Source organism: Oscillospiraceae bacterium NTUH-002-81 (assembly GCA_032620915.1).
In the GTDB taxonomy this organism is placed as follows: domain Bacteria; phylum Bacillota; class Clostridia; order Lachnospirales; family Lachnospiraceae; genus JAGTTR01.
In genome coordinates, this window is sequence record CP136052.1 from 385686 (window position 1) to 443356 (window position 57671).

Consider the following 57671-nt stretch of genomic DNA (forward strand, 5'->3'; position numbering starts at 1 on the left):
GCATGCGAGGGCACCGACCGTCCGACCCAGAGGATTTCAGACCGCGCTTTCCACAAAGGAGAAGTGGCAGCTGGTGGCGGAATGGGCAGTTCTGAGTGGCGTGGGAGCATGGCTGTTTTACGATTCCTGGTGGGCATTGCTCCCACTGGCGGTGTGTTTCCCTTTTTACAGAGGGTTTCGAAGGGAAGCGCTTCTGCGAAAACGGCGGATGCGGTATGCGTCGGAATTTCAGGAAGGGATGCAGGCCATGGCGGCTTCCATCCGGGCAGGAGACAGCGCAGAGCGGGCTGTTCTGGAAGCACTCAAAGATCTTCGCTCTATTCATGGAAAGGATACTGCCATGATGGAGGAACTGGAGTTGATGACGCGGGAATTGTCCATGAATCGGACGCCGGAACAACTCTTATCAGAACTGGCAGACCGGAGCGGGCTGGAGGATGCGGTCTGTTTTGCGGATATTTTTCATGCGGCTAAGCGTACTGGGGGCAATCTGGTACAGATTATGGAACAGACGGCGGACATTATGGAGGCGCGGGAAACGGTGCAGAGAGAGATCGAAGTGCTGACGGCGGGCAGAAGATATGAGCAGCGGATCATGTGTATGATTCCCTTTGGCATTATTCTGTATATCCGGACAGGTTCACCGGGATATCTGGACGCACTTTATCATTGTGGTGCCGGGATATGCATGATGACATTGTGTCTTGTTATTTATGCAGCGGCAGTTTACCTGGGAGGTCGGGTGTTGCAGATTGAAGTTTGACAGACTGGTGGAATGGATTTACAGGAGTCGGTTCTACCAGACATTTTTCAAAGACAGAGGACTGCTGGGAGAACAGCTGATGCTGCTTCATCCGGGTAAAAAGAAAGAACAGCTGTTGGAGCAGTACCATTGCAAAAAGATCCGGGAATTCCTGATCTGCTGTCTGGTCTGTCTGCTGCTGGCAGTCTGCGGCGTTGTCTGGGGCTTGTATCAGCGGCAGCAGCTGGAAGTAAGCTTTGTGGAGCGTCCATCCTATCATCAGGGAGACCGGCAGGAAACATTGGAGGCAGTACGGCAGGATGGCACAAAGGAAACGGTATCTTTACAGCTTTCCGAGCGAGTATATACTGCGGCGGAGGCAAAAGAACGCCTGAAAGAGGCCATGGATTTGCTGGACAAGGCGTTTCTGGGAGAAAACAGCAGCCCTCATCGGGTGGATCTGCCGCTGGTGTTTGAGACAGAACCGCTGGAAGGTGTGGTGGTACAGTGGATGACGGATCAGCCGGACGTGCTGAACAGTGCCGGACAGATTGCGGACAGCTTTGCGGAAGAAGCAGGGGAACTGGTACAGGTACGGGCTGTGATTGCCTGTCAGCAGGAGGAAGCCGTCTATACGAGAGAAGTGATGGTATATCCGCTCCGTAAGACAGACGGGGAAGCTTTTCGGCGGAAAACGGATCATGCACTGGAAAAAGCTGATCAGGAATCTCTGCAGGAAGAAGGCTTTTCCCTGCCGGAACAGATAGACGGAGAAAACGTCACCTTTCGGAAAAGAGCCGGAAAAGAATTCTGGTTCCTGTCGCTGCTGCTGTTTCTGGCGGGAATCCTGCTGTATATCTGCCGGGATGAACGGATCACCGGGGAGACGGAAAAACGGCGGGCGCAGCTGCTGGCGGATTATCCGGGACTGGTCAGTAAGCTGACGGTTCTTATGCGGGCCGGACTGACGGTGCAGACTGCTTTTGGACGGATCGCCATGGATTACCGCAGAAGAAAAGAACAGGAAGGAATTTATCGTTATGCCTACGAGGATCTGACGCTGTCTTACTACGAGATGGTGAACGGTATTTCAGAGGGGAGAGCCTGCGAACAGTATGGGAAGCGGTGTGGACTTTTACCCTATATGCGGCTGGGCGGTCTGCTGGCGCAAAACAGCAGAAAAGGAAATCATAAACTGCTGGAAAGCCTGGGGCAGGAGTCGCGGGAAGCGTTTGAGGAACAGAAAAGAAGAGCGAGAAAGACCGGGGAAGAAGCGGGTACACGGATGCTTCTGCCAATGCTTCTCATGCTGGTGGTGACCATTGTGATCATTCTTTACCCGGCTTTCGCAGCTTTTCAACTATAAGATGTAAGGGGGATTTTTATGCTCAGATCAGTCATGCAGATTTTAAAGGAAGACAGAGGAATTGGTGTGGTGGAGATGATCCTGATCCTGGTGGTACTTATTGGGTTGGTTATCATTTTCAAGGAACAGCTGACCAATCTGGTAAACAGTATTTTCAAGACCATTACAACCAGAAGCGGAACGATCTGATGCGCATAGGGTATGTGAAATCGGGGAGCTGGCAGATGATACAGCCTGTAATGGTCAGAGTAGATGCGGATCGGAATCAACAGACAGAACGCTGGAAGCCGACGGCAGAACCATCAAAATGCGAGGATGCTGCAGAGGGAAGCGTTACGGTATTTTTAAGCCTTCTATTGCTTCTGGTGCTGACGCTGCTGCTGGGCCTGCTGGAGAGCGCAAGGGTACAGACGGCCAGAGTGCAGTGTGTTGCTGCGCTGGATCAGGGGATGTTCAGTCTCTTTTCGGAATATGACAGAGATTTGCTGGAACAGTATGAGGTATTCTTTCTGTCAGGAGGAAGCAAGGGGACACTCTACACGGAAGCATTGGGCAGCAAGATCAGACAGTATGCGTCGGCTGGTATCGGCGAAGAACAATCCGGCAGCTATACAGGCGTTCATGTTGGAACAGTGACACCGGAAGCGGTGGTTCTGGCATCGGATGCGGGTGGAGCAGCGTTTCGGTATCAGGCGGTGCTGTATGCCAGGGAGGCACTTATGGAAAAACTGGCAGATGAGGTGCTTTCTGATCAGGGAAGGGATTTTCTGCAAACCGGACAGTCTCTTCTTACGCAGGCGGATTCGGTTTCAGACGGAATCGAAGAAATGCGGGAAGCGGCCAAAGCAGCGGCAATCGAGAAGGCAGAGGCTGCAGCAAAGGAAAACCCCGGCGGAGCAGCCCCGGAACCGGATCTTTCGGCTATGGAGTTTGAAAATCCGATCCACACACTGAAGCAGTATATGAAAATGGGCGTTTTGGGGTTAGTGGCCGGGGAAGAAGCACTTTCTTCGGCTGCAGTAGAACCGGGTACGCTGATGAGCCAGCGGACGCGGGCACAGGGCTTTGGCAGTTTGTCTCTGGAGATTCCGAAGGTAACGGGGGAGGCGCTTCTGTTTAATGAATATGTTCTGGATCGGCTGTCCTGTCTGACACAGGGAGAACGGGTGCCGGGGGCGTTTGCCTACCAGTGCGAGTATGTGCTGGCAGGCAAAAATGAGGATCGGGAGAATCTGAAAAGTGTGCTGGAACGGCTGCTGCTCCTGCGATTTGGTATGAATTTTACCTATCTGTTGTCCTCCGGTCAGCGACAGGCGGAAGCGGAGGCACTGGCAGCCGTGATCTGCGGGGTACTGGCAATCCCCATGCTGACAGAGCTTATGAAGACAGCAATCGTTCTTTTGTGGGCTTATGAGGAAAGTCTGATGGATGTCCGGCTTTTATGCAAGGGAGAAAAGGTGGTATTTGTGAAAACAGATGAGACCTTTCAGTGCACGGTAGAACGGCTATTTTCTTTCTCTGTGGAGGATGGCGCCTCTCAGCAGGCGGGAATGGACTATGTGGGCTATGTGCGGCTGCTTCTGGCGCTTACTCCGCTGGAAGAACGGACGCTGCGCTGCATGGATATGGCAGAACAGACCATACGCATCGGGAAAAACAGGCCGGACTTCTGCCTGGATACAGGCGTGTTTGCCGTGCGGGCCAGAGCGGAATTTACGCTCTCTCCATTGTTTCTGCCCTCCCGATGGAGCGGTGGAACGTATGGGACAGAAGAAACTTATGGTTACATGGATTTTTAAACAGAAAGGCGGTGAAGAAAGATGTCTTCTCCAGGGAAAAATAATGCACCACCTGTCTTATATATACGGACGTGTAAGAAAATAAAAAAACATGACTCTCTTCTATCAAAATATCTCTGTCTGGCTTCAAATCCGGGAGCCGGGTTCCTATCTAAATGTAAGGATCATTTGCATTCTCTGGGGAAGATGTCTTTGTTCACCGCCTTTTCCGGAAAAGGAAGTATCACGGTGGAGACAGCGGCGGTGCTTCCGCTGTTTCTGCTGTTTTTTCTGTCGCTGTCCGTATTTTTTTCAGACTTTGCATGTCCAGTCCAGGGCGGATCTGTCTCTGATGCAGTCTTCCAGGGAAATGGCTGTTTTACAGTATGGGGCAGAAACCGGGGGCACAGATCAGCCGGGGGCTGCAGTTGCTGTCGGAACGGTTTATGCCCAGGGAAAACTGCTTCTGGCCTGCCCACCGGCGTATCAGAAACAAAAAGGGATTGTTTTGGCTGGGGTGGGGATGCCGGTGACCAGACAGCAAAGCGGGCAGGCGGATCTGTCCGCAGAACAGGCACTGATCGTCCTGCAGACCCGGTTTCGGGTAAGGCCTTTGTTTTCTCTGACACGGGGACATCTGGTACAGGGCCGTGCTGCGGGGACTGCCCGGGCATGGATCGGCGGAGACGGCGTGTCAGGGGAAGGAAGATTATCGGGGGATGTGGTATACAGAACCGAACATGGAACGGTATACCATACGGATCCGAACTGTACCTATCTGCAGCCCTCAGTCAGTGTGTGCCCGGAAAGGGAACTGGGTACCAAAAGAAATGCAGATGGAGAAATCTATCGGGGATGTGAGCTGTGCGGAGCGGCACAAAATAGCGGCGACAATGTGTTCATTACCAGGACGGGGAACCGGTATCATACCGATCTGGGATGCAGTGCGCTGAAGCGGATGATTTATACCGTTCCGAGAGAAGAAGCAGAAGGTGCATTTTGTTCCAAGTGTGCCGGGCACGATGGGTAAAAGAAAGGAGGCTTTCATGCGGCAGGCCTGTCTTCTGTTGATTCTGGCGTGGAACAGTAGAGCGGATCTTCGCAGCAGGCGTATTCCATTGAAAGAAAATCTGTTATTTTGCCTGGCAGGGCTGCTGTGGAGGGTGGCAGCTGATCAGGCGTTGGGGGCTGCTGTGGCCGGAATGGCGGTTGGTGCCGGACTGTTTGGTTTGAGTTTGCTTACCCGGGAAGCCATAGGAAGTGGGGATGCCCTGCTTTTGCTTGTGACGGGGAGTTTCCTTGGTGGGCGCTGGAACGCACTTTTGCTGTTGGCTGCCTGGACGGTCGCCGGTATCTGGTCAGGCCTGCTGCTGGTTTTTCATAAAGCTGGAAAGCAAAGCAGGATTCCGTTCGCACCATTTTTACTTCTGGCATATATGGGTATGCTGCTCTTTCAGTAAAAAAGACGTGATAAAAATGGGGGAGTGAGGAAACATGGAAAACGATGGGCGAAAAGATTGCAGTGGCAGTGTGGAAAGGATCATCTGTGATACACCGGGAGACAGAGAGATAAAAAAACAGGATGAACGACAACTGTGGGGAAACAAAATAATCCTGTGCGGCAGTTATACCGTGGAGGCAGCGGTGGTCTGTCCCATGATATTTCTGGTAATTGTATTGATCTGGTATCTGGGAGCGTTCTGGCATAATCAGATCGTCTGTCAGGCTGTTTGTCAGGAAGCTGTTTATGCAGGAATGAAGGCAAAGTGGGAAGGAAAGGATGAAGCGGCAGCGATGCAGCGGGTGTTATCGGAACAGTCCAGTCATTTATTTCTGGCGGATCAGGTGCAGGGACGACAGAAAGTACAGGGGAATCGGCTGAAAGCGTCTATGACTGCAGAAATGCGTTTTCCGCTTCGCTTTCTGCCAGGAATAAACACAGAACCATGGAAGATTTCCGAGCAGGCGGAGCTGCAGACGGAACATCCGGTGACGGCGATCCGGAAGATGCGTCGGCTCCAGCGCTGGAAGGAATAGAAATAATGGAAGTCTTTGAAAGGGAAAAGCTACAGACGGAATATTCGATTGTAGTAATCTGAAAGATGCGTCGGCTCCAACGCTGGAAGGAATAGAAATAACGGAAGTTTTCGAAGAGGCAGAACTGCGGGCGAAGTATCTGGTGGCTGCAAGTTTGGTGGGAAAGGAGAAATGGGCAGTGAAGGCAGAGTACAGAAAAGAGTGTACGGGAAACGTACTTGTGCTGGAAGACGAATACGGGTATTCTTTTGAAAACTATCAGATCCGTATGCTGACTGGCAACCAGATTCCGGCGCTTCTGGAGTGCCATGTACAGATGGTGGATGCAGTACTGTTCTTTCACTATCATACACTGGATGAGCAGCCATTGAATGAAAAATATGTGCAAACGGGGATGCGGTATGAGGACATGGAGAAACTGCTTCTGGCGATTGATCAGGTCATGAAAGCGGTGTCCGAATATCTCCTTTCCCCGGCGGGAATCGTTCTGGATCCGGCATACATTTTTGTCAATGCGCAGGAAACTTATCATTTTTGCTATCTGCCCGGCAGAATCTTATCTTTTGCAGAAGCTTTTCGAAGCCTTTCGGAATATATCCTGGATCACATGGATTATGGGCAGCAGCGGGGTGTGGTACTGGGGTATGGCATCTATCGAAAATCACAGGAGGCCCAGGCCTGTATGGAGAGTTTGATGGGGCTTTTGCGTGTGCAGCCGGAAGGAAAATCTGCAGCAGAGCAGGCGGATGATTATGAACTGTGGGATGGGGGCGGCTGGAGAAAACAGGGAGAGTATGCGGTGGATTTTTCCGGGTATACAGAAGCCAGACCGAAGACGGAACAGAATATCCGGAGCAAGAGAAAGGCAAAGGCAGCGCAGAAGACAAAGAGTACGGTTGGCCGAAAACACATGAAGGAAAACACAGATGCCAGAGCGGACGGAGCTTCTGAAAAGAAAGCGAATGGAAAATGGCTTCGAAACGGTTTGATGATTTTCTTTGGAATTTTGTGTGGAGGTGTTGCACTGTTCCGGGCTTATGTGCTTACGGATGCAGGTACGGAGATCAAAGTGGAAGCCGTTTCCTCTGAATCCTCTTTTTCGGTTTTCCAGCTATATGGCCCGTGGATTGCAATGGGATGTTTTGCTTTGGGCATAATTGTGGTGTTTGCCAGAATTTTTTATCGTAAAAAGAATGTTCCGAATCAGGAGCAAAGACCTTCGGTGAGACCAGTAGAGCCCACGAGATATCTGGGATCCCCGGGCGGTGAGACGCCGCATAAGCTGATCCGGATGGATACGCAGGAGGAAGTGCTGCTGTCGGGAAGTTATATGAAAATTGGGAAAGATCAGCAGCAGGTAGATATCTGGGTACAGGCAGAAACGGTGAGTCGTGTGCATGCGGCTGTTTTTCGAGAAAAAGGAGAGTGGTGTGTGCAGGATCTTGCATCTACCAATGGGACTTTTCTGAACAGTCATCGGCTGCAGAGGGAGGAAAAAGCGACGCTGGTGCAGGGAGATGAATTATTGTTTGCGGATCAGGCGTTTCTTTTTCTGTAGCGTATTTTCTGGACAGATAGAAAACAGGGAGGTATGATAAAAGAAACAAAGGAAAACAGGGAGAACCGATGGCCATGAAAAAATCGGAGCTTTTGAGAAAAAAACTGCATGAGAGCGGATACCGGGAAATGACCTTTGCAGGCGGACAGCTGGTGCTGCACTACAGAAATACAGATATGGGGTCAGTAGGCATTTTGATTGACTGGACAGATGAAAAAGGAGCGCCGGACAGAGATTTCCTGCTTCGTGTGGGACAGGAGGCCTATCAGAAACTGGAAATGCAGGGCGGAAGCCCAAGGCTGCTTTTCCTGTTGGCAGGAAGTCAGATGGATCGTTATCGGGCGCTGGCAGAACAGATACCGGGCTGCTGGCTGTGGGATACCGGAATCGGCAGATTGTTTATCTATGAAAATCAGCCGGGGCAGTTTTATGGGCTGGAACGGCTTCTGGAGCAGATTGACCGGGAGATGTCCGTACGATCAGAAAGATCTGGAACGGCAGGTGGATGGAAGCGGGCAAGATCCTCCGGCCAACAGGGCTCTTTTCTGACGAGACGGGCAGATGGAAAACCACGGGCTTTCGTAAATACGGCGATTGTGATCATCAACATCGCGGTATTTCTGGTGATGGAGCTTTTCGGTTCTACGGAAAATGCTTCATATATGGTGGAACACGGGGCGTCTTATGCACCCTATATTTACTATGGAAAAGAATATTATCGTCTGTTTACTGCAATGTTTCTTCATTTTGGCATATCACATCTGGCCAATAATATGCTGGTTCTGTTTTTCCTTGGAGATAATGTAGAGCGGGCAGTTGGGCACTGGAAATATCTGGTGATATACCTGCTGTCAGGGCTGGCGGGAAGCGGCCTGTCCTTTGCACATGCCATGCTCAGCGGAGATTATGCGGTGAGTGCAGGTGCCTCAGGGGCAATCTTTGGCGTGATTGGAGCACTGTTCTATATTGTAGCCAGAAATCGGGGACGTCTGGAGGATATGACGACCAGACGACTGGGATTTTTGATTTTCATCAGTCTGTATCATGGAATCACCGGATCAGGTGTGGACAATTATGCGCATGTAGGAGGCCTGATCGGCGGAATATTGTCGGCACTTGTCTTATATTGTCGAGAATAGTAGAATTGTTTGGATGATTTGGGGATTGAAAAATACACAATAATATATTAAAATTTCAGTAAGAATTAGATATAATTACCAGAAATTAATTCTGAAAAACATAATTTATCTTTATTTTTTGATTTTCAATGAAAAAGGTTCTTCATGATCTTTCAGCAATTCAAAACAGAGGCATTCCTTTTTCAAAAGCTGCTGATCTCATACAGATATCGCCTGTCATACATAACCGGATCGTTTGTCCGGAGTATATCGTTGAGATTTCCATATATCCGCCAGATGGCATACAAGTGGAAAAATTTTCCATAAAAGATAGAAACAAAGATAGAAGCTTCTGCTGAAATTTGTTATAATCAGTAGGAAAAGATCATCAAAAAGCGGCACCGCCCGATTTGGACAAGTACGCAAAAATAAAAGATAAGAGAGGTAAAATAATATGAGAGATAAAGATTGTATTTTCTGTAAAATTGCAAATGGAGAGATTCCGTCCGCAACCCTTTATGAGGATGAGGATTTTCGGGTGATTCTGGATCTTGGCCCGGCATCCAAAGGACATGGATTAATTTTGCCAAAGCAGCATTATGCGAACATTTATGAGATAGATGAGACAGTGGCCGCAAAAGCCTTTGTTCTTGCCAAGAAGATGGCGGGAAAGATGACGAAAGCGTTGAACTGTGATGGGTTTAATGTTGTTCAGAACAATGGTACTGCAGCAGGACAGACCGTATTTCATTTCCATATGCATCTGATCCCCAGATATGAAGGGGAAGAAGATTTCCTGAAATGGAATCCGGGAACACTCACGGATGAGATGAGAGACGATATTCTGAGCAGAATGAAAGAGGTATAAAAGGGAGCAGACTTTATGCTGGAGACGAATGAGGAGAGGTTTAAGGTATTATTTTGGAAATATCAGAACCTCATCATTCAGGTGGCACTTAACAGAACGGAAGATTTGTTTTGTGCACAGGATATCTGTCAGGAAACTTTTCTAAAACTATTTGCACGCGTGGATTTGGGGCAGGAGGATGAGGTTCTTAAAGCCTGGATGATAGTGGTTGCCGATAATGCGGCAAAAGATGTACTCAGGAAAGGCGGACGTTACAAACAGGTCAGTGAAGATGATGTTGAATTTTCAGAAGCACTTCGTGTACGGGTATCTGGCAGCAGTTATTTTGACGAAATCATCAGAAAAGATTTCAGGTCCAGGATTCTTGATCATCTGAGGAGTGTCAATGAAGAACAATACGAAATCGTGGTGATGACCTGTTGTTTGGGAATGTCGCTGGAGGAGACTGCAAAGCGGATGAATCTTACCTATCATCAGGTAAGCATGAAGCTTCACAGGGCAAGAAAATGGATTCGTAAAAATTACCGGGAAGAATATCAGGAGATTCGCTTCTGAGAGACAGATAGAGAAACAGGGGGATGGTGGGATGACAGAAGAAAAAATCAAAGAATTGTATGAGCGATATGGAAGATCAATTCTTCAAATGGCGGCCAGATATCAGCTGCAGGCAGAGCAAAGAGACGAAGTATGTCAGCAGGCATTTGTAAAGTTGTATTCCTGTGGATGTGCTGACTGGAGCGAGGAGCAGATAAAAGCATGGCTGCTGGTGAGTGCAGATATCCTGGCAAGGAATGCGGCAGGCAGATAGAGGACTGCGATTGATTACAAATGTTCCAGCAGCGGTTGTTGGATTGCTGCTGGAACAGATGCATCGTTTTATATAGAATTTTATGATTTGTCAGGTGATTCCTGGCGGGAAAACTAACGGGCTGTCAGTTCCTCGATCAGTCCGGTGATCGTAGCAATAGAATCCTGCTGGTTGCTGTTCTTCATTGCCTGGATATAGGTTTCCTTATTGTCCATCAATGTCTGAATGGCATTCAACAGAGTGAGGTTGGTCACAGATTCCTCTTCCAGAACAATGCTGAAGCCCTGTGCCTCAAAGGAACGGGCATTGAGAATCTGGTCTCCCCGGCTGGCTTTGGCTGACAGTGGGATCAGGATGTTTGGCTTATGTAATGCCAGCAGTTCACAGATGGCATTGGCACCTGCCCGGGAAATGACAATGTCTGCAAGGGCGAACAGGTCACGCAGTTCATCTTTGATATATTCGAACTGTACATAGCCCTGTACATCTGTTAAATGTGGATCCAGTTTTCCTTTGCCGCATAGATGGATGACCTGGAAGTTTTTCAGTAATTCGGGAAGAACTCCGCGGATCGTGTCATTGATAGCGGCGGAACCAAGGCTGCCACCCATAACAAGAATGACCGGCTTGTTGGCGGTAAAATGGCAGAATTCCAGAGCCGCAATCGCATTGCCGCGCAGAAGCTCCTGCCGGATGGGAGAACCGGTCAGAACTGCTTTCCCCGCAGGTAAATGGGACAGGGTCTCCGGGAAATTACAGCAGACTTTCGCTGCTGATGGAATACAGATCTTATTGGCAAGACCAGGGGTCAGATCCGACTCGTGAATGATCACCGGGATGTGAAGCCGTTTTGCTGCCAGAACAACGGGAACAGAGACAAATCCGCCTTTGGAAAAGACAATATCCGGCTTCAGTTCCTTCAGAGTACGGCGGGCTTCGCTGATGCCTTTTAAAACTTTAAATGGATCTGAAAAGTTTTTCGGATCAAAATAACGACGTAATTTTCCAGAAGAAATACCGTAATAAGGAATATGGAACTCTTCGATCAGCTTTTTTTCAATGCCATCGTAAGAGCCAATATAGCAAATATCGTAATTCAGTTCTCGAAGACGGGGAATCAGGGCAATATTTGGTGTAACATGCCCGGCAGTTCCGCCGCCGGTAAGGACGATGCGTTTCATAATAACCTCCAAAGTCTTTTTTAGATGCCATTGCTTCGAAAAAATAGACACATGTTTACTATGATACGCGAAAACCGAAAAGTCAAGGGAAGACTTGGAAAAAGCCGAACTGTAATCTACATATCAGTCAGAGGTGGGAATCATTTCCATGGATATTATCAAGTTCAGACCTTCCAAAGATGCCGATGAAAAAGCATTGGAGGAGGCAGAAAATAAACAACAGGATCAGAGACTGGCAGAAGAATTCAGAGCCACTGCAAAAGAGCTGGAGGCACGTGCCCTTGCACGTCAGCCTCAGACTGAACTTCCGGCGGAGGACGCCCAGGCAATGCTGGATCGGATGCTTGCGCAAATTCATGCGGATCCTGAACTTCACAAAAGAGCGGAACAGCTGGTGGAAGTGCCGGAAAGCACTGGAGAGAACGAGAAGGGCAGCGATGGAAAAATGGACAGAGAAGCGTCCGTTCCCACCGTGCATACCGAAAACGACGAAGAGGCGGACATGGAAGAACTTATCCGTCTTGGTCGGGCACTCAAAAACAGCGGAAAAACACTGGAGGACGTTATCGGAAAGGAGGCGGCACAGTCCTCGTCAGACAAAGACAGGAGGAAAAGAAGGAGGTGGAGAAAAAGCGCCCGGATCTTCATTGGTGCTGCCGCGTCTGCAGCAGTGGTGCTTATCGTCAGTATCAACAGCAATGCCATGCGTATGTATTGGGTAGAAAAGCTGGGATGGTTGTTGGGGAATAAGCCGGTTACAACGGTGAATAATGATGAAAATCATTTTTCGGAGGATCGAGAGTATACTGAAACAGAGGCATTAGATTTGATAAAAAGTGAGCTGGGAATACAGCCTTTGTATTTTATGAATGTACCAGAAGGAATGAAATATAGTAGTGTGTATATTGACGAACAGTCACAATGGGCAAAAATGTTTTATGTGTATAATAATAAAGCAATTATTGTGATGATGGATAAATCAGACAAAGATATGTCTCTGGGGATTACATATGATGGAGATGCGCTTGATAGTGAAGAGAAAAATGTAGGTGATATAAAGATATTGCTTTATAAGATTCAAAGGGATAAAGATAATACCTGTTATTATGCAGAAGCAGAGTATGGAAGTGCGTTTTATCAAATTACAGGAGATATTAGCAAAGAAGAGTTTGTAAAATTGATTTCTGGAATGGAATTTTGGTAGATTAAACAAATAGGGGGATATGGATGAGGAAAATATATAAAAGTGTTTTTACAATGATAATTTGTTGTGTAATGTTTATTGGCTTTTATTCAAATGTTAAAGCCGCCGAAATTGATTGTTGGGAAGGTATGGAGTCGAAACTTCTTTGTGATGAAATAGAATCAGAAGATGTTTGGCAAAATATGATGCGTCGAGGAACTTACTTACAAAAGGGTCATTGTAAAATTAGTAATGAGGGTAATCGAGTAGTAAGAATTTCAGGCGGGACAGATGCTCACCAAACCTGTGATCGAGTTGTAGCAACAATTTATTTAGATCGATATGTAAATGGAGAATGGGTTCCGGTAACATCAGTATCTTCGTCAAAAACAAATACTTACACAGCAAATTGTGCTAAAAATGTCAGTGTGACAGGCGGATATTATTATCGTGCGAGGGGATATCATACTGTACATGAGGGCAATACTTCGGAATCCGCACCGTCACTTTCTGATGGAATTTGGATTGAATAATTCTTTTTAAACGTCACTTCACCCCCGCCGCAGTCTTTCACCGGGACTGCGGCGGGGGTGTTTTCCTCTTCCACACTATTTTTTCCAGTATTGCGCCGTGCGGCGGTCGATGCCGTCCAGGTATTCCTTCAACAATCCCTGATAATACAGCCGCAGCAGATGATCCAATTTTAACAGTGCATCGCAGACGTCCTCTTTTTGCAGCAGCCCACCGGAGAGCGCCAACGAAAGTTCATCCAGATCAATGACACGCAGGTGGTTGTCCGGGTACAGGATCACGTCCGCCAGCAGATCTGTGAAAATATAGCGGTTTTCTTCCTTATCATATTGATGAGAAATAATATCACAATACCAGTACATAAAACGATTCTGGTGATCGTAAAACTTACTGATTTTAAAGCCTTCTTTTAAATAGTAGCAGGAAATGCCATGGTCAAGATCTGGTTTGGGCTTTAAGGCAGACCAGGCAGTCATGAGAATATCGGGACTTTGATAAAACAGATGATCGTCTTTCAGGAGAATACACTCTTCGGGAATCAGACGTTTGCGATATAATTTTACTCCGTTCATAATGCCTCCGATCCAAAAAGCGGACACTTTTTTTTTGATTATAGCAAACGGGAGAATGCTTGTAAATATGGAAAAATTTTGACATTAAGAATAGGGTATGATAAACTAAAACCGATTATAAATATTTTTAGAATATGGTAAAATACATATATAGAAAACATGCGAAATTAGCATTCGGGCAGAGGTGAAACGAGTGGATAAGTATGAATATCAGTTAAAGCTGGATCAGATTAATAAGCTCATAGAGAGGAACGACTATGCGACTGCATTGAAGATTGCTGACAATATTGACTGGAAGCGCGTGCGCAGTGTCAATACTCTGAGCAAAGTTGCTGATATTTATGAGAAAAATGAGAAATATGAGGAGAGCCGGGATCTGCTCATGATGGCATATGAGCGCGCACCGGTGGGACGTATGATCGCGTATCGTCTCGCGGATCTCTGCATCAGACTGGAAGATTACGATCAGGCGATTGAGTATTATAAGGATTTTGTGCATTCCGCGCCCAAGGATCCGGCCAAACTGATTCTGAAATATAAGATTTTCAGAGGAAAAGGTGCTGCGCTGAAGGATCAGATTGCAATCTTGGAGGAGTACCGTGCCCAGGAGTATGAAGAGCAGTGGGCATTGGAGCTGGCATATCTTTATGAAGAGGCCGGAGAGATAGAGAAGTGTGTCAATGAGTGTGATGAGCTGATCCTCTGGTTCAATGACGGAAAATATGTGATGAAGGCCATGGAACTGAAAATGCGCTATGAGCCTCTGACACCTGCGCAGCAGGAGAAATATGAGCTTCGGATGAACAAGACCAAGCTTGTAGATGCGCAGGACAATCCGAATATGCTGAATGCTTATCAGCAGGAACAGCCTGCCCCGGATGGTTATGAGCAGCAGTATACAGAAGGCTATCCGGAAGGGTATGATCCGGCATACGAGCAGGAATATGCCGGAATGAATGGTTATGAGCAAAATGCAGACTATGGACAGAACGGCGAAGCCTATTATGGAAATGGTCAGCCGTATGGAGACGATCTTCCGAAGATTCAGGATCCCGAGAATCTTGGCGGGGATGGTTATCAGGTAGAAGCAGATGGCCAGATGGTATTGCAGATGCCGGACTATCAGCCTGTGGATCGGCAGATCACCGGGCAGATGACGATACAGGAGATCCTTTCTGAGTGGGAGAAAGCAAGACAACCGCTGCAGGAAGAAGAAAATGCAGAGAATAAAGAGGCTGCACCGGAGGAAACGACGGCTGCGGCAGGAGCAGTGCCTGAAAAAACAGAAACACCGGCAGAAAAGCCTGTGCAGAAGAATACGCAGCCGCAGGCGGCATCTACACCTGAACCGGAAGATCGTGTGACCGGGGAATCTGCGGGAGAATTGGCACCAGAAGAAAATGCCGGGATTTCCGAGGAGGAGGAACTGCCAGAGATTGCCATGCCGGAAGAACCATCCGAGATTTCTGAGGAGGATGACTTGCCGGAAATCGCGATGCCAGAGGATCTGGAAGGGGAGCCTGCGCCTGTTTCAGCAACAGAGGCCACCGAAGACGAAGCTCCGGTATCGGAGCCGATTGAGGATAAAACCGAGAAGGAAGCCACATCTGAACCGGAAGACGGCATAACAGAAGCAGGTTTCGGGACATCCATGCCGAAGAACGGCGTAACTGAGGATGCTACGGAAACGCCTGCCCCGGAAGAAGCCACAGCTATTTCCGAAGAAGACGAGCTGCCGGAGATTGCGATGCCGGAAGGCCTGGAAGAGGAACCTGCGTCTGCGTCAGCAACCGAAGCGCCTGTTCAGGCGGAGAATACAACCGAGGAAACCGTCGAAGCATCTGCTGCTGAAGCCGGGGAGGACGACCTGCCGGAAATCGCGATGCCGGAAGGCCTGGAAGAGGAGCCTGCATCTGCCTCGACAACAGAAGCAACCGAAGACGAAGCCCCGGTATCGGAACCGATTGAGGATAAAACCGAGAAAGAAGCAACGTTTGAACCGGAAGACAGCATAACGGACGTACCTGCGGAAACGCCTGCTCCGGACGAAGCCACTGCTATTTCCAAAGAGGATGACCTGCCGGAGATTGCGATGCCGGAAGGGTTCGAAGATATCCCTGCATCGGAAACAGAAGCAGTATCCCCCGCTGCGGAATCCAGCGTACCTGTTCAGGAGGAAGTGCAGCCTCAGGCAGATGCCAATGCCTATGTAGACCTGAATAGCCATGCAGCGCCGAATGGTTACACAGATCCGAATGGCTATGCAGTGCCAGATAGTTACGCAGACCCGAATGGCTATGCAGCACCAGACACCTATGCAGACCCGAACGCTTACGCAGATCCCAACGGCTACACGGATTCCTATGGCAATCAGATGTATGAGGACGACGATTATTATACCAATCCTGGCGGATCAGATGAGGACGAAGATGCAGCCGACAATCTGGAATCCCGGATTGTGAACTCTTTGTCCAGTGACAGCCTGGTGCTGGCAGATGCGGATGATGGAACCCTGGACGGCAGGATCGGCGAAGAGCGGATTCGCCGGGTACAGCGGAGAGAAGAAAGAAGGCAGACAAGCGCTCACGGCGAACTGACAGAGGATCAGAAGAAGCTGTTTACCTATTTTGCTCCGGTGCACGGCATGAGCGATCAGCTGTGGATGGCGCTGGAAAATGAGAAGGGCTATATCCGCGGCGGCACATCGAATATTGGTAACATTATGATCATGGGCGAGCCGGGTTCCGGCAAGACCATGCTGGCGGTCAATCTGGTAAAAGCGATCCAGAAGAGCCGTCATGTCAGCGCAGGCAAGCTGGCGAAGATCAGTGCGGAGACGCTGAATGAGAAGGATGTATCTGCCATTGTGCGCAAGCTGAGCGGCGGAGCGCTGATCATTGAGCGTGCCAGCGAGCTGACCAACGAGACCGCTATCCGCCTGGAAGTGGCCATGCGCGGCCAGACCGGCGAGCTGCTGTTTATTTTCGAGGATGAGAAACAGTCTCTTAAACGGTTTATGAAGCTGCATCCGAAGCTGGCAGCTATGTGCACGACGAAGATCGACATTCCGATTTTCAATAATGACGAGCTGGTAGAATTTGGTAAATGCTACGCCAACGAGCTGGAGTATTCCATTGACGAGATGGCAGTGCTGGCACTTTACAACCGCATCGGCAATATGCAGCGGGATGACTATGATGTGAGCGTCACAGATGTGAAGCGGATCGTGGACGCTGCCATTGAGAAAAATGAGAAGGGCGGCGTGGGCAAGTTCTTTAGCCTGCTGACAAAGAAACGCTACGATGATGACGATTGCATCGTGCTGAGAGAGAAAGACTTCGAAGAGTAATGACTGATTCTATGGATTGCTCCGTGCAATGCACTCTCGCAATCCATCCCGGAGATTCGCATATCGAGAAGTTTGCACTTCTCTTTTATACTCATCTCAGGGCATGTGCCAAGGTCATCCGCCCGAATAGGTGCGAGCACCAGCGGGCGCAGACTTTTGCTCTGCATCCGAAGGAGGCTGCCGGTGGCAGGCTCTGTAGGTCGCATTGGAATCAAGACTTCGAGGAATAACATGCAACAAAATGGATGCTCTTTTGAGCATCCATTTTCAACATAAAATGTCGGAAAAAGGCAAAAAAAAATAAAAGAATAATCGACAGTTCTGGTTAGTAGCGTTCGTTGACAGTGGTTTTGCGCATTGGTATAATAAAAATAGTAACAACTCTTGACGTGTTGAGGTGAAGGTATGGGAGATAAGGCAAAGGGGAATAAAAAGACGGGAAAGAAGACAGCAGCGCTGCCGTTCCCCGAGAAAATCACGGAATTTGACCAGTATCTGTTCGGACAGGGAACCCATTATGATATCTATAAGAAGCTGGGGGCGCACCCGACGGTAAAGGACGGGAAAAAAGGGTGTGTATTTTGCTGTGTGGGCACCCCATGCGGAAAAGGTAGAGCTGGTGGGGGATTTTAACGGCTGGGACGGAAGCGATTACGAGATGACCCGCAACGAACCCAACGGTATTTACGATATTTTTGTGCCCGGTGTGAAGCTGGGCCAGCTGTACAAGTACAAGATTTTTACACAGGATGGGCGGGAGCTTTACAAGGCAGACCCGTTTGCCAATTACGCGGAACTGCGGCCGGGAACGGCGTCTGCGGTGACAACGTTGGAAGGATTTTCGTGGAGTGACAGCGAGTGGATCGAGCACCGCGCAGGAAAAGATATGCGAAAGGAACCGCTGTCCATTTACGAGGTGCACATGGGCTCCTGGCGGAAGCATCCCCAGACGGAGGACAACGAGAAGGGCTTTTACACCTATCGGGAGTTCGCCGTGGAGGTCACCAAGTATGTGAAAGCCATGGGCTACACCCACGTGGAGCTGATGGGCATTGCCGAGCATCCCTTTGACGGTTCCTGGGGTTATCAGGTGACGGGCTATTACGCGCCCACTTCCCGCTACGGCACGCCCAGGGATTTCATGTACATGATCAATTACCTGCACCGGCACAAGATCGGCGTGATCCTGGACTGGGTACCGGCCCATTTTCCGAGAGACAGCCATGGGCTGGCGGAATTTGACGGCACCTGCGTGTACGAGTATGCGGATCCCCGCAAGGGTGAGCATCCCGACTGGGGCACGAAGATTTTTGATTATGGGAAAAATGAGGTGCGCAATTTCCTCATTGCCAATGCTCTGTTCTGGGTGGAGCAGATGCACGTGGACGGCCTGCGGGTGGACGCGGTGGCATCCATGCTGTATCTGGATTATGGCAAAAAAGAGGGAGAATGGGTGCCAAACCAGTACGGCGGCAACAAAAATCTGGAAGCAGTGGAGTTTTTCAAGCATCTGAACACCTGCCTCACCGGCCGGAATCTGGGCACCATGATGATTGCGGAGGAATCCACGGCCTGGCCCAAGGTGACGGGCAAGCCGGAGGACGACGGCCTGGGCTTTACGTTCAAGTGGAACATGGGCTGGATGCACGATTTTCTTGATTATATGAAGCTGGACCCGTATTTCCGGAAGGATAACCACCACAAGATGACGTTTTCCATGATGTATGCCTACAGCGAGAACTATGTGCTGGTGCTGTCCCACGATGAGGTGGTGCATCTGAAATGCTCCATGATCAACAAGATGCCCGGCATTTACGAGGACAAGTTTGCAAATCTGAAGGCGGGTTATTCGTTCATGATGGGACATCCCGGCAAAAAACTTCTGTTCATGGGACAGGATTTTGCCCAGTTCCAGGAGTGGAGCGAGGAGCGTCAGCTTGACTGGTATCTGTTAAAAGAAAACCAGCACCAGTGGATGCAGGCGTTTGTGACCCGTTTGCTTCATATTTATAAAAAATATCCGTGTCTTTACGAGCGTGATGATCACCCGGGCAGCTTTGAATGGATCAATGCGGACGACTGCTTCCGCAGCATTTTCAGTTTTGTCCGGTTATCAGAAAACGGAAAGAAAAAATCTGCTCTTCGTGTGCAATTTCACACCCATGGAGCGGGCGGATTACCGGGTAGGCGTTCCACGACGGGGCACCTACCATCTGATCCTGGATTCCGACGATCCGGCTTTTGGCGGAAAAGCGCCGGAGGATAAGGCAAAGAGTTATAAAGCAGTGAAACAGGAGTGCGACGGAAGGGAGTATTCCTTTGGATATCCACTTCCGCCCTATGGCGTGGCAATATTTGAATTCTGACAGGAGAAGGGAAAATGAGCACAGAAAAGAAGAGGGATATTTTTGTTATCGGCCACAAGAATCCGGATACGGATTCGATTTGCTCGGCCATCGCATATGCAGATCTGAAAAACAAGCTGACCCATGAGAGCTGCTATGTGCCGAAGCGGGCCGGTCAACTCAACGAGGAAAGCCGGTTTGTTCTGGAATATTTTGGCGTGAAAACGCCGGAGTATGTGGCGGATGTGGGTACCCAGGTGAAGGATATCGAGATTCGGATGACTGCGGGGGTAGATGCGAATATTTCCCTGAAAAAAGCATGGCAGCTCATGCGGCAGAATAACGTGGTGACGCTGCCCATCACTGAGGGGGAGAAGCTGAAAGGGCTCATCACCATCGGCGATATCGCCAAATCCTACATGGACGTGTACGAGAGCACGATCCTGGGCGTGGCGAAGACCCAGTACGCCAATATTATCGAAACCATCGACGGTCACATGATCGTGGGCGATGAAAATGCTTACGTGGATAAGGGAAAGGTGCTGGTGGCAGCGGCCAACCCGGATCTGATGGAGAGCTATATCGAGGAAAACGACCTAGTGATCCTGGGAAACCGTTACGAGTCCCAGCTGTGTGCCATTGAGATGAGCGCAGGCTGTATCGTGGTGTGCGAGGGTGCCGAGGTGTCCCGCACCATCAAACGGCTGGCCGAGGAAAAGGGCTGCACGGTCATCATGTCGCCTCATGATACGTTTACCGTTGCCCGTCTCATCAACCAGAGTATGCCCATCAGCTATTTCATGAAGACCGACGGTCTGGTGACCTTCCGCATGGACTCCCTGGTGGATCAGATCAAGGACGTTATGGCGAAGCTCCGGCACCGGGATTTCCCGATCCTGGATGGCAGAGGCCGGTACGTGGGGATGATTTCCCGCCGGAACCTGATGAATATGCGCCGGAAACAGCTGATCCTGGTGGATCACAACGAGCGCGCCCAGGCGCCGGACGGCATCGACAACGCGGAAATCCTGGAAATCATCGACCATCACCGGATCGGCAGTCTGGAAACCATGGCGCCGGTATTTTTCCGCAACCAGCCGCTGGGCTGTACGGCCACGATCATTTACCAGTTTTACCGGGAGGCAGGCATTGAGATCGAGCCGAAGATCGCGGGCCTTCTGCTGGCAGCCATCGTGTCCGATACGCTCATGTACCGCTCTCCGACGTGCACGGCCATTGACCGGGCGGCAGCGGAGGATCTGGCAGCCATTGCGGGCATTGATGTGAAGGATTTCGCCAAGCAGATGTTCAACGCGGGAAGCGATCTGAAAACAAAGACGCCGGAAGAGATTTTCTATCAGGATTTCAAGAAATTCAACATCGACGAGACGGAGTTTGGCGTGGGCCAGATCAGTTCCATGAACGAGGAAGAGCTGGAAAATCTGAAGAAGAAATTACTGCCTTATATGGAAAAGGTGGCTGCGGAGACAGAGCTCAGCATGATTTTCTTCATGCTCACCAACATCCTGGAAGAGTCCACCGAGTTGATCTATTGTGGAAAAAATGCAAAACAGCTGGTGGCAGACGGCTTTTACACCAAGGCCGGGGAAAATGCCACGGTGCTGCCGGGTGTGGTTTCCCGGAAAAAGCAGCTCATTCCGGCATTCATGAATGCTTTGTCTGCATAAAAATGGAGGAAACGATATGAAAACAGCGGCGCAGCTAAAACAGCAGCTGCAGGAAATCAATCGCAGGAGCTATCCAGCCTACAAGGGGCTGGCCGGCGTTTATCAGTTTGCAACTTACCAGTTATCCATCGACCATGTGCAGGGGGATCCTTTTGCGGCTCCCTCTGCTTTGCATATCTGGATCGATCACAAAACAGCGGGGTTCCCGGCCAGTCTTTACGCCGGGGAGGCAGAGCGGGTGGCACTGCAGGATTATCTGATCCGACAGTTTGGCCGTCAGATCAACCGGTTTTGTTATCAGGCCAAGGGCTCGGGAAAGAGCGGCCTGATCTCAGTGACGCGATGCGGGCAGGAGATTCTGGAGCGAACGGCCTGTGCCATTGATGGCAAGGGCATCACGCTGCGGTTCGAGGTGGGTTTCCCGGCCAACGGCAGAACCATCAATTCTGGTGAATTGGAGAAGATTCTCTTTGATTTTCTGCCCAAATGTGTGGAGCAGGCGCTGATTTACCGGAATCTGCCGAAAAAGAAAGTGGAAGAGGTGTATTTCCTGGCCCAGGATCAGACAGCCATCCGGCAGGAACTGAAAAACCGAAACTTGGTGGCATTTGTGGCCAACGGCGCGATTTTACCCAGAGAGAGCGGCGTGTCCGACCTGCCCATGAAGGAGGCAGTGCCTTTTCAGTCGCCGGAATCGCTGCAGGTGACGCTTGCACTTCCCCATCGGGGCGCAGTGACGGGCATGGGCATTCCCAAAGGCATTACCCTCATCGCAGGCGGCGGCTATCACGGCAAATCCACCCTTTTGCAGGCGCTGGAGCGGGGCGTGTACAACCATGTGGACGGGGATGGCCGGGAGCTGGTCATCACAGATGACAGCGCGCTGAAGCTGCGGGCGGAGGAAGGCCGGAAGGTCACAGACACGGACATTTCCCTGTTTATCAACGACCTGCCCAGCGGAAAAGATACGAGATCCTTTTCCACGCTGGATGCCAGCGGCAGCACGTCCCAGGCGGCTAATATAATAGAAGGAATCGGTGCGGGCAGCCGGGTATTTCTCATTGATGAGGACACTTCGGCCACCAACTTTATGATCCGGGACGAGCTGATGCAGCAGATCATCGCCCGGGAAAAAGAGCCCATCACGCCGTTTCTGGAGCGGGCCCGGGATCTTTACGAGCAGAGCGGCATTTCCACCATTCTGGTGGTGGGCAGCAGCGGCTCCTATTTTCACATTGCGGATGTGATTTTACAGATGGACAACTACCAGCCCTTTGACATTACCGCCAAGGTAAAAGAGGTGCTAAAAAATCATCCCGCGCCGGTGACGCGCGCACCGGGCTATCGTTTGCCGGAGGGAAAACGGCAGCTGCATCTGGGGGCCTCGACGGCTCAGCGGAAAAGCTACCGCGGTGATAAGGTGATGACCGAGCGGCTGAAGGTGAAAACCATGGGCAAGGATGTCATCAACATTGGGAAAGAGACGCTGGATCTGCGGCACATGGAGCAGCTGGTGGATCGGGAGCAGACGGCGGCGCTGGCGTATATGCTGCGCTATGCCAAGGAACACTACCAGAATCGGGATATCGACAGCGTGGTGCGGGCGCTGAGCGCGCAGATCCGGGAAAAAGGACTGGCGTCGGTGTGCGATTCCTCCTATGTGCCCGCCGGGCTGGCATTGCCCCGGGTGCAGGAGATTTATGGGTGTTTTAATCGATACTAAAGCAATAACAAACAGATCGAGAAATGTGCTAGCTAAAAAATGGCGATGATTCAAAATGCATGCTTTCTCAATGTTGTGTGTGATATGTAAGGACAGATAATAAGAACAAATAGTAAGGACAGAAAGAGCAGGGACAAGTGATGGCAAAACAACTATGGAAACCGGGCAATATGCTGTATCCGTTACCGGCGGTGATGGTGACGGTGGCTGACCGGCAGGGCAATTCCAATATTATCACGGTGGCATGGACGGGAACGGTGTGCACCAACCCGGCGATGACGTATATTTCCGTGCGGCCGAAGCGGTATTCCTATGACATGCTCAAAGAGACGGGTGAGTTTGTCATCAACCTGACCACGAAGAAGCTGGCCTACGCTGTGGATTACTGTGGGGTAAAATCCGGCAGGGATGTGGATAAGTTTGCCCAGTGCGGCCTGACCCGTGGAAAACCTTCCGTGGTGCACGTGCCCCTCATCCAGGAAAGCCCGGTGAACATGGAGTGCCGGGTGACGGAGATCAAAGAGCTGGGGTCACACCATATGTTTCTGGCGGAGGTGGTGGCCGTTCATGCGGACGAGGCATACATGAACGAAAAAGGCAGCTTCGATCTGGCCAAGGCGGAACCGCTGGTGTATTCCCACGGCGGCTACTATGCGCTGGGTGAAAAACTGGGCACCTTCGGGTACAGCGTACGCAAAAAAGCTGTGCCAAAGGCGGAGGGGAAGTCTGCGAAAGCGAAAAGGCCAAATGCTCCAGAAGCTCGAAGATCACGCGGAAATAAACGGAGATAAGCAGCACAAAAACGAAAATTTACAAAAACACGGGGAGGGCGTCTATGAAAAGAGGAACCTTTACGATGAATTCCCATGACGGGAAGACGAAGCTCCACGGCGTGACCTGGGAGCCGGAGGGCGAGGTACGGGCTGTGGTGCAGATCGTGCACGGCATGATCGAATATATTGAGCGGTATGACGGCTTTGCTTCCTATCTGGCAGAGCGGGGCTATTTCGTCATCGGCCACGACCATCTGGGCCATGGGGAATCGGCGGCGTCCCAGGACGACTGGGGATTTTTTGAGGAAGAAAACGGCAACCGGGTGCTGCTGGAGGACATTCATCAGGTGCGGCGGCGGGCGCAGGAGCGTTATCCGGATGCACCCTATATCCTGCTGGGACACAGCATGGGCTCTTTTCTGGTGCGCCAGTATCTGTGTATCAAGGGGGAGGGCATCTGTGAGGCGGTCATTCTGGGAACTGGCAACATGCCTGCGGCGCTGCTGCGGTTTGGCATGTTTGTCACCAGTACCATGGCGGCAGTGACGGGCTGGCGGTTCCGCAGCCGCCTCGTCAAGCTGATGGTGTTTGGCAGCTACAACAAGGGGATCGTACCCCACCGAACGGCCTTTGACTGGATCAGCCGGGATGAGGCGGTAGTGGACACGTACCGCAGCGAGCCGAAGACGTCCTTTGATTTCACGCTGAACGGCTATTACAATCTTTTTTACAGTATGTTATGGCTGAAAAAAGAGGAACACCTGCGGCGGATGCGAAAGGATCTGCCCGTGCTGTTTGCCTCCGGGACGGCTGATCCGGTGGGCAGCTACGGCAAAGGCGTGGAAGCGGCGGCGGAGAGCTTCCGGGCCCACGGTGTAACCCATGTGGACGTGAAGCTGTATCCGGCAGACCGGCACGAGATTCTGAACGAGCTGGACCGGCAGCAGGTGTACGAAGACCTGTGGCGCTGGATGGAGGAAAATCGGATACCATAGCGAGGATTGGGAATACTCATGTACATACAACGAAAGGAGTGTGTACATGAGAATTTTATTTTACGGGACAAAAACCCTACGACAAGATCTGGTTTGAGCCGCTGGCGGAGGATTACGGATACGAGATCACGTTTCTGGACATCCAGTGTACGGCGCAGACAGTCATTTTTTCCAAGGGGTACGATGCCATCTGCGTGTTCATCAACGACACCATCGATGCGCAGATGATCGACATTCTGTATGAAAACGGCGTGCAGGCGGTGCTGCTGCGCAGTGCCGGGTTCAACCATGTGGATATCCGGGCGGCGAAGGGGAAAATAAAAATTCTGCGGGTGCCCAGCTATTCGCCCCAGGCGGTGGCGGAGTATGCGGCAGCGCTGCTGCTGACGGTGAACCGTTTTACCCATCGGGCGTACACGAGAACCCGGGATTTTAACATGAACATCAACGGCCTTATGGGCCAGGATCTGTACCGGAAGACGGCGGGCATCATCGGCACTGGCAAGATCGGTCAGGCCATGATCGCCATCTGTCAGGGGTTTGGTATGCATGTGGTAGCCTACGACCCGTTCCCGGACGGCAGTCTGGATGTGGAGTACGTGCCGCTGCCGGAGCTGCTGGCCCGGGCGGATGTCATCAGCCTGCACTGTCCATTGACAAATGACACCAGATATATTATGAATGAAGAGACGATTTCGCAGATGAAGCAGGGCGTGCTGCTGGTGAATACGTCCCGTGGCGGCCTCATCGAGACGAATGCCCTCATTCAGGGGCTCATTTCAGGCAAGCTGGCGGGTGTGGGGCTGGATGTATACGAGGAAGAGGACGGCGTGTTTTTCGAGGATCATTCCAGTGAGATCATCGGGGACGAGCTGCTGGCCCGGCTCATGACATTTCCCAACGTGCTGGTCACGTCCCATATGGGATTTTTCACGAAGGAAGCCATGCAGGCCATTGCCATCGAGACGCTGGAAAATGCCTATATGCTGGAGCAGGGGCTGCCGCTGGTGAATGAGGTAAAAGCGGATGCCTAGAAAAATGATATCTGCGGCGCATAGAGCGCGATACAAAAGAGGAGGAAAAACAACATGAAAAATATCGTACTGATCGGCATGCCCGGTTCGGGAAAGAGCACGGTGGGCGTTGTCCTGGCAAAAATGCTGGGGCTGCATTTCCTGGATTCCGACCTGGTGATCCAGGAGACGGAAGGCAAGCTGTTGAGCGAGATCATCGAGGAAAAAGGGCCGGACGGATTTCTGGCGGTGGAGGATCGGGTCAACGCCGATCTGCAGTGTGAGAAGACGGTCATTGCCACCGGTGGCAGCGCGGTATTTGGCGCCAATGCCATGGCGCATCTGAAAGAGATCGGTACGGTGGTTTATCTGAAATTATCTTACGAGGAGCTGACGACGCGGCTGGGCAACCTGAAAGGCCGGGGCGTGGTGCTGCGGGACGGCCAGACGCTGAAAGATCTGTATGAGGAGCGGATTCCGCTGTATGAAAAATATGCCGATGTGGTCATCGAGGAGCTTGGCGAGGGCATCGAGGAGACTGCGAGAAAGATCATCGATAAAATACGGTAAATGGGTTACCACTCATTTTTTCACAGTAAAAGGCGGTCGAAAAAGCGTGAATCTGGAAAACTTGACAAATAGGCATGAGTTTGTTAATATAAGTTCGTAACATTTCTTAATAACTTTGTAATAATTGTAATGGAAATGCATAAACTACAGGGACTTTACTTAAAAAACCATTCACAATTGCTCAGGAGGTAATCATGAGAACCAGAAAGACGCTGGTGCTTGCTGCCGGAATTGCAGCTGCAGCGATGGCACTTGCAATTTCCGTAATACCGGAAGTTACCCAGACAACAACCGTGAAGACAAATGAGATTTCTTATAGTGAACTGTCCGCCGGTATCCAGAGCGTTCTGGATGAAGCGGTTGACAGCGAGAATAACGTGCACGAAGAGATTACAGAAGTATTAAACCAGGGCGTCGTACAGAATAACCTGCCGGGTTATGACTGGAACGAGATGGCCATTGCCAATGTGGAGGATACCGTCAATATGCGGGAGAATCCGGATCAGGAATCTGAGATCGTAGGCAAGCTCTCCAAGGGCGCAGCCGGAACCATCGTGGATGGAACCGATGGCTGGACGAAGCTTTCCTCCGGTTCCGTAGAGGGCTGGATCAGCGATGATTACCTGCTCTTCGGTACCGATGCAGAAGCCCGGGCAGAGGAACTGGGAAGCTATCAGGCAACCATCAACACCGAGGGTCTCCGGATCCGCAAGGAGCCCGCAGAAGACGCAGGCGTTTATGACCTGGCCCAGATGGGTGCTTCCTACACAGTGACGGAGCAGCTGGACGGCTGGGTCGGCATTCAGGTCGGTTCTGATACAGGCTATGTAGCTGCTGATTATGTCAGCGTAGAATATAAACTTCCGGTGGCAAAGTCCATCGAGGAGATTCGTGCAGAGGAGGAGAAGGCTGCACAGGAGGCTGCCAAGGCAGCGAAAGAGGCAGAAGCGAAGAAACGTGCGGAAGCCGAGAAGAAGGCAGCCAATTCTTCTGATGTAGCAGTGCTGGCAGCGCTGGTGCAGCTGGAGGCAGGCGGTGAGTCCTACGAGGGCAAGCTGGCAGTGGCAAGCGTGGTCATGAACCGTGTGAGAAGCGGCGGCTATCCCAACAGCGTGTCCGGTGTAGTATACCAGAGCGGACAGTTCCCGCCGGCAGGTACCGCGAGAATGGCATCCCTTGTGGCAAACGGCGCAGGCTCTGACTGTGTGAAGGCTGCGAAGCAGGCCATCGGCGGTGTGTCCAACATCGGAAGCCTGAAACACTTCCATGCAGCAAGACTGGGCGGCGATGTGGTCATCGGCAATCATGCTTTTTATTAAAAAAATATTTGGGTGAAGATAGAAGAGGCGCTGGCCGGGATTTTCCGGCCGGGGCCTCTTTTTGGCTGGGTACATGTGAACGGATTTCCCTTACTGCCCGGTAATAAAACCTTAAGAATATTTCGATAGTAAAAGATTCTGAATTATAGTACAATAAGAATGGAATCGAAATAATTGTGAAAATATATACAGCAGAAAGGAGCGGTTGCATGAGCGCAATGTACTGGCTGATCATCATGCTCGTGCTGATTGTCATAGAGATCGCGACGCTGGGACTGACGACGATCTGGTTCGCAGGCGGCTGTCTGGCAGCGTTTGTCACATCCGTGGCGGGCGGCAGCCCGGTGCTGCAGGTGATGGTATTTTTCATTGTATCCCTGATCCTGTTGTTTGCCACAAGGCCCATTGCGGTGCGCTATCTGAACAAGGGACGGACACGGACGAATGTGGACAGCCTGATCGGACAGCGGGCAGTGGTGACAAAGACGATCGACAATCTGAAAGCGGAAGGGGAAGCCGAGGTGAACGGGCAGACGTGGAGCGCCCGGGCGGCTGAGGAGGGTCACCGCATCGAAGCGGGAACTGTTGTGGAAATTTGCCGGATTTCCGGTGTGAAATTAATAGTAAAAGAGAAAATGGAGGATGAAGCATGGGATTCATTATCGGAGTAATTTTGGTCGTTGTTATTTTACTGATCCTGGCATCCTGTATCCGGATCGTACCGCAGGCGCAGGCACTGGTCGTGGAACGTCTGGGCGGATATCAGGGCACCTGGTCTGTTGGTGTGCACTTCAAGGTGCCGTTCATTGACCGGGTAGCAAAGCGCGTGATCCTGAAGGAGCAGGTGGTGGATTTCGATCCCCAGCCGGTGATCACCAAGGATAACGTAACGATGCGGATTGATACGGTGGTATTTTTCCAGATCACGGATCCGAAGCTGTTCGCATACGGTGTGGAGAACCCGATCATGGCCATTGAGAACCTGACCGCAACGACGCTGCGTAACATCATCGGTGAGCTGGAGCTGGATCAGACGCTGACTTCCCGTGAGATCATCAACGCGAAGATGCGGACATCCCTGGATGTGGCAACCGATCCTTGGGGCATCAAGGTCAACCGCGTGGAGTTGAAGAACATCATCCCTCCGGCAGCCATCCAGGACGCCATGGAGAAGCAGATGAAGGCAGAGCGGGAACGCCGGGAAGCCATTCTTCGGGCGGAAGGGGAAAAGAAGTCCACGATCCTGGTGGCAGAAGGTAAGAAAGCTTCCGCCATTCTGGACGCAGAGGCAGAGAAGGAGGCAGCCATTCTCCGGGCAGAGGCGCAGAAAGAACGCATGATCCGCGAGGCAGAAGGTCAGGCAGAAGCCATTCTCAAGGTACAGCAGGCGAATGCCGACGGTCTTCGTTTCCTCAAGGAAGCGGCACCGGATCAGTCTGTGCTGCAGCTGAAAGCGCTGGATGCATTTATGAAGGCATCTGACGGCAAGGCAACCAAGATCATCATCCCTTCCGAGATCCAGGGCATGGCCGGACTGGTGACATCCATGGCTGAGCTGGCGAAGAAGGATCAGAAGGAAGAGCCGAAGGCGTAAAATTTTGTCGGCGCAGCAAGACAGCGATAAAGAACAGTAATACAGGAACAGTAATACAGGAACAGGGGCAGTATCTATTCGGGTGCTGTCCCTTTCTCTTTATATGTTTTCGATGGGGTTTCAGTTCACTCGCGCCATTCGCAAAATTGCATCTTCGATGCTTTCCGCTACTTCGTAGCTTATTTTTGCTCATCAGCTGGCGCTCCCTTCGGACATTCACTAAGCCGGATTTTCATGCAAGCATGAAATCCAACTTTATGAATGTCCGAGTGAACTGAATGGGAAAATAATTGAAGAAATCCCGGAAGCATGGTATGATGAAAAACAAGTAACAAAGGCAGCATCGAAAGGAGATCGTGACGATGGATTTAAAAGGACGTAATTTTCTGACACTTCGGGATTATACACCGGAAGAGATCACCTATCTGCTGGATCTGGCAGCAGATCTGAAAGACAAAAAGAAGAAAGGCATTCCTGTGGATGTGCACAGAGGCAAGAATGTGGCACTGATTTTCGAGAAGACGAGCACAAGAACCCGCTGCTCTTTTGAGGTGGCTGCGCATGATCTGGGAATGGGAACGACCTACCTGGATCCGTCGGGATCACAGATCGGCAAGAAGGAGAGCATCGCAGACACTGCCCGGGTACTGGGACGGATGTACGAGGGCATCGAGTACCGCGGCTACGGACAGGAGATTGTGGAGGAGCTGGCGAAATACGCCGGTGTGCCGGTGTGGAATGGCCTGACCAACGAATTCCATCCTACCCAGATGCTGGCAGATCTGCTGACCATCCGGGAGAAATTTGGCTCCCTGGAGGGTGTGAAGTTTACCTACATGGGCGACGCCCGGTACAACATGGGCAATTCTCTCATGATCGCCTGCAGCAAGATGGGCATGCATTTCACCGCCTGCGCACCGAAGAAATATTTCCCGGCACAGGAGCTGGTGGATGAGTGCCGCGCCGTGGCAGACCAGACCGGCGCAACCATCACTCTGACTGAGGATGTGAACGAGGGAACAAAAGGTGCGGACGTGATCTACACCGATGTATGGGTTTCCATGGGCGAGCCGGATGCCGTGTGGGAAGAGCGGATCAAAGAGCTGTCTCCTTATCAGGTGAACGCAAAAGCTATGGCAAACGGTTCTGACCGGGTGATCTTCATGCACTGCCTGCCGGCATTCCACGATCTGAAGACGAAGATCGGCAAGGAAATGGGCGAGAAATTTGGCGTACAGGAGATGGAAGTGACAGACGAGGTATTTGAATCCGAGCGCTCTGTGGTGTTCGATGAGGCAGAAAACCGGATGCACACCATCAAAGCTGTTATGCTGGCTACCCTGGGAGAAAAATAACATTTATGAAGCAGAATGAAAAGAAATTCAGCTGTGATATTGCCAGTATGCTGTTTGCGGCTGGGATCCTTGGCTGCCTGGGATTGCTTTTGTGGGATCTGGAAAGCTTTATCCATATGTTGCCGCTGGTGTTTCTGCTGGGCGTGCTCATGCTGGCAGTTATGGCTTTTCGGTTTTATCTGTGTAAAAAGAAGAGAGCGGTGCTGTTCTGTGCCGGAGGGGCGGTTGCCTGTGCGGCATTCGCTGTCAGTGCGCTGCTCTTTTTCGGAGGAATATAAACATGCGGGACAAGATTTTGAAAATGCTGGAGGATGCCGATGGATTTGTGTCCGGGCAGGAACTGTGCGAAAAGCTTGGGGTATCCCGGACAGCGGTGTGGAAGGTCATCGGCGCCCTGAGGGAAGAGGGCTATGTCATTGATTCCGTATCCCGCCGGGGGTATCATCTGGTGGAGTGCCCGGATATTCTGCGGCAGGAGGATCTGACAGCGGCGCTTACCACCCGCTGGATGGGTCGAAGCCTGCAGGTCTATGATGTAACGGACTCTACCAATGTGCGGGCCAAGCAGCAGGCGGAGGAAGGTGCGCCGGAGGGCCATCTGGTCATGGCGGATATGCAGAGCGCGGGCCGGGGAAGCCGGGGACGAAGCTGGGATTCCCCCAGAGGCACCGGGATTTTCATGAGTCTGGTGCTGCGGCCGCAGCTCATGCCCCAGCAGGCTGCCATGGTGACGCTGACGGCGGCCTACAGCATTGTGTCCGTTCTGCGGGAGGATTACGGTGTTGCGGCCGGGATCAAATGGCCCAACGACGTGGTGCTGAACCGCAAAAAGCTGGTGGGCATTTTGACGGAGATGAGTGCGGAGCCGGATCTGATCCATTATATCGTCACCGGCATCGGCATCAACGTGAATATGAAGGAATTCCCGGAGGAGCTGTCGGACAAGGCCACGTCCCTCTGGATGGAGACGGGAAAAATCTATTCCCGGGCGGAGCTGGCGGCCCGGATCCTGAACCGGCTGGAGCCGGTGTATGAGACATATGTCCGCACGGGAGATCTTGCTTTTTTACAGGATTCGTACAATGAGCTGCTGATCAACCGGGGCCAGGAGGTACGGGTCATTGGCCGGGAGGCAGAGTTTTCCGGTATCGCGGAGGGCATCGGGGCTGATGGCGGACTGAAGATCCGCCGGGAGGATGGCCAGGTGCAGACCGTGTATTCCGGGGAGGTATCTGTCCGGGGACTGTACAGCTACGTTTAAGTAACAGTTCGCGCATGAGCTGCGCAGCAGCGGAAAGCATCGCAGATGCGATTTTTCGAATGGCGCGTGTGAACTGTTACATGTTAAAAGAAGATGGGAGAGAAATGGGATGAAGGAAGAGAACACCGTTTTGTGCTGTTCCAATGCCTATGAGAAAAAGTTTTATCTGAATCAGGATTTTCAGGCGCTGCCACAGCACATAAAAGACGAGCTGAAAATCATGTGTGTACTGTATACAGAGGAGATCGGCGGTATTCTGACGCTGGAATACGATGAGAACGGGACACTGGAATTTTCCGTGCGGTCGGAAGAGGGAGATTTTTTCTTCGATGAGATCGGCAGCGTCCTGCGGATCAAGGAGCTGCAGCGGGACAAGCGGGAGCTGCTGGAATCGCTGGAGCTGTTTTACAAGGTATTTTTCCTGGAGGATGCGCTGCATCCCGGGGAGTAGCAAACATAAGGGAGGGCATGGAACATGCTGTTAGTTATTGATGTTGGCAATACCAACATTACACTGGGAATTTTTCGGGAGGAAGAGCTGGTTGCCACGTTCCGTCTGACGACAAAGCAGGCGCGGACATCGGATGAGTATGGCGTGGCACTCTGTAACCTGCTGGAGCACCGGGATATCAACATCAAAGATATCCATGCGGTGATCATTGCCTCTGTTGTGCCGGATATCATGTATTCTCTCAACAGTGCGGTGGTAAAATATCTGGATCGCACGCCGCTGGTGGTGGGGCCTGGCATCCGTACCGGGCTCAAGCTTCCCACAGAGAATCCGCGGGAGATCGGCGCAGACCGCGTCGTGGACTGTGTGGCAGCCTATGAGCTGTACGGCGGCCCGGTCATCGTCATGGATTTTGGCACGGCGACTACCTATGATGTGGTGACCAAGGACGGTGCATTTATCGCCGGTATCACGGCGCCGGGCATCCGGAGCGCCGGAAGAACGCTGTGGGATGACACGGCCAAGCTGCCGGAGGTGGAGATCAAGAAACCGGCGTCCATTCTGGCCCGGGAGACCATCAGCAGTATGCAGGCAGGCATCGTGTACGGCTGCATCGGACAGACGGAATATATCATCAACCAGATCATCAAAGAAACCGGCTATACCGATGTGGTAACGGTGGCAACCGGCGGTCTGGGCAAAATTATTTTTGATGAGACGGACACGATCCAGATCTACGATCCGGATCTGACACTGCACGGCCTCCGTCTGATCTATAACAAAAACCGATAAGTGGATGAATGTTTATCCGCATGTGTCAAACGAGCTGCACGGTTGCGGAAATCATCGAGGACATTGTTTGGCGAAGATACGTGTGAACAGTAACGTAAATGGGAGATGAAATGGAAGAAAAGCAGGCGGGAAAAACGCTTACGATAGGAAATGTGGTTCTGGACAATCCATTTATACTGGCACCAATGGCAGGGGTAACTGACCTGCCATTTCGTGTGCTCTGCCATGAGCAGGGCGCGGGGCTGGTGTGTATGGAAATGGTGAGCGCCAAGGCCATCTATTACCGGAACAAAAATACAGAGGCGCTGATGGAGATCGAACCCGGGGAGCGGCCGGTGTCCTTACAGCTGTTTGGTTCCGATCCGGAACTCATGGGCGAGATGGCCCGGCAGATCGAGGAACGGCCTTTTGATATTCTGGACATCAATATGGGCTGCCCGGTGCCCAAGGTGGTCAACAACGGCGAGGGATCAGCCCTCATGAAAAATCCGGAGCTGGTGCGCAAAATCGTCACTTCTGTGGTAAAGGCGGTGCAGAAACCGGTGACAGTGAAAATCCGGCGCGGATTTGACGAGCGTCATGTAAATGCGGTGGAGATCGCGAAGATCATCGAGGACTGTGGAGCGGCGGCGGTGGCTGTCCATGGCAGAACGAGAGAACAGTATTATGCCGGACATGCGGACTGGGACATTATCCGGCAGGTGAAGGAGGCCGTCTCCATTCCGGTCATCGGAAATGGGGACGTGGTGTCGGCCCAGACGGCGGCGCAGATGTTTGCCCAGACCGGCTGCGACGGTATCATGGTGGCCCGGGGTGCCAGAGGCAACCCGTGGATCTTCCGGGAGCTGGTGGCCTGGTATCGGGGCGAACCTATTCCGGCGGCACCGGGGATGGACGAGGTGCGGCAGATGCTCTTGCGGCAGGCGGAACTGCTGGTGAAATATAAGGGCGAGTACACCGCCATCCGGGAGATGCGCAAGCATGTGGCCTGGTATACGGCGGGATTCCCTCATTCCTCCAAGCTGCGGGCCCGGGTTAATGAAATTAATACGATGGAAGATCTGGTTCGGTTGATGAACGAATGGGTATAGGGAACCTTCGTCCTGCATATATTGAATGGAAAAGCAGTGGCGGAGAGAACAAGTGGACGGCGCGGATTTTTTGATCGTACGGCTTCGCGGCAGGGAGGAACCATTGCCTCCCGCTGCGGTGCCATTTTTTATGGCATTTCTAAATCCTTATGGGGATAGCGGATTAGCTTTGCTTCGCAGATTTTCGGGAAAATGGGGGCGGCGGCTCTGGTACCGGTGGCTTCGCTGGCGGCTGCCGGTGGCGTGTGGGCCGGTGGATTGCCTGGGAAGCTGCGGCACGGAGGCGGTACTGCCCTTTTCCTGCGAAGATCTTTCGGCGTACACAAAAGAAGAAATCCGGGATATGCTGCACCGTATCATGATGGAAAAAGGTGCGCAGAATATTGTCGTGGAGCGTTATCTGGAGCCCTATCTGGAAAAAAGCCTGCAGATCGACGGACGGATGATGCTGCTTTTGATGGCGGATGATATTTTGCGGCAGGTATGCAGGAAACATCAGATCGCCCGTCGGGAGCTGAATCTGGTCATCGTGGCCTCCGGCCCGTCGGAAACCACATGGCTCATCCGCAAGCTGGGAAATGGTCTGAACCGACTCGCGGTAGTGACGAGAGAGCCGGAGGCGTATCAGGAGCTGGCCCGGGAATTCTTTGAGGAAGAGGGTCTGCTTGTGCGGGTGTGCGCCCGGCCGCTCACCCAGGAGCTGTATGGAAATGTGGTCATCGAGCTTGGCGGGCAGGGTAAAGAAGACTGGCTTTTCTACCGGCCGGGCACCATCGTGCTGAATTTATCCGGCAATGGGTTCCGCACGGTACAGGCCCGTACCTGCGGCAGAAATCTGACCTGTTACAACTGTTTTCTCATTCGTGCAGGCGGACAGGTGTGGGATCGGAGAATCCTGCAGGCGGTGATTTTCAAGACCAGCACATGGATGGGCGGCGGACAGCTGCAAAACAGTGGAAAAATCAAGGAAAAATACGGCCTGGAAGTGGAAAAAACGGGGCTTGAAACTTGACATTCCCAGGGGGATAAGTTATAATTTTGTGATTGCTGGAAGGTTCTCCGGGAGGGCTTTTGCAGCAGTGAGCCTGAACTTGGATTGAATTTGGAGGGTGAAGTTTTAAAATGGAAGAAAAGAAAAACCTGCTTACTTTTACCGGGTTAAAAAAACTGGAAGAAGAATTGCATGACCTGAAGGTCTTTAAGAGAAAAGAAGTTGCCGGCAAGATCAAAGAGGCAAGAGAACAGGGCGACCTGTCCGAGAACGCAGAGTATGATGCGGCGAAGGACGAGCAGCGCGATATCGAGGCAAGAATCGAGGAGATCGAGAAGATCTTAAAGAACGTGGAAGTCGTTGACGAGGATGAGGTTGATCTGGATAAGATCAGCGTTGGCTGCCGCGTAAAAGTATATGACATAGAGTTTGATGAAGAGATGGAGTTCAGTCTGGTGGGGTCTTCCGAGGCAAACAGCCTGAAGGGCAAGATCTCCAACGAGTCCCCGGTGGGCAAGGCCCTGATCGGTGCGAAAGTCGGCGATGTGGTTGAGGTAGAGACACAGGCCGGACTGATCCAGTATAAGGTGCTGGAGATCCAGCGCTCCAACTAGGATTGTTTTTCTGAGAAACGCGGGGATCGTGTTTCTCGTTATTTAAGGAGGGAATATTTTGGGCGAACAGAAGAATGCTCAGGAACAGGACATCAATCAGCTCCTGAAGGTGCGCCGGGAGAAGCTTGCGCAGCTGCAGGAGGCAGGAAAGGATCCGTTCCAGATCACAAAATACGATGTAACACATCATAGCACAGAGATCAAGGATCAGTTTGACGAGCTGGAAGGCAAGGAAGTGACCATTGCAGGACGTATGATGTCCAAGCGTGTCATGGGTAAGGCTTCCTTCTGCAACGTACAGGATCTGAAGGGCAACATCCAGTCCTACGTGGCAAGAGACAGCGTCGGCGAGGAATCCTATGCAGATTTCAAAAAATACGATATCGGTGATATCATCGGCATCCGCGGTGAGGTATTCCGCACAAAGACGGGCGAGATCTCTATCCATGCGGCATCGGTTGTTCTTCTGAGCAAGAGCCTGCAGATCCTTCCTGAGAAGTTCCATGGACTGACGAACACAGATATCCGTTACCGTCAGCGATATACCGACCTGATCATGAACCCGGAGGTGCGCGATACCTTCGTGAAGCGTTCCAGGATCTTAAGCTCCATCCGCCGTTATCTGGACGGCCAGGGCTTTATGGAAGTGGAGACCCCTATGCTGGTGGCAAATGCCGGCGGTGCGGCAGCGCGTCCCTTCGAGACCCATTTCAACGCACTGAACGAGGATCTGAAGCTTCGTATCTCTCTGGAGCTGTATCTGAAGAGACTGATCGTCGGCGGCCTGGAGCGCGTCTATGAGATCGGCCGTGTATTCCGTAACGAGGGACTGGACACCAGACATAACCCCGAGTTTACCCTGATGGAGCTGTATCAGGCATACACCGATTACAACGGCATGATGGATCTCACCGAGAACCTGTACCGCCATGTGGCACAGGAAGTGCTTGGCACAACCGTGATCAATTACAAGGGCATTGAGATGGATCTGGGCAAGCCCTTCGAGCGGATCACCATGGTGGATGCTGTCAAGAAATATTCCGGTGTGGACTGGAACGAGATCCATACACTGGAAGAGGCCCGTGCAGCCGCAGATGCGCACCATGTAGCATATGAAGAGCGCCATAAGAAGGGCGACATCCTGAACCTGTTCTTCGAGGAATTCGTAGAAGAGCATCTGCTTCAGCCAACCTTTGTTATGGACCATCCGATAGAGATTTCTCCGCTGACCAAGAAGAAACCGAGCAATCCCGAGTACGTAGAGCGTTTCGAGTTCTTCATGAACGGCTGGGAGATGGCCAATGCCTATTCCGAGCTCAACGATCCCATCGATCAGAGAGAGCGTTTCAAGGCCCAGGAAGAGTTGCTGGCACAGGGCGATGAGGAAGCCAACACCACAGATGAAGACTTCCTGAACGCACTGGAGATCGGTATGCCGCCCACAGGCGGTATTGGTTTCGGTATCGACCGTATGTGCATGCTGCTCACCGACTCCGCAGCCATCCGTGATGTACTGCTCTTCCCGACAATGAAGTCCCTGGACGCTAAGAAGGGCGAAGGGAAGGCTGAAAAGGCAGTAGAAAATGCTGCTGTGGCAGAGGAAAAGGTTGCAGAAAAGATTGATTTCTCCAACGTAAAAATCGAACCATTGTTTGAAGAAATGATTGATTTCGATACCTTTGCAAAGGCTGATTTCCGTGCAGTAAAGATTCTGGAATGTGAAGCAGTACCGAAGTCAAAGAAGCTTTTAAAGTTCACTCTGGATGACGGAACAGACCGGAAACGCACGATTTTAAGCGGTATTCACGAGTATTACGAGCCAGAAGATCTGATTGGCAAGACAGCGATTGCAATCGTAAATTTGCCTCCGAGAAAGATGATGGGCATTGATTCCGAGGGTATGCTGATTTCAGCAGTACACGAGGAAGATGGACATGAGGGATTAAATCTTCTCATGGTGAATGACTGGATTCCGGCAGGTGCGAAGTTGTACTAAGAATCAGAAAATCCATAGACTTTTATGAGTTTATCGAGTGTTTGACATCAAATTGACATCAAATTTGTGTCATTCGGTGGACTAATATGGACTGAAAAGGGATGTTTTAGAAATCAGAACCTTTCAAAACTTAATAGTTGAATGCTATTAAAAGGACATTTTCCAATAAAACGGAGAGTGTCCTTTTTCTGTTGTTATGGTCAAAACAAAATCAAAATAACACAAGGAGGGTTCTATTATGACAAGTACAGCGTTAGGAGCAGAAACCAAAAAGGAAGAAAAGATTATTTTTATCAGCGATGCACATGAGAAATTCTACTACGAGAAGTTAAAGGAAGTCCGGTATCAGGATGTTTACCACAAGGCACTCTGCTATTGTCTTGGGATCAGCGATGATACCAGAAGAAATGTTTACAGAATTTATGATTTCAAAACAGGATGCGTAATAACAGAGTGTTTACACGAAGGCTGGCAGACCAGTGGAAGTGTGAGAGTGATCAGAATGGCATTCAATCTGTATTGCAATGGAACACCAAGTGTTTCCGATTATGAAGATGCAGAAGAACAGGTGGACGAGTGCAGGCAGTACACGGTGGAGGAAATATTCTGCTGTGCTTATGCACCATATTTCTGGCAGGCAATTCAGATTCGGTATCCGGAATATGCCACATACAACCATAAGCTGTATGCCTTATTGGGAGGAACAGACTAATGTTAAAAGTCAGATTGATGGGAACAAAGAATGATATTAAGTGGTTCGGAAAGATTTTGCAGAGGAATCCGAAAGTGGAAGTAACGGAGTTTTCCGAGATGTATCCGAATAAGGGAACGAAGAAATTTTACAGGGCGTATGTAGAAGTAAAGAAAAGAAACGTAGCAGAAAAATAGCAGAAAACAAAGGAGAATCTATCATGTGTAAAATAATCGCAATCGCAAACCAAAAAGGTGGTGTGGGCAAGACCACCACAACCAGTAATTTAGGCATAGGATTGGCAAAACAGGGCAAGAAAGTCCTGCTGATTGATGCCGATGCACAGGGCAGTCTGACAGACAGTCTTGGCTTCACAGAGCCGGACAAGCTAGAGGAAACACTTGCAACAGCACTTGGCAATATCATCAATGATGAAGATATGGAAGCGGATTATGGTATCCTGAAACACAAAGAGGGAATTGACCTGATGCCGGGAAACATTGAGCTTTCCGGTCTGGAAGTATCACTTGTAAATGTGATGAGCAGAGAGCTTGTGATGCGTTCCTACATAGAGCTGGTAAAGGATAATTATGATTATATTCTGATTGACTGTATGCCCTCTCTCGGCATGATTACTATAAACGCTTTTGCCTGTGCGGACAGTATTCTGATTCCAGTGCAGGCGGCATATCTTCCGGCAAAAGGGTTGCAGCAGCTTATTAAGACCATAGGAAAGGTCAGGAGACAGATTAACCCGAAGCTGATGATTGAGGGGATTCTGCTGACAATGGTGGATGCTCGAACCAATTATGCAAAGGACATTACTGCATTACTGGTGGAGAATTACGGTAGCAAGGTGCGGATATTTGAAAACAGTATTCCCATTTCCGTCCGTGCGGCAGAGATTTCCGCAGAGGGTGTCAGTATCTACGAACATGATCCGAAAGGCAAAGTAGCCGCTGCTTATCAGTCTTTGACGGAGGAGGTGCTTGGGAATGAGTAAAGCAGGAAGTGCCGCAAAGGTAAAATTAAGCAGTTATGATGATTTATTTGGAAATGCAGAAGAAAAGACAGGGAGCGAAGAGCAGATTATCAGAGCCAAGCTCACGGATTTGCATGAGTTTAGAAATCATCCGTTCCGTGTACTGGACGATGAAAAAATGGAAGAAACAACGGAAAGCATCAGTAAGTATGGGGTGCTCGTACCGGGAATTGCAAGACCGAGGGCAGAGGGTGGCTATGAAATCATAGCCGGACACCGCAGAAAACGAGGTTCAGAACGGGCAGGAAAAGAGGATATGCCTGTGATAGTCCGCAATTATACAGACGATGAAGCTACGATTATCATGGTGGATTCCAACATTCAGCGTGAGGACATTCTGCCAAGTGAGAAGGCGAAAGCTTATGCCATGAAATACGAGGCTATGAAGCATCAGGGCAGAAAAGGAAACGGAAATACGCTTGACGAGGTAGGAGAAGCTGCCGGAGAAAGCGGAAAGACGGTGCAACGGTATATCTGGCTTGCAAGGCTGTCCGATGAGCTGCTAGAGTTGGTTGACAGAAAGAAAATCGGTCTGGTACAGGGTGTTGACATTTCCTTTCTGTCGGAAGATGCACAACAGTGGGTGCTGGTAATCCTTGAGGAAAGCGGAGCAAATATTTCCACAGTACAGTCTGCCAAGCTGAAGGAATATGGGAAAAGCGGCGAACTGACGCTGCCGATGGTGCGTCTGATACTGACCGAGGAAAAGCCGAAAGAGAGGAAAGTTACAATCAAGTCTGAAAAAATCAGCCAGTTTTTTTCAGAGGAATACTCCAGCGAAGAGATTGAGGGGATTATCCTGCAATTATTGGAGGAATGGCAGAAGAAACAGTAAAGGGGGTGCGGTAAAATGGGTAAACAGATACAGTTTGATTATTACTATGGGATTGAAGCAGAACAGTTTTCCTTTTATCGTGTTCCTCGGTTGCTGATTAAAGACGAGCGTTTCAAGGGGCTTAGCAGCGATGCCAAGCTCCTGTACGGTCTGATGCTTGACCGTATGTCACTGTCTATGAAAAATGGCTGGTTGGATGAAGAAAACAGAGCCTATATCATTTATACTCTTGATAATGTCATGGAGGATTTGGGATGTGCAAAAGCAACCTGTGTTAAGATTATGAAAGAGTTGGACAGTGATAATGGGATAGGATTGATCGAAAAGAAACGCAGGGGACTTGGAAAACCGGATATTATTTATGTAAAGAATTTTGCCACAATAGGAGAAGCAGAAGAAGAAACGCCTGCAAATGCTGATGTTTCCACAGAAGTTCAGGATTTGAACCTCAAGAGTTCTAAAAGTTATACTTCCAGAAGTTCAGAAACTGAACTTCAAGAGGTTCAAAAAGCAGACTTCCAGAAGTCTAAAAATTTTACTTCAAGAAGTACAATATCTGAACTTGCGGAAGTTCAAAAAGCAGACCCTAATTATACTAACTATAATCATACTAACCAGAGTAATATTGATAGGAATTATATCAATCCTATCAATCAATCCGGCAGTGAGTTGGAAGGGGAGATTGATGTGATGGAAGATGTCAATGCTTACATGGAAATCATCAAAGAGAATATTGAGTACGAACATCACATGAAATATGGCAGATGGCAGGACAAAGGGCTGTATGAGGAATTGTATGAGGTAATCTGCGAGATTGTATGTGTGAAGCATAAGACTGTTAAAATCGGTGGAAATGATTATCCATATGAGCTTGTAAAATCAAAGTTCCTCAAACTGAATAGCTCCCATTTGGAATATGTGATAGGATGTATGCAGGAAACAACTACGAAAATTGCAAATATCAAGGCATATATGGTAACAGCTCTTTATAATGCACCCTCAACGATGAATCATTATTATCAGCAGGAGGTACAGCATGATATGTACGGAGGTGACAAACTATAAACAGTCAAGTGTTTTTTTGGAATTTTATGGTTTATAAAAAAGGGTAACCTTAATAAACCATCTGAAAATAGCGTATTTCAGATGGAGGGTGTTAACTTATGAACATGAGCTCATCGAAGTTTCTTTGGGTCAAAGTCGATATCTTGACTCTCCAATGCATAGATGACTCTGACAAGCTTCTTAGCTACATGAGTGATAGCAACCCGGTGAGGCTTGTTCTCTGAACGTTTTCTGGCATAGTATGTAGCAAATGTCACATCAAACCGTATCAACGGCAGACAGCAGTTGATAAGCACATATCGTAGCTGTGAGGAACCGTGTTTTACCATCTTGCCATTATATGCTTCAGTTCCTGACTCATGTACGCTGGGTTCTATTCCGGCAAAAGCAAGCATCTGGTTAGGACTGGAGAAGTTTGAAATATCACCATATTCAGCGTAAATGATAGCAGCGGATATAGGACCGATACCTGGAATGGACATATAGTGTGGATGCACTTCATCTACCAGTCTGTTGATTTCGCTTTCTAATGTTTTGATTTCATCTACAAGGGACTTGTATAAGGTCAGCAGACTATTAAGTTCTACATCGAAGATAGAGTTGTTTACACCGACTGTATTAGCGGCAAGTTCTTTCAAGCGAATAAACTGCTGGGGAGAAAATTTTCCTCTGGAAATGGATCGAAGTTTCTCATAGGATGCGGAATTCATTCTTGCTATCTTTTCAGCGGAGCCGTAGTTTTCAAGGAGGTATAAGGCAGTTTTAGATAAACGCTCATGGAAGAACGGTTTGAACTCTGGAAAGGTGTGGTCAAGAACGTTTGTAATTTTAACAAGATAAAAAGAACGCTGGCGAACCAGCCTGTCCCGTAAACGAGTTAATGACTTTAAGGAATAAGCGTGGTAAAATCCTTTTGAATGGGGTTTGTATTCAACAGTCATTAACCAACGGGCTATTAACTCGCAGTCGATAGAATCGGTTTTGGTGCGTCGGAGAGTCTGAGACTTCTTGAAATCCTTGATTAAAACTGGATTAATTTCCATGAAGCTGTGGTTGGCATTTTCAAGGAAGAGTTCAAGATTGAGGGCATAATGGGCAGTTGATTCAAACCCTATTTTTATATCCTCAGGAGTGGAGAGTGAATTTAAGATAAGATTTAGTTGTTCAAAACCGGACTTATCATTTTTGAAAGTAAACTTTGAAACAACTTTCTGGTTGGCTGCTGATATGATGCAACAGTCGTGCTTGTACTTGGAAATATCGATTCCAACAAAGTACATGGTCATAGAAATAAGCCTCCTTATAAGATATTTAGCACTGCTGTCTTCCACAGAGAATTCGGCTGCGTAATCACGTAAATACAAACGTCATGCGTTAACAAACTAATTACCAGTAGTAGACGAAAAGCTGTGGTCTGAGTCACCTCGGAACAGTCAAAGCCGTAATGAAATAGGTACAGATCCACAGTGCTGTAATTATTATAATGGAGTATTCAATAAAGCCCAAGAGATTGGGAGAAAGGGGAATAATCCATTACCCTCAAAAGAGGATAATTGGATTATACGTGGCTGGAATGAAAAGAATATTGGTTAAAATTGTGCTTCCGGTATCGTTGCTGGCAGTTTGGATGATAACCTGTTATCCGATTTGCAGAAAAGCAGAAGGATTTGATTTTTTCCTGTATTGGGTACTGGTCGGCTGTCCTTATGGGATCAGAAAAATGTGTATGATTCTCATACCAAAAAATTTCGGAATTGCAGGAAGTATAGGAATACTGGCACTGAACTGTATTGTAGGTGGTCTGATTGGCGGTGTGGTTGTAATTCTGAGAATGGTTATGGTGCTGATGGAGATAATAAAGATAATCAGTGATACTTCTGGACACGATGTCCAAAGGTGCAGATGAAAAGCGAAAATGAAAAAGGCATTGTTCATCAATCAGAACAACACCTTTAATTATCATCCGGGACGTATTCCATAATCTCTTCAATCCGGCAGTTAAGTATCTGGCAAAGCCTGTTTAAAATAAGCGTTTTTACAACAAGGTTCTGCCGAAGCCGCTGAAGCTGTGCTTTATCAATGCCATAATCTTTGATAAGCTGGTACTGGCTGATTCCTTTTTCCTTTAGCGTACGCCAAAGCGGATCGTATTTAATCATACTGAAAGCTCCTTTCCACACTTGTATTCTAAGTGCATGAAACATATAATAATATGGTGCGTGTACGCACCATAAAACATACAAGGAGAGTAAAAAAGTTATGGAACATAATGAGTTTAAGGATCAGCTATACGAAGTATTAGATGAAAATGATGTGGCTTTAGGGATTGAGGATATAGATACCTCTGATGCCGCAAATATTTTTACAATAAAAACAAGGGACGGAAGTGTTTTTGAAATAGAAACACGGAAGATTGAATAAGAGGCAGCACGATGCCTCGAAACAGGAGGTTTGCAACTGTGGAGAAAAGTTACATTACAGACATAGAACGGGAACGGTGCAAAAAGGTTGCCGCAGCCTATGCAGAACTGTATGAGCTGGAAAGCATTTTGGTATTGGATGTAGGACGGTACGGTTTTGTGAAGCTGCAATATTACACACCGGAGTATGGATTTAATGATGTTATAACCTATACAGACAGTGAGAGTATGTTTGAGGACTTATGGCAGGAATGGCTTGATACCCGGCTCTATCTCTTCGCAAAGGGAACGCCGATGCTGGAAATGGGATATGAGGAAATCTTCAAATGTCTGCCGGAGGAAAAACAGAAAGAGCTTTTAGAGCAAAAAGCAGTATTTGCAAAAATGGCAGAAATAGAACTGAAATAAAACAGCGTCAGGGCAGTTATGAATTGAAAGATTTGTAGCTGCCCTTTTTTTATTGCTTTTGGACACGATGTCCAGAAGCGGAAAGGAGCAAAATGGAATCATTACGAGATGTAAAAAGAGTTATGGAACGGGAGATAGAGAAAGGGAGCTGCCCATTACAGTTTGAATATCTGGAATTTGGAGAAAAACCGTTTCAGTTCATAGAATCAGAGGAAAAGCTGAATGAGGTGCTTTCGTATTTGTTGCGGTTGGGGGAATATAGAGGATATACGGAGCATCTTGTAGGAAATAACGTGTATATGGATTTGGATATGTTGTGCCGGAAAATTCAGTTTAAGCGTACCCATTCCCCTGTGGAGCGTAGTGAAATCCAGTGGAAAATACAACGCTATAAAAATAAACTGAAACCGGACTATGCAGGTAAGGTTTGTTTAGAAATAGTGCAGTGCGTTTTCAGTCTGCCGGAAGGAGCAGCGGAGAAGGACCAGATTGTATATGATGGACAGAAAACCTATGCTTTTGCCATGTCAAATAAGTATATTCTGGGACTTTTTACTCATTGTGAAGCCGCAAGAAAATCTGCTGTGGAGGACGGTGTGGAGTTTGTACATCTGCCGGAGAATGAACAGAAAATCGTCAGTCTTGAAAATGTGAGGAATGTGTTGTTTCAGGCATTGCTGCTTGATAATGTTACGGTGGAGAATGGTCTGTTCCATGCACAGATGTGTACGGTTATGCTGTTGAAATAAATGTACCGGAAATATTTGATACAGGCATAAATTTTGTTATAATGGCTTTGAACAGAATTTGTCCGAAAGAGGGATTGTATGAAACCAAATCATCATTCACTGGCATATAAACAGCAGAAACAGCCGAATAAGACCTATAAGGATTTAAAACAGAAGCAGAAGATGAAAATAGCAGACTGGATGTTTCGGGAAACCTGCATTTTCTATAAGGAAAATGGAGAGATACCAAATGAGGAGGTAGCAAAGCAGATTATTGACCGGATTTATGAAAAACTGAAATCTCTTGCAATCTGGGTTCCGTATGAAGAGGTTTACCGAGCATATCTTTTAAAATTGCCACGATATGAGCTTCGTATTGCGGAAAATGGGATACCGGAAGAAAAGCCGCCGAAGGAGAAAAAGGAGGATGTGCCGAAAAAGAAAAAAGGGAAGCAGTAATAAGCGGTGTCCGGTATGCGGCAGGAGAATGAAACAGCAGTTTATTGGTTTGCAGCATTGCAAATGTGGAATGAGCTGGAAAAAGGACATCGGCTTTTTTGAGCGAACCGGAGATATGGTGTTTGCCTTGGAGCGGAGAAAAATAGGAAATAAACAAAAACAGTGCCCTGTCATTCGATATAAGGAATAGGGCATGGAAAAACAGAAAACAGCGTCAGGGCAGTTATGAGTCGAAAGATTTGTAGCTGCCCTTTTTTATTGCTTTTGGACACGATGTCCAGAAGCCGGATGGAGGTCAGATGAAATGAAAAAGAGAGAATTTCAGAAAAAAGCAGCCGCAGCGTTATTGGGAAAACTGGCAGATGTTGTGATGGAACTGGAAGAAAATCCAAACATCACAATAACGTCGGAGTATCATAGTAGCTATTTTAAATTGAGAAAGAATTACAATCTGATTCAGATTTCGGTCAAGCAGACAGGAGAGCTGACGTATCAGTTGACGGATATGCTGGGAAACACAGGCAGAAGTCAGATTTATGTACAATATCATGCTGGAGATGATCCGGAACATTTGATAAAGAAGTTTGTTGAGGATTTTGGGCGGCTTTATAAGGATTTTCTTTTAGCGGGAACGCTGCATGATTTTGTTCGTATCCAGTTATCTGTGGATGCAGATACAGAGGAAGCATTAAGGGAGTACGAGGACTGTATCAGAGCAGGCTGCCTGTAAATCAGAATTTTTGGACACGATGTCCAGAAGCGGAAAGGAGAGAACATGAAATATTTACTACATCGGCTGCTTGTTCCGCCCTGAAGGAACAGCAGTAAAAAGGAAAGAAGGAGGTACAGATGCAGGAAGAAGTAACGCAGAAAACAATCGCCCTTGTGATTAAGGCTGCAAAGCTGGATGCCAATATCCTGAAATCTGCCATGAGAATGTATCTGAATCATTGCAGAAAACAGGCACAGAAAACGCATGGGAAAGTGTCGGTTAAGGAACTGGTGGGCGAGGGTGCAGGTGCTTCATCCATTGAAATCACAGATGGCAATATCAAATCCTTTGAGCGGGTAGCTCGTAAATACAATGTTGATTTTGCTGTGAAAAAGGATAAGACCACCGAGCCACCGAAGTATCTGGTATTTTTCAAGGGCAGGGATGCCGATGCTGTGGCACAGGCATTTAAGGAATTTGTTTATGGAAATGAGAAAAAGAACAGTAGGACTTCTGTAAGGCAGAAATTAAAGCATTTCCGGGATGTGGTATCAAAGGATCAGAACAAAGAACGGAGCCGGGAAAAGAATAAGGACAGGGGGCAGAGCCTATGACTAATATCATAGCAGGCATTACCAAAGATTTAAAAGCTGTCCCCAAAAAGCTGAAGGAAAAAGCAAAAAGTGCAGATGTTAAAAAGCTGATACTGCTGAATCTTCCCTATGTGCTTGCCGGGTACTTCTGTAATAAGGCAGCATTTTTATGGAGAGTGGCAGAGGGCAGTAATGCGTCTGACAAGATGATGGTAGTAATGAGCCAAATGGACAGGATGTTTTCCAATCCGTTCCCCAGTTTTTTTCTGAGTGATTTGCTGATTGGAATCGCCGGAGGCGTTGCCTTAAAATTCATTGTTTATTATAAGGCGAAGAATGCCAAGAAATTCCGGCAGGGTGTGGAATACGGTTCTGCACGGTGGGGGAATGCCAAAGATATAGAGCCATATATGGATTCTGTATTTGAAAATAATATTCTTCTGACCGCTACGGAGCGTCTGATGATGTCCGGCAGACCGAAAGAACCGAAGTATGCAAGAAATAAAAATATTCTTGTGATTGGCGGTTCCGGCTCCGGTAAAACAAGATTTTTCGTGAAGCCGAACCTGATGCAGATGCACTCGTCCTATTGCGTCACTGACCCGAAAGGCACAATCTTAGTGGAATGTGGGAAGATGCTGAAGCGGGGCAAGTATAAGATTAAAGTCCTCAACACCATAAACTTTGCAAAATCCATGCATTATAATCCATTTGCTTATCTGCGGAGCGAAAAGGACATTTTGAAACTCGTCAACACAATCATAGTCAACACAAAAGGAGAGGGGCAGCAATCCGGTGAGGACTTTTGGGTCAAAGCAGAAAAACTCTATTATACAGCATTGATTGCATACATCTGGTACGAAGCACCGGAGGAAGAACAGAATTTTGCCATGCTGATTGATATGATTGATGCAAGTGAAGCAAGAGAGGACGATGAAAACTTCAAAAATGCTGTTGATCTGCTCTTTGAGGAGCTGGAGGAAAAAGACCCGAACCATTTTGCTGTAAGGCAGTATAAGAAATATAAGCTTGCGGCAGGAAAAAACAGCGAAGTCGATTCTGATTAGCTGCGGTGCGAGGTTAGCACCATTTGATATAAAAGAGCTGCGTGACCTGATGGAATATGATGAACTGGAGCTTGACACGCTGGGAGAGGAAAAAACAGCGTTGTTCGTTATTATTTCTGATACAGATGCTACGTTTAACTTTGTGGTGTCTATCATGTATTCCCAGCTCTTTAATTTGCTTTGCGACAAGGCAGACGATGTTTATAACGGAAGGCTCCCGGTTCATGTGCGTATGCTCCTTGATGAGTTTGCGAACAGTGTGACACGTTCTACGCCGAAAACGGTGGGAATAACCGACAAAAGCGTAGCCTAAAGTCACAAATAATTTAATAAATGTGGTTTTAGAGAACTGCATAACTGAAATTTCAAATGAAGGGGTAACGCCCTGAAGGGAATTCACTAATACTCCGAATAGCGTTAGTCGGATACAGACGATTAAGGTTATAAGCTCGGGGAAGTCGTGCGAAGCACACCCTAACACTGCAAGGTGAGGAAAGGTTTGTAGAGGTACAAGCTGTGTGTGACAGTGCGGGTGGGGTTGCCATATGGTTAGAATGACCAGTAAGGCGGTCTGACAAAATTCCGAATGTACGGCTCTAAACGAATGGCTGGCAGAAATGCCAGTGTACCAGTAGGTACGCAAGTGGGGTAAAGTAAAAGTTGTTAGTATGAAATACCCTCTGTGTTTACAGGACACAGGTATCTATAAAGATAATACTTGCAGGGCTAAAGGAATGACCTAAGTGACAACAATCCTAAGTTATGTGGAACGTGGAAAGCAACCAATACGGGAACTGACTGTATCAGTGACAAAGTACCGTAGTTGTGTCGAAAAGGAAAGGTATAAAGGAATCCTTTCTACAATAAGCACATTTATGGTTGTGAGAGTAGTGGCACAGTACCGATGAAACCGTGATAATAAGCGGTGGAGGGATAGCCACAAGCCGATACTAAGATTTCCTTTATGTCTATATAGTAATCACCAAATGGAGATTTTCATAGCTGTCGAGGTGAGACGAAGAAAAAATCATTCTCCAATAAGGAGTTGGTTACTATGGCAAAACGAATTGTAAATAAAGCAGAAAGAAATGCAGAAAGATATGACGCAAAAGAAACTGGATATCAGTTATATGAAGGCAGTCTGAAAGGTAATAAATTTGACAGGCTTATGCCCCTGATAGTATCAGAGCAGAATATCATACTTGCATATCGGAATATCTGCAAAAATAACGGGAGCAAAACCCCTGGAACAGATGGGAAGACAATAACAGAAATTCAGTCACTCCCAATCGAAACGGTCATTAAAACCGTCAGAAATAAATTGAACTTTTATCAGCCTAAAAAGGTCCGGCGTGTAGAAATACCAAAAGACAATGGAAAAACCAGACCATTAGGAATCCCAAGTATATGGGATAGACTGATACAGCAATGTATTCTGCAAATACTGGAACCGATTTGTGAAGCAAAATTTCATGAACGAAATAATGGGTTCAGACCATACAGGTCAACGCAAAATGCGATTGCTCAATGCTATAAAATGGCACAGTTGCAAAATCTGCATTTTGTAGTAGATGTGGACATTGTTGGATTCTTTGACAATATTGACCATAATAAGCTGATTCGGCAGTTGTGGGGACTTGGAATACAGGACAGGAAACTGATTATGATAATCAAACAGATGCTAAAAGCAGAAATCCTGTTTAATGACATTGTAATTACCCCGGAAACAGGTACACCACAGGGGGGATTTTATCCCCACTTCTTGCAAATGTAGTATTGAATGAGCTGGACTGGTGGATTGCTAATCAATGGGAGATGTTTAAAGTCAAAGATGGAAAATCCGGACTGGAATTTTACAGGACTGATAAGGAGGGAAATATCCTCACAATAGACAGGTCACCAAAGTGGAAAAAGCTGAGGGAAAAGACAGAACTTAAAGAAATGTACATCGTAAGGTATGCAGACGATTTTAAGATATTCTGTCGGGACTATGTAACAGCTAAGAAAGCCATGTATGCAACAAAACTATGGCTTGCAGAACATTTACATCTGCAAACAAGTGATGAGAAATCTGGAATCACAAACTTGCGTAAGAACTATACAACTTTTCTTGGAATCAAATTTAAAGTTGTTCCAAAAGGTGATAAATGGATAATCCGTTCACATATAGCCGACAAAAGTAAAGATAAGGTTATCAATAAGCTGCGGACTGTCTGGAAAGATATCAAAAATCCAAGCAAGCAAAGCGAAATTGATAAAAACATAAGTCTTTACAATTCAATGGTTATGGGTATGCACAATTATTATTGTATGGCAACAATGGTATCAGCAGATTTTGCAGAAATCGCCTATAAAGTGAATGGGAAAAGTAACGGTATGAACCACAATAACCGATGTTTTCCGATAACAAAAACGGGTGAGATAACCAGTAAATTTATCCAACAAAAGTATGGAAAGTCAAAGCAGTTCCGATGGATAAAAGGAAGAATGATTATTCCAGTAGGGTATGTGGCGTATGAATATCCAAAATACAAAAGGCGGGAAGTCAATAAATATGTGAGGAAGTATTCAGACATCGAAAACTGTATCAGTTATGATGTTATGAAATATATGATGGGAAATGCACATCTTTATCCGACCTTGGAGATGGCAGATAATGCCCTTTCAAGGTATATAGCACAAAAAGGAAAATGTGCAGTAACACACAATGCCCTGTCAATAACAGACATGGTATGTATACACATAAAACCGTGCAAAGGTGAGCGAAATGACACATATAGGAATTTGATAATTTTATCCAAAGATGTGTCAAAATTGGTTGATGCAACAGAAAATAAAGTAATAAAGAAACTGTTGCAGAATTTAACATTGACCGTGGAAATGCAAGAAAAAATAAACAAACTCCGAAAATACAGGGAGTTGGAAGAAATACAATTCGAGGACTATATAGGCACTAAAATGTAATCTTAGTCGGTGGAACGCCGTGTGATGGGAAACTATCACGCACGGTGTGGAGTGGGGGAAAAGCCCGAGGTGGTAACACCAGAGGCTTACCTATCACTATTCGGGCAGATTCCACAGTTTGAGAAGCTGATTGCTACGATCCGAAGCAGGGAAATATCAGCTTCTATTATTTTGCAGTCAAAATCACAGCTCAAAGCGATTTACAGGGACAATGCCGATACCATAGAGGGCAACTGCGTGCGCCCAGAAGTCGCCAGCGCAATATAAATTGGCGACGTGGTATTTACAGGATACCGCCTTTAGCAAGCGGTAGGTAAAAGTATCAGGTGATGAAAAATCACAACCTATTATTCTACAACTTATCCGAGAGGGGAAACCCGAAGGGGAGTGTAGCATGTTGTTGTTCCAGTTGGAACGTAAATAGGAAAGGCGCTAATCCTATGCGTCAGAATATTTAAGAATAAAAATCAGTGTATGAGGTACAAAGCTAAACTGCCTAAACGATAGCCAGAGTGGGGGAACCTGTGCCCCGCATACGAAAAGGATTGAAACGTATGCTTTTCATGTTGGTTTCATTTCGCAGTTATGAAAGCAAGCGATACTCATGAAAGAGCAACCGCAAGACAGCGGATAAATGGCGAAAGTCGGTGCCGACAACACTGAATGCTAATCCTGTATTTACTAACTGGGGATGACCTAAACCTGGTAACAGGCATGGTCACACAGCTCCCATAGTAGTCCGAGACGTTAATGACGTTCACATGGCGAAGGGGAGCAGCTTATCAGAAAATACTAAAATGAAGGAAGGTGCGAGAGGCATTGAGAAATCCAACTGAGGTATTGAAAAATTTGATGGAAAAGTCAAAGAATGAAACTTACAGATTTCAGAGATTATACAGAAATCTGTACAATCCGGAGTTTTATTGGCTTGCGTATAAAAATATCTACGCAAATGATGGCAGTATGACTGCCGGAGCTGATGGAACAACGATTGATGGCATGGGTAACAAGAGAATTGAGAGGATTATTTTATCCTTAAAAGACCGAAGTTACCAACCTAAGCCTGCAAGAAGAGAATATATTGCAAAGAAAAACAGCAGTAAAAAACGTCCTCTGGGTATTCAGTCGGGGGATGATAAACTCGTGCAGGAAGTCGTTAAGATGATTTTGGAGAGTATTTATGAGCCTGTGTTCAGTAATAAATCACATGGGTTCAGACCAAACAGAAGCTGTCAGACAGCACTGAAACAGATACAGAACACCTTTACTGGTGCGAACTGGTTTGTGGAAGGAGATATACACGCTTGTTTTGACAGTTTCGACCACCATGTAGTTATCGACCTCTTGAAAAAGAGGATTGATGACGAAGCGTTTATCCAGCTTATATGGAAATTCCTAAAAGCAGGATATATGGAACAATGGACATTCAACAGAACCTATAGCGGAGTGCCGCAGGGGTCGGGAGTCAGTCCAGTGCTGGCAAATATTTACCTTCATGAATTGGACAAATTTATGGAAAATTATGCAGAAAACTTCAATACAGAAGCTAAGAAGAAACATTTTTCTACTGCATATAAGTCCAGTGTCGGTAAGGCATACAGATATAGGAAAAAGGGCAGAGAGATATGGGATAGTCTGTCTGACGAAGAAAAGAAAATCAGATGCAAAAATCTTAAGGAACTGGAAATGATTGAAAAATCTACAACACCTTACGTCTATAACGACAGTAATTATAAAAGGGTGCAGTATACGAGATATGCGGATGATTTTATCATCGGGGTTATTGGTAGCAAAGCAGACGCAGAAGCTATCAAGAAAGACGTGAAAATATTCCTGCAAAAAGCATTGAAATTAGAAATGTCAGACACTAAGACAAAGGTTACGCACACTGGAGACAGAGCAAGATTTCTAGGTTACGACATTACGGTATCAAGAGTGCAGACGCTACAGAAGGCTTCTAACGGAAGGGTTCAGAGATGTCAGACAGGAGTTGTTAAACTGTACGTTCCACGCGAAAAATGGGTAGGTAAGTTAATTGAATACAAAGCAATGAAAATCAAAATCAACGAAAACGGAAAAGAGAGATTTGTAGCCCTTCATAGGGGAAAACTGGTAAACCAGAGCGATATTGAAATTCTCGCAAGATACAATGCAGAAGTCCGTGGACTATATAATTATTACACCATAGCGAATGACTCCTTTAAAATAGGGAGATTTGCCAATGTAATGAAATACAGCATGTATAAAACATTTGCGTGCAAGTATAAGACGAATGTTCATGAGATTAAGCGGAGATATTGCAGAAACGAATTATTTACAGTTGCGTATGAAACAAGGCAGGGAATGAAAACAACAACATTCTACAGGGATGGTTATAAACGGAAGGAATGTGCTACAAAGTTTGATAATGTAAGCGAGCTTCCGCAGTTTTCAAGATATGCCAAAACTAACACTCTCAAACAGAGAGTGGAACGTCATACTTGTGAATTATGCCAAAAAGACTGTAGAAATCTGGTAATACACCAAGTTAAGAAACTCAAAGATTTAAAGGGAAATACAGAGTGGGTATTACTCATGCGAAAAAGGAGACGGAAAACACTCGTGGTATGCCCCGAATGCCATAATTTAATTCATTCGTAACACCGCAAATGATAAGCGGAAAGCCGTATACATCGAGAGGTGTACGTGCGGTTTGGGAGGGAGTGGATGCAAGTCCTTTTCGAAGGATGAGCTGAAGCTTACCTCATGACACTACGCTGTTTCTCGGAGGAAAGGAAAAGACCACCCTAAAGGAATTAGCAGAGGTATTGGGGAAAGAAACCATTGACCTGTACAACACCTCGGATACGAGGGGGACGAGCCAGTCCTACGGTCTGAATTACCAAAAGACCGGAAAGGAACTGATGAGCCAAGATGAGATTGCTGTCATGGATGGCGGGAAATGTATTATGCAGCTTAGAGGTGTCAGACCATTTTTCTCGGATAAATTCGATATAACGAAGCACAAGCGGTACAAAGAGCTGTCCGATTATGACAAGAAAAATGCCTTTGATATGGAACAGTATGTGAAACATCTGCACCACTTGAAGGTCACAGAAAAGACAAAGGTAGATGAAGCCTTTGAATGCGGGGAGATTTCCCCGGATACAACTGAATAGGAACATTTGGACACGATGTCCAGAGGTACAGGAGTTTTGCGGATAGAAAGCAATGCTCCTTATTTTTTGCAAAAAATAAATTTTCGGAAAGAACGAGGTAACTGAATATGGCATTTTTTACATCAGCAGTAACAGGATTAAAGACCGTTGTAACCGCAATCGGAGCAGGCGTGGCAGTATGGGGCGTTATCAATCTTCTTGAGGGATACGGAAATGATAACCCAGGGGCAAAATCACAAGGGGTCAAGCAGCTCATGGCGGGTGGCGGTATTGTAATTGTGGCACAGACGGTAATTCCGCAGCTTACAAGCCTGTTTTCCTAAGTCATGGGAGCGATTCTCGACAAGATAACTGAATTTATAAAGGAAATACTGCAAGGGTGGGTCATGGACAACCTTACTACGATGTTTACAGATGTGAATGATAAGGTCGGAACAATCGCAGGGGAAGTCGGCAGGACACCCAGTTCATGGAACAGCGGAGTGTTTTCTATGATAGAGAACCTTTCGGAAAATGTGATGATACCCATAGCGGGCATGATCATCAGTGCGATACTCTGCTATGAGCTGATTACAATGGTCATGGATAAGAACAATATGCATGAAGTAGGAAGCGAGTTCTTTTTCCGTTACCTTATCAAAGCCTGTATCGCTGTGCTGCTTCTCAGCTACACCTTTGACATCACAATGGCGATTTTTGATGTGGGAAACCATATCGTGACCAGAGCAGGCGGTATTGTTTCGGGTTCCACTACCATTGATGTGACGGATACCCTAAAAACCATGTTTGACAGTCAGATTGATACAATGGGCATCGGCGAGCTGATCGGGCTTGGTATCGAAACTATGATTGTCAGCTTATGTATGAAAATCATCTCCCTGCTTATTACCGTCATGCTTTTCGGGAGAATGATTGAAATCTACCTTTATATTTCAGTAGCTCCGGTTCCCTTTGCCACATTCAGTAACCGGGAATGGGGCGGTATCGGCAACAATTATATCAAGGGACTGTGTTCACTGGCGTTTCAGGGATTTTTCATTATGGTATGCGTGGCAATCTATGCGGTGCTGGTATCCGGCATTGCGGTTGCGGACAATCTGCACACAGCACTGTGGTCGGTGGCAGCTTATACCGTTGTTCTGTGTTTCAGCCTGTTCAAGACAGGTTCCCTTGCGAAATCAATCTGGAATGCTCATTAGAACACATTTCAAAGAAAGGAGGGAACAGCCGGGGCTTGCAGTATCAGCTCCGGCTGTGATGTTATGGCAATATCCGTAGCAGTGCCAAAGAATTTAAGCGGCATAAAGACAAAAGTAGCGTTAAATCTGACGAAACGCCAGCTTATTTGCTTCAGCGGTGCAGGTGCGGTAGGGATTCCCTTTTACATTTTTACAAAAGGGTTTATCGGCACACAGGCATCGGCACTTTTGATGGTAGCGGTCATGCTGCCTTTTTTCTTTCTGGCAATGTATGAGAAGGACGGATTTCCGGCAGAGAAGATTCTGTATTTTATGATAAGGCAGAAATTCCTCACACCGGGGATTCGTCCCTACAAATCAGAAAATATTTACAGAAGATTAGAAGAAACAGAGCGTATAAAAGAGGAGGTGCGTAAACTTGAAGAAAAAGCAGGCGGCAGAAAAGCCGGACAGACATAAGAAAAAAGGAAAAACGAAGCCGGGGCTGACCTTTGTGGAGCGGAGAAGGCTTGCGGAGTTAAAACACATGCTTGCCGGAACGAATAAAAACGCAGAAAAGCCCACCACAGCACAGAAGACCATTACCTTTCAGAAGATGTACCGGGACGGTATCTGTCAGGTCACTTCTGGCTTTTATACGAAAATGGTGGAGTTTTACGATATAAATTATGACCTGCTGGAAATCGAGGATAAGGGGGAAATACTGGAGGAATACAGCAGGCTTATCAATTATTTTGACCCGTCTATTAAATTTGAGCTGTTCCTGTTCAACCGACAGGTTAACGAGCAGACCTTAATTGACCAGTTTGACATTCCATTGCAGGCAGATGATTTTGATGATATTCGTGAGGAATACACGCAGATGTTAAAGAAACAGGCTGCAAAGGGAAATAACGGTATTATCAAATCAAAGTATCTGATTTTTGGAATTGAGAGTAAAGGCTTTAAGGAGGCAAGGGCAAAACTTGTCAGCATTGAAGCAGATGTGATTAAAAATTTGACTAATCTGGGCACACACGCTAAGAGCCTTGACGGAAAGGAACGTCTGCGTATCCTGCATGAGTATTTTAACCAGGATACTATGGAGCCTTTCCGTTTTTCTTTTAAGGAACTGGCGGAGTCGGGAAAAAGTGTGAAAGATTACATCGCTCCGCCGGGATTTGATTTTCGCTATCCGAGTCGTTTTAAGGCGGGAAAAATGTATGGCAGTGTGCATTATCTGGATATTATTGCCCCGAAGTTTGATGATGAGTTGTTGAAAAAGCTTCTTGATCTGGATGCGAACCTGACTATTACCATGCATATGCAGACAATGGATCCGGTCAAGGCGATTAAGATGCTAAAAGGTGCTTTGACGAATATTCAGAAGATGAAGATTGAAGAACAGAAAAAGGCGGTAAGGTCAGGTTATGACATGGACATTCTTCCAACGGACATTATCACTTATGAAAAAGATACCCTTGACCTTTTGGACGATTTAAACAGCAGCAATCAGAAAATGGTAAAGATGACATTTCTTCTGACCTGCTATGGCAGAAACAAGCGGGAACTGGAAAATATCACGCAGAGGGTATCCGGCATTATCCAACAGGCGAACTGCAACCTCAGATGTATGCAGTATTTACAGGAGCAGGGACTGATGGCATCGGCACCAATCGGGTGCAACGATACGGGAATTGAACGGGATTTGACAACAAAGAGTACCGCTATCTTAGTACCGTTCTGTACGCAGGAATTATTTATGCCAGCTCCGGCTATTTATTATGGTTTAAATGCCCTTTCCAACAACATGATTATGGCAGACCGGAAACGGCTTCGTACACCAAACGGTGTGATTCTTGGTACACCGGGAAGTGGTAAGTCTTTTAGTGCAAAGCGTGAGATTCTTTCCTGTTTCCTGATGACAAAGGACGATATTGTGGTCTGCGATCCGGAGGGCGAGTATTTTGCCCTTGTGGGAGCATTGCACGGACAGGTGGTAAGGCTGGCAACCAATTCCAAAGATTATTTAAATCCGATGGACATTCAGCTTTCCCATAAAGGGGATAAGGAAGCCTTAAAGCTGAAATCCGATTTTATCATTACTCTGTGTGACTTGATTGCCGGAGGAAAGAACGGTCTGGAAAATGATGAGAAAGGTATCATTGACGAATGTATCCGTCATATTTACGATGCTTATTTTGAAAATCCCGTACCGGAGAATATGCCTATCCTTGAGGATTTGTATAATGCCCTGTTAGAGCATAAGAACAAAAAGGCAGAACGGATTGCAAACTCCCTTGTGCTATATGTGCATGGTTCGCAGAATTATTTTAACCACAGGACGAATGTAGACAGTCAGAACCGTATCATGTGCTTTGACATCAGGGACTTGGGAAACCAGTTGAAAGAGCTTGGAATGTTAATCGTACAGGATGCGGTCTGGAACAGGGTATCGCAGAACCGGGAGCGTAAGATTGCCACCCGCTATTATTGTGATGAGTTCCACCTTTTGCTGAAGGAGAAGCAGACCGCTATCTATTCGGTGGAAATCTGGAAGCGTTTCCGTAAGTGGGGCGGTATTCCTACGGGGCTGACGCAGAACGTAGGCGATTTTTTGAAGTCGGAGGAAATCGAGGGAATCCTCGGCAATTCCGATTTTGTATATCTCCTGAATCAAAATGCAAAG

At 48.0% G+C, this 57671-nt stretch carries 56 protein-coding genes and 4 pseudogenes (2 of these 60 cut by a window edge); 56 read left to right on the plus strand and 4 right to left on the minus strand.

The features are described 5' to 3' along the window. The 12 genes from RJD28_01855 to RJD28_01910 all read left to right on the plus strand — a co-directional run. Positions 1-763, plus strand: the 3' portion of a protein-coding gene (locus tag RJD28_01855) for a type II secretion system protein F (GenBank protein WNV58327.1). Its footprint begins 38 nt before the window's first position; only the last 763 of its 801 coding nucleotides appear in the window; the start codon falls outside the window, past its left edge; the stop codon is at positions 761-763. Next, entirely contained in the window at positions 753-2108 is a 1356-nt protein-coding gene (locus RJD28_01860; protein ID WNV58328.1) for a hypothetical protein, read from the plus strand. The genes RJD28_01855 and RJD28_01860 overlap by 11 nt, the downstream gene beginning before the upstream one ends. Positions 2109-2126: 18 nt before the next feature. Beyond that, on the plus strand, positions 2127-2297 hold the full coding sequence (locus RJD28_01865) for a Flp1 family type IVb pilin (GenBank protein ID WNV58329.1): 171 nt from the start codon (positions 2127-2129) through the stop codon (positions 2295-2297). Positions 2298-2332: 35 nt separating this feature from the next. Beyond that, positions 2333-3907 carry a DUF5702 domain-containing protein gene (locus tag RJD28_01870; protein WNV58330.1) on the plus strand — a complete coding sequence of 525 codons (1575 nt, stop codon included), beginning with the start codon at positions 2333-2335 and terminating at the stop codon, positions 3905-3907. Positions 3908-4238: 331 nt separating this feature from the next. Next, positions 4239-4916, plus strand: coding sequence for a hypothetical protein (locus tag RJD28_01875; GenBank protein WNV58331.1), 678 nt, complete (start codon positions 4239-4241; stop codon positions 4914-4916). Positions 4917-4932: 16 nt separating this feature from the next. Continuing rightward, positions 4933-5346, plus strand: a complete 414-nt coding sequence (locus tag RJD28_01880; GenBank protein WNV58332.1) for a prepilin peptidase — start codon at positions 4933-4935, stop codon at positions 5344-5346. Between the two features lie 34 nt (positions 5347-5380). Beyond that, positions 5381-5923, plus strand: coding sequence for a pilus assembly protein (locus tag RJD28_01885; protein ID WNV58333.1), 543 nt, complete (start codon positions 5381-5383; stop codon positions 5921-5923). A 142-nt stretch (positions 5924-6065) separates the two neighbouring features. Further along, positions 6066-7481 (plus strand): DUF6382 domain-containing protein, encoded by a 1416-nt coding sequence (locus tag RJD28_01890; protein ID WNV58334.1) that lies wholly within the window; start codon positions 6066-6068, stop codon positions 7479-7481. A 74-nt stretch (positions 7482-7555) separates the two neighbouring features. Beyond that, complete coding sequence (locus RJD28_01895; GenBank protein ID WNV58335.1) at positions 7556-8620, plus strand: rhomboid family intramembrane serine protease; 1065 nt, start codon at positions 7556-7558, stop codon at positions 8618-8620. Between the two features lie 433 nt (positions 8621-9053). Further along, positions 9054-9467, plus strand: coding sequence for an HIT family protein (locus RJD28_01900; GenBank protein WNV58336.1), 414 nt, complete (start codon positions 9054-9056; stop codon positions 9465-9467). Between the two features lie 15 nt (positions 9468-9482). Continuing rightward, positions 9483-10022: a sigma-70 family RNA polymerase sigma factor gene (locus RJD28_01905; protein WNV58337.1), complete on the plus strand. Its 540-nt coding sequence runs from the start codon at positions 9483-9485 to the stop codon at positions 10020-10022. A 31-nt stretch (positions 10023-10053) separates the two neighbouring features. After that, a complete protein-coding gene (locus tag RJD28_01910; protein WNV58338.1) occupies positions 10054-10275 on the plus strand; it encodes a sigma factor in 222 nt (73 codons plus the stop codon). A gap of 113 nt (positions 10276-10388) precedes the next feature. Here RJD28_01910 and RJD28_01915 read toward each other — a convergent pair whose 3' ends face one another. Further along, on the minus strand, positions 10389-11456 hold the full coding sequence (locus RJD28_01915) for an undecaprenyldiphospho-muramoylpentapeptide beta-N-acetylglucosaminyltransferase (GenBank protein WNV58339.1): 1068 nt from the start codon (positions 11454-11456) through the stop codon (positions 10389-10391). Positions 11457-11604: 148 nt separating this feature from the next. On the opposite strand from RJD28_01915, the gene RJD28_01920 reads away from it, so the two are divergent. Together RJD28_01920 and RJD28_01925 are read left to right on the plus strand one after the other, a co-directional pair. Continuing rightward, complete coding sequence (locus RJD28_01920) at positions 11605-12660, plus strand: DUF4367 domain-containing protein (GenBank protein WNV58340.1); 1056 nt, start codon at positions 11605-11607, stop codon at positions 12658-12660. Between the two features lie 23 nt (positions 12661-12683). Then, positions 12684-13172, plus strand: a complete 489-nt coding sequence (locus RJD28_01925; GenBank protein WNV58341.1) for a DUF6147 family protein — start codon at positions 12684-12686, stop codon at positions 13170-13172. Positions 13173-13247: 75 nt separating this feature from the next. On the opposite strand, the gene RJD28_01930 is transcribed toward RJD28_01925, so the two are convergent. Beyond that, the gene (locus RJD28_01930; protein ID WNV58342.1) at positions 13248-13742 is read right to left on the minus strand and encodes a DUF402 domain-containing protein; all 495 of its coding nucleotides are present in this window, start codon (positions 13740-13742) and stop codon (positions 13248-13250) included. Between the two features lie 193 nt (positions 13743-13935). Here RJD28_01930 and RJD28_01935 point away from each other — a divergent pair, with 193 nt between their 5' ends. From RJD28_01935 to RJD28_02055, 25 genes and pseudogenes are all read left to right on the plus strand, one after another. Beyond that, a complete protein-coding gene (locus RJD28_01935) occupies positions 13936-17091 on the plus strand; it encodes a hypothetical protein (protein ID WNV58343.1) in 3156 nt (1051 codons plus the stop codon). 405 nt (positions 17092-17496) lie between these two features. After that, positions 17497-19457, plus strand: a pseudogene (glgB, locus tag RJD28_01940) (1,4-alpha-glucan branching protein GlgB). Between the two features lie 14 nt (positions 19458-19471). Continuing rightward, a complete protein-coding gene (locus RJD28_01945; protein WNV58344.1) occupies positions 19472-21124 on the plus strand; it encodes a putative manganese-dependent inorganic diphosphatase in 1653 nt (550 codons plus the stop codon). Between the two features lie 16 nt (positions 21125-21140). Then, entirely contained in the window at positions 21141-22847 is a 1707-nt protein-coding gene (locus RJD28_01950) for an ABC-ATPase domain-containing protein (GenBank protein WNV58345.1), read from the plus strand. 140 nt (positions 22848-22987) lie between these two features. Continuing rightward, positions 22988-23638 (plus strand): flavin reductase family protein, encoded by a 651-nt coding sequence (locus RJD28_01955; protein ID WNV58346.1) that lies wholly within the window; start codon positions 22988-22990, stop codon positions 23636-23638. A 44-nt stretch (positions 23639-23682) separates the two neighbouring features. Continuing rightward, entirely contained in the window at positions 23683-24615 is a 933-nt protein-coding gene (locus RJD28_01960; GenBank protein ID WNV58347.1) for an alpha/beta hydrolase, read from the plus strand. A gap of 101 nt (positions 24616-24716) precedes the next feature. Next, the gene (locus RJD28_01965) at positions 24717-25649 is read left to right on the plus strand and encodes a 2-hydroxyacid dehydrogenase (protein WNV59537.1); all 933 of its coding nucleotides are present in this window, start codon (positions 24717-24719) and stop codon (positions 25647-25649) included. A gap of 54 nt (positions 25650-25703) precedes the next feature. Further along, positions 25704-26198, plus strand: a complete 495-nt coding sequence (locus RJD28_01970) for a shikimate kinase (GenBank protein ID WNV58348.1) — start codon at positions 25704-25706, stop codon at positions 26196-26198. A 194-nt stretch (positions 26199-26392) separates the two neighbouring features. Beyond that, positions 26393-27517 carry a cell wall hydrolase gene (locus tag RJD28_01975; GenBank protein WNV58349.1) on the plus strand — a complete coding sequence of 375 codons (1125 nt, stop codon included), beginning with the start codon at positions 26393-26395 and terminating at the stop codon, positions 27515-27517. A 209-nt stretch (positions 27518-27726) separates the two neighbouring features. Continuing rightward, entirely contained in the window at positions 27727-28188 is a 462-nt protein-coding gene (locus tag RJD28_01980) for an NfeD family protein (GenBank protein ID WNV58350.1), read from the plus strand. Beyond that, on the plus strand, positions 28167-29111 hold the full coding sequence (locus RJD28_01985) for an SPFH domain-containing protein (protein WNV58351.1): 945 nt from the start codon (positions 28167-28169) through the stop codon (positions 29109-29111). Before RJD28_01980 ends, RJD28_01985 begins: the two co-directional genes overlap by 22 nt. 362 nt (positions 29112-29473) lie before the next feature. Continuing rightward, the gene (argF, locus tag RJD28_01990; GenBank protein ID WNV58352.1) at positions 29474-30466 is read left to right on the plus strand and encodes an ornithine carbamoyltransferase; all 993 of its coding nucleotides are present in this window, start codon (positions 29474-29476) and stop codon (positions 30464-30466) included. Between the two features lie 5 nt (positions 30467-30471). Beyond that, positions 30472-30744, plus strand: a complete 273-nt coding sequence (locus RJD28_01995) for a hypothetical protein (GenBank protein WNV58353.1) — start codon at positions 30472-30474, stop codon at positions 30742-30744. 2 nt (positions 30745-30746) lie between these two features. Further along, positions 30747-31727 carry a biotin--[acetyl-CoA-carboxylase] ligase gene (locus tag RJD28_02000; protein WNV58354.1) on the plus strand — a complete coding sequence of 327 codons (981 nt, stop codon included), beginning with the start codon at positions 30747-30749 and terminating at the stop codon, positions 31725-31727. A gap of 109 nt (positions 31728-31836) precedes the next feature. Continuing rightward, positions 31837-32178 (plus strand): DUF6145 family protein, encoded by a 342-nt coding sequence (locus RJD28_02005; protein WNV58355.1) that lies wholly within the window; start codon positions 31837-31839, stop codon positions 32176-32178. A gap of 24 nt (positions 32179-32202) precedes the next feature. Further along, on the plus strand, positions 32203-32970 hold the full coding sequence (locus tag RJD28_02010) for a type III pantothenate kinase (GenBank protein ID WNV58356.1): 768 nt from the start codon (positions 32203-32205) through the stop codon (positions 32968-32970). Positions 32971-33080: 110 nt separating this feature from the next. Beyond that, positions 33081-34061, plus strand: a complete 981-nt coding sequence (gene dusB, locus RJD28_02015; protein WNV58357.1) for a tRNA dihydrouridine synthase DusB — start codon at positions 33081-33083, stop codon at positions 34059-34061. 130 nt (positions 34062-34191) lie between these two features. Beyond that, the gene (locus RJD28_02020) at positions 34192-35073 is read left to right on the plus strand and encodes a hypothetical protein (GenBank protein ID WNV58358.1); all 882 of its coding nucleotides are present in this window, start codon (positions 34192-34194) and stop codon (positions 35071-35073) included. A gap of 110 nt (positions 35074-35183) precedes the next feature. Next, complete coding sequence (gene greA / locus RJD28_02025; protein ID WNV58359.1) at positions 35184-35666, plus strand: transcription elongation factor GreA; 483 nt, start codon at positions 35184-35186, stop codon at positions 35664-35666. A gap of 58 nt (positions 35667-35724) precedes the next feature. Next, positions 35725-37662, plus strand: a complete 1938-nt coding sequence (gene lysS, locus RJD28_02030; protein WNV58360.1) for a lysine--tRNA ligase — start codon at positions 35725-35727, stop codon at positions 37660-37662. 238 nt (positions 37663-37900) lie between these two features. Then, the gene (locus RJD28_02035) at positions 37901-38374 is read left to right on the plus strand and encodes a DUF6075 family protein (GenBank protein WNV58361.1); all 474 of its coding nucleotides are present in this window, start codon (positions 37901-37903) and stop codon (positions 38372-38374) included. Next, positions 38374-38550, plus strand: a complete 177-nt coding sequence (locus RJD28_02040) for a hypothetical protein (protein WNV58362.1) — start codon at positions 38374-38376, stop codon at positions 38548-38550. The genes RJD28_02035 and RJD28_02040 overlap by 1 nt, the downstream gene beginning before the upstream one ends. A 23-nt stretch (positions 38551-38573) precedes the next feature. Next, a complete protein-coding gene (locus tag RJD28_02045; GenBank protein ID WNV58363.1) occupies positions 38574-39356 on the plus strand; it encodes an AAA family ATPase in 783 nt (260 codons plus the stop codon). Further along, the gene (locus RJD28_02050) at positions 39349-40230 is read left to right on the plus strand and encodes a ParB/RepB/Spo0J family partition protein (protein ID WNV58364.1); all 882 of its coding nucleotides are present in this window, start codon (positions 39349-39351) and stop codon (positions 40228-40230) included. The genes RJD28_02045 and RJD28_02050 overlap by 8 nt, the downstream gene beginning before the upstream one ends. A gap of 15 nt (positions 40231-40245) precedes the next feature. Beyond that, positions 40246-41295, plus strand: a complete 1050-nt coding sequence (locus tag RJD28_02055; protein WNV58365.1) for a DUF6017 domain-containing protein — start codon at positions 40246-40248, stop codon at positions 41293-41295. 110 nt (positions 41296-41405) lie between these two features. On the opposite strand, the gene RJD28_02060 is transcribed toward RJD28_02055, so the two are convergent. Beyond that, positions 41406-42581, minus strand: a complete 1176-nt coding sequence (locus RJD28_02060) for an IS110 family transposase (GenBank protein ID WNV58366.1) — start codon at positions 42579-42581, stop codon at positions 41406-41408. A gap of 197 nt (positions 42582-42778) precedes the next feature. Here RJD28_02060 and RJD28_02065 point away from each other — a divergent pair, with 197 nt between their 5' ends. After that, the gene (locus RJD28_02065; GenBank protein ID WNV58367.1) at positions 42779-43201 is read left to right on the plus strand and encodes a DUF6050 family protein; all 423 of its coding nucleotides are present in this window, start codon (positions 42779-42781) and stop codon (positions 43199-43201) included. A gap of 46 nt (positions 43202-43247) precedes the next feature. On the opposite strand, the gene RJD28_02070 is transcribed toward RJD28_02065, so the two are convergent. Continuing rightward, a complete protein-coding gene (locus RJD28_02070) occupies positions 43248-43454 on the minus strand; it encodes a helix-turn-helix transcriptional regulator (protein WNV58368.1) in 207 nt (68 codons plus the stop codon). Positions 43455-43554: 100 nt separating this feature from the next. Between RJD28_02070 and RJD28_02075 the strand changes: the two genes are divergently transcribed. The 16 genes and pseudogenes from RJD28_02075 to RJD28_02150 form a co-directional block, all read left to right on the plus strand. After that, positions 43555-43716: a hypothetical protein gene (locus RJD28_02075; protein ID WNV58369.1), complete on the plus strand. Its 162-nt coding sequence runs from the start codon at positions 43555-43557 to the stop codon at positions 43714-43716. A 38-nt stretch (positions 43717-43754) separates the two neighbouring features. After that, positions 43755-44123 carry a hypothetical protein gene (locus RJD28_02080; protein ID WNV58370.1) on the plus strand — a complete coding sequence of 123 codons (369 nt, stop codon included), beginning with the start codon at positions 43755-43757 and terminating at the stop codon, positions 44121-44123. A 92-nt stretch (positions 44124-44215) separates the two neighbouring features. Continuing rightward, entirely contained in the window at positions 44216-44872 is a 657-nt protein-coding gene (locus RJD28_02085) for a hypothetical protein (protein ID WNV58371.1), read from the plus strand. Between the two features lie 78 nt (positions 44873-44950). Next, positions 44951-45310, plus strand: coding sequence for a hypothetical protein (locus RJD28_02090; protein WNV58372.1), 360 nt, complete (start codon positions 44951-44953; stop codon positions 45308-45310). Between the two features lie 28 nt (positions 45311-45338). Then, positions 45339-45500 (plus strand): hypothetical protein, encoded by a 162-nt coding sequence (locus tag RJD28_02095; GenBank protein WNV58373.1) that lies wholly within the window; start codon positions 45339-45341, stop codon positions 45498-45500. A 114-nt stretch (positions 45501-45614) separates the two neighbouring features. Beyond that, positions 45615-46040: a hypothetical protein gene (locus RJD28_02100; GenBank protein ID WNV58374.1), complete on the plus strand. Its 426-nt coding sequence runs from the start codon at positions 45615-45617 to the stop codon at positions 46038-46040. Between the two features lie 119 nt (positions 46041-46159). After that, positions 46160-46636, plus strand: a complete 477-nt coding sequence (locus RJD28_02105) for a PcfB family protein (GenBank protein WNV58375.1) — start codon at positions 46160-46162, stop codon at positions 46634-46636. Then, positions 46633-47938: pseudogene (locus RJD28_02110) on the plus strand (type IV secretory system conjugative DNA transfer family protein). The gene RJD28_02105 and the pseudogene RJD28_02110 overlap by 4 nt, the downstream one beginning before the upstream one ends. 912 nt (positions 47939-48850) lie before the next feature. After that, a pseudogene (gene ltrA / locus RJD28_02115) lies at positions 48851-50646 on the plus strand (group II intron reverse transcriptase/maturase). A gap of 24 nt (positions 50647-50670) precedes the next feature. Beyond that, a complete protein-coding gene (locus RJD28_02120) occupies positions 50671-50913 on the plus strand; it encodes a TraM recognition domain-containing protein (protein WNV59538.1) in 243 nt (80 codons plus the stop codon). Positions 50914-51465: 552 nt separating this feature from the next. Then, positions 51466-53286, plus strand: a complete 1821-nt coding sequence (locus RJD28_02125; GenBank protein ID WNV59539.1) for a reverse transcriptase domain-containing protein — start codon at positions 51466-51468, stop codon at positions 53284-53286. Positions 53287-53393: 107 nt separating this feature from the next. Continuing rightward, positions 53394-53804 (plus strand): annotated as a pseudogene (locus tag RJD28_02130) (TraM recognition domain-containing protein). Between the two features lie 107 nt (positions 53805-53911). Further along, positions 53912-54127, plus strand: a complete 216-nt coding sequence (locus tag RJD28_02135; GenBank protein WNV58376.1) for a Maff2 family protein — start codon at positions 53912-53914, stop codon at positions 54125-54127. A gap of 3 nt (positions 54128-54130) precedes the next feature. Next, positions 54131-55003, plus strand: a complete 873-nt coding sequence (locus RJD28_02140; GenBank protein ID WNV58377.1) for a CD0415/CD1112 family protein — start codon at positions 54131-54133, stop codon at positions 55001-55003. Between the two features lie 63 nt (positions 55004-55066). Beyond that, on the plus strand, positions 55067-55462 hold the full coding sequence (locus RJD28_02145; protein WNV58378.1) for a PrgI family protein: 396 nt from the start codon (positions 55067-55069) through the stop codon (positions 55460-55462). Then, positions 55422-57671, plus strand: partial view of a conjugal transfer protein TraE gene (locus RJD28_02150; protein ID WNV58379.1) — the 5' portion only. 201 nt of this gene lie beyond the right edge of the window; the window shows 2250 of its 2451 coding nt (coding positions 1-2250); the start codon lies at positions 55422-55424; its stop codon lies off the right edge, out of view. Before RJD28_02145 ends, RJD28_02150 begins: the two co-directional genes overlap by 41 nt.

What these genes read in the sequence shown, in the direction of transcription:
- RJD28_02045 (WNV58363.1), top strand. Translation starts at nt 38,574, where the DNA reads ATGTGTAAAATAATCGCAATCGCAAACCAAAAAGGTGGTGTGGGCAAG.
- RJD28_01930 (WNV58342.1), bottom strand. Translation starts at nt 13,742, where the DNA reads ATGAACGGAGTAAAATTATATCGCAAACGTCTGATTCCCGAAGAGTGT.
- RJD28_02065 (WNV58367.1), top strand. Translation starts at nt 42,779, where the DNA reads ATGGAGTATTCAATAAAGCCCAAGAGATTGGGAGAAAGGGGAATAATC.
- RJD28_01925 (WNV58341.1), top strand. Translation starts at nt 12,684, where the DNA reads ATGAGGAAAATATATAAAAGTGTTTTTACAATGATAATTTGTTGTGTA.
- RJD28_02005 (WNV58355.1), top strand. Translation starts at nt 31,837, where the DNA reads ATGAAGGAAGAGAACACCGTTTTGTGCTGTTCCAATGCCTATGAGAAA.
- dusB (WNV58357.1), top strand. Translation starts at nt 33,081, where the DNA reads ATGGAAGAAAAGCAGGCGGGAAAAACGCTTACGATAGGAAATGTGGTT.
- RJD28_01900 (WNV58336.1), top strand. Translation starts at nt 9,054, where the DNA reads ATGAGAGATAAAGATTGTATTTTCTGTAAAATTGCAAATGGAGAGATT.
- RJD28_02010 (WNV58356.1), top strand. Translation starts at nt 32,203, where the DNA reads ATGCTGTTAGTTATTGATGTTGGCAATACCAACATTACACTGGGAATT.
- RJD28_02095 (WNV58373.1), top strand. Translation starts at nt 45,339, where the DNA reads ATGAAACAGCAGTTTATTGGTTTGCAGCATTGCAAATGTGGAATGAGC.
- RJD28_02035 (WNV58361.1), top strand. Translation starts at nt 37,901, where the DNA reads ATGACAAGTACAGCGTTAGGAGCAGAAACCAAAAAGGAAGAAAAGATT.
- greA (WNV58359.1), top strand. Translation starts at nt 35,184, where the DNA reads ATGGAAGAAAAGAAAAACCTGCTTACTTTTACCGGGTTAAAAAAACTG.
- RJD28_01895 (WNV58335.1), top strand. Translation starts at nt 7,556, where the DNA reads ATGAAAAAATCGGAGCTTTTGAGAAAAAAACTGCATGAGAGCGGATAC.
- RJD28_01975 (WNV58349.1), top strand. Translation starts at nt 26,393, where the DNA reads ATGAGAACCAGAAAGACGCTGGTGCTTGCTGCCGGAATTGCAGCTGCA.
- RJD28_01915 (WNV58339.1), bottom strand. Translation starts at nt 11,456, where the DNA reads ATGAAACGCATCGTCCTTACCGGCGGCGGAACTGCCGGGCATGTTACA.
- RJD28_01945 (WNV58344.1), top strand. Translation starts at nt 19,472, where the DNA reads ATGAGCACAGAAAAGAAGAGGGATATTTTTGTTATCGGCCACAAGAAT.
- RJD28_01920 (WNV58340.1), top strand. Translation starts at nt 11,605, where the DNA reads ATGGATATTATCAAGTTCAGACCTTCCAAAGATGCCGATGAAAAAGCA.
- RJD28_02070 (WNV58368.1), bottom strand. Translation starts at nt 43,454, where the DNA reads ATGATTAAATACGATCCGCTTTGGCGTACGCTAAAGGAAAAAGGAATC.
- RJD28_02100 (WNV58374.1), top strand. Translation starts at nt 45,615, where the DNA reads ATGAAAAAGAGAGAATTTCAGAAAAAAGCAGCCGCAGCGTTATTGGGA.
- RJD28_02120 (WNV59538.1), top strand. Translation starts at nt 50,671, where the DNA reads ATGGGAAACTATCACGCACGGTGTGGAGTGGGGGAAAAGCCCGAGGTG.
- RJD28_02020 (WNV58358.1), top strand. Translation starts at nt 34,192, where the DNA reads ATGGCATTTCTAAATCCTTATGGGGATAGCGGATTAGCTTTGCTTCGC.
- RJD28_02085 (WNV58371.1), top strand. Translation starts at nt 44,216, where the DNA reads ATGGAATCATTACGAGATGTAAAAAGAGTTATGGAACGGGAGATAGAG.
- RJD28_02135 (WNV58376.1), top strand. Translation starts at nt 53,912, where the DNA reads ATGGCATTTTTTACATCAGCAGTAACAGGATTAAAGACCGTTGTAACC.
- RJD28_01865 (WNV58329.1), top strand. Translation starts at nt 2,127, where the DNA reads ATGCTCAGATCAGTCATGCAGATTTTAAAGGAAGACAGAGGAATTGGT.
- RJD28_02050 (WNV58364.1), top strand. Translation starts at nt 39,349, where the DNA reads ATGAGTAAAGCAGGAAGTGCCGCAAAGGTAAAATTAAGCAGTTATGAT.
- RJD28_01980 (WNV58350.1), top strand. Translation starts at nt 27,727, where the DNA reads ATGAGCGCAATGTACTGGCTGATCATCATGCTCGTGCTGATTGTCATA.
- RJD28_02140 (WNV58377.1), top strand. Translation starts at nt 54,131, where the DNA reads ATGGGAGCGATTCTCGACAAGATAACTGAATTTATAAAGGAAATACTG.
- RJD28_01875 (WNV58331.1), top strand. Translation starts at nt 4,239, where the DNA reads ATGCAGTCTTCCAGGGAAATGGCTGTTTTACAGTATGGGGCAGAAACC.
- RJD28_01905 (WNV58337.1), top strand. Translation starts at nt 9,483, where the DNA reads ATGCTGGAGACGAATGAGGAGAGGTTTAAGGTATTATTTTGGAAATAT.
- argF (WNV58352.1), top strand. Translation starts at nt 29,474, where the DNA reads ATGGATTTAAAAGGACGTAATTTTCTGACACTTCGGGATTATACACCG.
- RJD28_02060 (WNV58366.1), bottom strand. Translation starts at nt 42,581, where the DNA reads ATGACCATGTACTTTGTTGGAATCGATATTTCCAAGTACAAGCACGAC.
- RJD28_01950 (WNV58345.1), top strand. Translation starts at nt 21,141, where the DNA reads ATGAAAACAGCGGCGCAGCTAAAACAGCAGCTGCAGGAAATCAATCGC.
- RJD28_01880 (WNV58332.1), top strand. Translation starts at nt 4,933, where the DNA reads ATGCGGCAGGCCTGTCTTCTGTTGATTCTGGCGTGGAACAGTAGAGCG.
- RJD28_01970 (WNV58348.1), top strand. Translation starts at nt 25,704, where the DNA reads ATGAAAAATATCGTACTGATCGGCATGCCCGGTTCGGGAAAGAGCACG.
- RJD28_01870 (WNV58330.1), top strand. Translation starts at nt 2,333, where the DNA reads ATGATACAGCCTGTAATGGTCAGAGTAGATGCGGATCGGAATCAACAG.
- RJD28_02105 (WNV58375.1), top strand. Translation starts at nt 46,160, where the DNA reads ATGCAGGAAGAAGTAACGCAGAAAACAATCGCCCTTGTGATTAAGGCT.
- RJD28_01955 (WNV58346.1), top strand. Translation starts at nt 22,988, where the DNA reads ATGGCAAAACAACTATGGAAACCGGGCAATATGCTGTATCCGTTACCG.
- RJD28_01960 (WNV58347.1), top strand. Translation starts at nt 23,683, where the DNA reads ATGAAAAGAGGAACCTTTACGATGAATTCCCATGACGGGAAGACGAAG.
- RJD28_01985 (WNV58351.1), top strand. Translation starts at nt 28,167, where the DNA reads ATGGGATTCATTATCGGAGTAATTTTGGTCGTTGTTATTTTACTGATC.
- RJD28_01885 (WNV58333.1), top strand. Translation starts at nt 5,381, where the DNA reads ATGGAAAACGATGGGCGAAAAGATTGCAGTGGCAGTGTGGAAAGGATC.
- RJD28_02000 (WNV58354.1), top strand. Translation starts at nt 30,747, where the DNA reads ATGCGGGACAAGATTTTGAAAATGCTGGAGGATGCCGATGGATTTGTG.
- RJD28_01910 (WNV58338.1), top strand. Translation starts at nt 10,054, where the DNA reads ATGACAGAAGAAAAAATCAAAGAATTGTATGAGCGATATGGAAGATCA.
- RJD28_02145 (WNV58378.1), top strand. Translation starts at nt 55,067, where the DNA reads ATGGCAATATCCGTAGCAGTGCCAAAGAATTTAAGCGGCATAAAGACA.
- RJD28_02055 (WNV58365.1), top strand. Translation starts at nt 40,246, where the DNA reads ATGGGTAAACAGATACAGTTTGATTATTACTATGGGATTGAAGCAGAA.
- RJD28_02075 (WNV58369.1), top strand. Translation starts at nt 43,555, where the DNA reads ATGGAACATAATGAGTTTAAGGATCAGCTATACGAAGTATTAGATGAA.
- RJD28_01995 (WNV58353.1), top strand. Translation starts at nt 30,472, where the DNA reads ATGAAGCAGAATGAAAAGAAATTCAGCTGTGATATTGCCAGTATGCTG.
- RJD28_02090 (WNV58372.1), top strand. Translation starts at nt 44,951, where the DNA reads ATGAAACCAAATCATCATTCACTGGCATATAAACAGCAGAAACAGCCG.
- RJD28_02040 (WNV58362.1), top strand. Translation starts at nt 38,374, where the DNA reads ATGTTAAAAGTCAGATTGATGGGAACAAAGAATGATATTAAGTGGTTC.